Raw genomic sequence first — 57303 nt, 5'->3', positions numbered from 1 at the left:
AATCCTAATCCTAATCCAACAACTGCTCCTGCCTTTAATGCTATAGATGCTAATTTAGAAAATCCACCACCTACAGTAGCTAAAGATTTGTTCATACCACTAGTTTCCTTTTGAGCTATTTGCATTTGTTTTATGTAATTTCCACCTAGGTTGAATACAGCATTTAATTGATAAGCCATTTTTTATTCACCCCCTTGGGTTTTTGCATCATCTTTAATTTTTATTTCAGCAAAAGCACCTAATATAGTTTTGTCTCCTGCTTTTAAACTATAAAATTCAGATGGTAACATATCTTTTTCATGCCATAAATAATACATGAGACTGACATCACTATCAGTCTCAACTAGTTTTTTATATCTTCTACTGTGTCCTCACTAAATCCACTTAAATCATTTATTAGATTATATAAAGTGACTAACTCGCCAGGTAATAGTAATTTTAATAACAATTCCTTTGGTGTTACTGCTCCATAATGTTTTAGTAAAGTAGCATCTTTTAAGTTAGGTTCTGCAACTCCTGCAAGTACCATAAATGTCTGCATTTCTCCTACGTTCAAGCCTTTAATAGCACCTTTACTATCCATATCAACGGCATTCTTTTGTATTTCACTATAAGTGTCTGAATCTAATGCTTGACATTTAAACTCAACTTTGCCCTTAACTAATTTTGATAATCTTTTTAACTCCATTGTTTGAGTTGGTTTTTTAATTTTCCCAGTATCTAATCCTAATAATAAATCTATAGTGTTCATATATTACCATCCTTTTTAAAAGGGCTTTACGCCCTTGTATTTTTATATATTTTGTGGTGCAATAGTATCTAAAAATTCCCAATTTGCAAATGTAAAAGGTACATCCTCTTCTCCATTTTTCTTATTTTCCCAGTCAGCAATAGTTAATTCGTCAAAAGAAACTTCATATATAGCTACTCTTTCTGCTCCCATTGAATCTGGATCAGCTAATTTAGAAACTATAGTACAAACTGTTTGTTTTCCTGCTTTCATATTAGCTGATATTTTTATAATCATTCTTGAACTTGCTTTATGTAATTTAAGACTTCCTTTTCCTTCTAATCCTATTACTTTATTATGTGTAAATAGGTCTCCACAAAATGAAACTGGAGCTTTATTTATGGTTACTTTAGCTTGAAGTGCGATACATTCTGAAACTTTGTCTCCATCAATCCACAATTCTCCCCACGTACCGTTGATTATATCTTTAGCATTCATTAATAATTGCCTCCCTTACATTGAAATATTTAACTGTATATTTTCCATTGCATCTATAATTTTTATAGTCCCACCGATAAACACGTTATCACCAGTGTTAGCTTCTTTGATTTGTTGCTCTGTTAAGACTGATACATCAACTCCATTACTTTTTAGATAAGCTGTTTGAGCCACAACATCTATACATATAATTGGATTCTTTTCGACAAGTTGGTCAGTTACTAAACCATCAAAATATCCTAATATAGCAGAGATTAGTAAAATTTTATTGTCATATGTATTTGGTACTTTACCAATATAAGTGTCATTTGCAGTAGTTTTAATATCACTGTTTATTTGATCCATAATATCAACAACTTTTATCTTCTTAAAACTATCGCCCTTAGTTAGTGTAGTTGTTTGAAGACTATTAACTCCTCTTGCAATTTTAACTTTTGAACCATCATTTATTAATAACAATTGACCTAATGCTATTTGGGCATTAAACTCATCTGTAGTTAAGTGAGGGCAATCCGTAACTTCTGTTAATACTGCATATGTAGCACTCATCTGTAACGGTGTTCCTGCTAATACTCCTGCTATTCTTCCACAATAATCTGTAGCTGTATAAGTTTCTGTACCAACTATAGTACTGTTTGTGGCATAGTTAATAACACCCTCATGATCTCCACTAACAATTGGTAATACGGCTTTACTCTTTATGTCTTTGTTATCCCTTAAATTCTTAATCCATGTTGCAACTAATAAAGCATCTGCTGAAGTTATACTTGGAATTGCTACATAATCAAATTTAGTTCCCTCTAAGTATTTTTCACCTTCTGTATAATTTGTTGATGCTACTGGTTGTACATAAATTATCAACTTTTTAGGAACTTGAACTCCACCCTTATAAGCTAAATTAATTTGTTCTAAATTATAAGTTGAAAAGTTTGTTGGTATATCTGTTGGATCTGTTAAGACAGTAGCCCCAAGGTGTACGGAATCTTTTAATATTAATGCTACAGTTCCTCTTTGTCCTCTTACTATGGCTGTTGTTCCTGCTGTTTTAAACGATATAAATATGTTTGGTAATCCTATATTTGCCATTCTTTCACTCTCCTATATTCGTATTTAATTTGTTCATTATTTCTACTATTTCAGTATTAATATTTTCATCAAGATAATTAATTTTAAATTGAGTATGAAGTATATTTTCTACTATGTTAAAATTCAATTCTAATATGGTAAAATGTCTATCAGCCACATCTAAAGTCTTACTAAATATAAGTTGTAGAGCATCAATCATATTATAATTATCAATTTTCTTAGATTCATCGGTCAGATAAACTATATCTATTAAAGTAGATTTGTCGTATACTTCAGCATTTTGTTTTGTATGTGTTAATGGAATAATATCTATACTTAAACAAGGCTTAGTCATTTTTTCTTCATTTGTTTCACCATAGATTGTAATTCCTACTGGTATTAACATCTTAGAAATACTATGTTTTATATCAACTATTGCAATCATAAGCCAACCTTCTTTGCTAACTTCTTATAAAAATCTTCTACTTTTTCTTCAAATTTAATCTTTTCAGTAGCTTTCTTTAGCATAAATTGACCTTGTATAAATCCACCATTTTCATTAGAGTGACCATTTTCTACTGCTTCTGCATATGGAACACCTATATCAGCACCAACAACTCCTACAATTGAGTTTCCTTCTTTTATAGGCTCGTCAAAAGTAAATGATCTTTTCAAATCACCCGACAATACTGGTGTATTTAATTGTGTATCTGCAATAACTTCTTTTTCAATCTTTAGCATAAATTCCTTTGAATCTGATTCATAGTTATTCACTATATTACCTAAATCTTTAATAAAACCCTCAAATCCACTACTACTCAATTAATAACACCACCAATTCCATCCACGTTAACCAAGATATAATTTTTTGTACTTTATAAGTTAATAAACCATATTTAATAACTGTATTAATTTTAATATCAGTCTCTAAATCTGTGTATATTCTATCCGTACATATAACATCAAAGCCGTAATCCTTTTTAGCTTGTGCAGAGGAATAAGGTTGTTTATCTACGTCAATATCTTTAATCCATGTTGGAGCTGCGCTTTCTACTGTTTCACCATATTCATCCACAGTTGATGTTCTACCATATATTCCCATAGTATAATTATAAATCATAATTATCGCATCCTTATATGTGGAAGAGGTAATAAAGCTTTAATACTATTAGAAAGGCCATCTTCATAACTTCCCGAAACAGAACCTTGTCCAAAACTCTTTAATCCTTCATTCCCTTTTTTATTGATACATTGAACTACGTATTTAATTACTGCACCCTCATACAATGTAGTAAAATCTATGGCCTCACTTCCATTTAAGTAATTTGTAATAGCATCTTGAGCCTCTCGTATGTAGATTGTTAATAAAGCATCTTTAGTTGTTGTATTTAATATTACTTGTAAATCTTCTAATACCATTTAATCCCCTCTCTTTCATAAAAATAAAGAAGGGAAATTAAATCCCTTCTCAAATATTAAGCAAATGTAGCTGTTAAACAAGCCATTGTATCAGGTTGAACTACTTTACAACCATAGACATAAAGTCCTTTTATAGCATCTGAGAAACCCTTTTCTGGTCTATATGCTTCGACTTCTGTCACTTGACCTGCGAATGATATTGCTTCGGTAGTACCTGCCATTATAGAATATTTACCTGCTGAAACTGGAACATTATTTGATTCTCTGATTTCAAAATTAGCTACAACACCACTAACTCCACTAACTAAAACGTCAGGGTGTAATGTAAATCTTGGGTCTTTTTGTAATAGTCCAACAAATTCAGGTGGTACTATTACAAATCTACCTGTTTTAGAAACATTCTTTTTATTAAGAGCAACACCTAAATCAACAAGAGTATCATAAGCGTTTGATATTGTGATAGCTATTGGTATAGCAGAAGTTCCTACTTTAATAGTAGCTTGTGAAATAAATGTAGCCAAATACTGGTCTAATACATCAGCTACAGCTACAGATGCTCTAGTCATTCCCTTGTCAATTAAAGAAACGTTTGATTGTGCTTTATCTACATCTTCAACTTTAAAATTGAAAGATTTTCTTTGGTCAATAGTAAGTAAAATTTGACTAGAAGTTAATTCTTCGGGATCTGCTAATACTCCTGTGAAATCTGAAACTGTTACATTACCCATTTGATTTATTTTAACTGTGTCACCAAATTGTGAAATTTCACCTTCATAATCTCTGTTAACTGCATTAGGGTAAACGAAAGCTTTATCTAAATTAGCAAGTAATCGAGCACTCCAAACTGTTGGTATAAAATTTTTAACTGACATATATATTACCGTCCTTTTTCTTTTTATGTGTATTTTAAAGAGTACCAACTCTAGTTTTTAATATTGTTATTTCTTCATTGATTTTTGTACTGCATCCCAATTTGCATTAATTTCAGCAGTAGTCATTTTACTTATTTGCTCCATAGTGTATGTAACATCTGTGCCTGTACCTGTAGGTGGTTTGTATCCACCTTTAAGTCTTTCAGTAACAACTGATTCTATATGTGAAGCAAATACACTTTCTAGTGATGCTAAATTCTTAGTTGTATCTTCTTCTGTAGCTCCTACAAAAAAATCAACTAATTCTATTGGCAATTTTTTTTCTTGAGCCATTTTTAAAGCTTTATTAGTTAAATCCTTTTTAACACCATCACTTTGCATTTTATCAAGTTGTGCTTGAAGCTTAGTTAATGCTGTGTCTTTTGGATCTGCTGTAGGATTTTCTTTTGTAAATCTTTCTTGATATAATTTATCTAAGTTATTTGTTTTCCAAGTCTCTAAACTTTTTGTTGTATGTTTATCATTCTCAGAATCCATAAAACTCTTATAAGTAGCATCAGTTGTTGTTAACCCTTTAAATTGTTCTAACGTAGGTTGTACCCTAAAAGTATCTAAATAAGTTTTAACCTCTGCCTTATCTTTATTTGTAGCCATATATGTTTCTATTTCTTGTAAATTTTCTATCATAATTATTACTCCTCTTTGCACTCCTAACCCTAAGACTAGCAACACATTTTATTTGTTTTATAAATGTTTCTTTCTGTTCTACCTGCATTTAAAAGAACCCGTTGGAATACAAAATAAAAACACCCTATTTCTAAGGTGCTTCAATGTTTAATCCATATTTTTATCTGATTTCCATTGCTCATAAGTCTTATAATCAATTACTTCTTTTGTGGTATTATCCATACGCTCTGTTGGACTCCAGTCTTTATATGGAATGTTAATCCAACAACACCTACAATTTGGGTGTAAAGGTTGCTCGGGCGCAGAAGTATCATCTATATCAAAAATTTGACCATCTAAAGTTGCATCTTCCTCTGCTGTCTTATCATCTAAAGTTGCACTCCACATATGTTGATTAATTCCTGTATTTACTGCTATATCTACCGAAGCCTGTCCTTGAATACGTGCATTTTCTGTATGTACTAATCTCTGAGAATCATAAGCTGTAGTATTAAATGTATTCTTAATATCACGGGCCAATTTATCTATGGTCGTATTCCCATTCATACAATCAACTAAACCTTTATGTAATTTATCTATCATATCGGCTTTATTAGTCCATATTCTATCACTGAACATTTCACCCTTAAATTTAGTATTAACAGCATTATCTACATACTCTTTTTTGATTATCTTGAAGTTTTGCTTCAATATGAAGCCATTCTTATGATAAGTTTCTTCATATATAGATGATAATATAGAAGTAACTTTTTCAACTTCACTATTTCCTAAATTCTTTCCCATAGTTTTAAGAGTTTTATCAATTCCTACACTAGCTTTTTCTTTAGCGGTCATTTTTAGTAATCCATCTATTGAGTATTTTATAAACATTGCACCTATAATAACTTCAATATCATCCAAAGACTTCTTTTGTTCGCTATATACTGATTTCATCTCTTCATCACTATAGTCATAACCCTCTTGTACTATTTGCTCGACTTGTTTCTGATAATTAGTATCAACTTTCTTCTTTTTAACCATTATTTAGCCTCCACCACATCTGGAACAGTAGAATTAACTGGTATAGTTGGATTTAATAAGTCATTACCTATTGAATTAGCTTTATCCTCTAAATCTTTTTGTTTCTCCTCAGCTTCAGGCGAATCTATAAAACTATAGAGACCATAACCAGTTTTACGTGATATATTAGGATTTTGACTAAGAATTTGAGAAGCTAATAGATTATCAGACGGAATATTAGCTGTAATCTTTATTAAAATATCTTTCCAAGAGAAATCTGATCCAACTTTAATCTTTAAATATTCAAAAATAAATTTTATCCTGACTTTTAAGCAATCAGTCATCGCTGTGATATCATCGCCAACCTTTTGATTCATTGCCATCATAGTCCCTTGCAATGCTAAACTTGAAGTATTGCTTGATAGTGGATTATTAAAGTTTAAATGTGATGCTTGTTGATATATATTATCTTGTAATATATTAATTGTAGACTCAAATGACACTTCTGTAGATTGAACCCATCTTACATCTCCCTCTCCACTTGTTGTTATAGTTGCATTTTCTTTCATAGTGTCCATCTGTTCAGGACTTGGATCACAGTTTTTAAAGTGTAAATATTTAGTTCTTAAATCGCTATTTAAATTTGTTTGATCACTTAAATTTGTACAATATGCATCTTCAAGTCCACTCAATTTAGAATATAAACTTTCGCTTATAGAACCTATTTTACAAATTCCTACTGGAATACTAGAAAATATATTACCATCTATATCTCCAATTTGTACGAATGTTCCATTTACCTTGTAATGTATAATAGAATCATCCGTATATACATCTGCAAATACATCAACTGTATTAAATTTCTTCTTAAAAAACCTTATAAATAATTGTATATTCCCAAAGTCATCTTGTAAGATATATGAATTTTGTGGAGTACATATTAATGAAGCGAAATCTCCATTAGAATTTATGTAATGTAAAGAATAGGCTTCTTGAAATATAAGAGCTTGTTTTAATAATTCTTTATTATATCCTTCGCTATAATTTCTTAGGGCTAATCTAATTGAATCCACCGCTGCTTTATTACCAGTATGGCTACTATATGTAACCTTATTTAAACAGCAATAATTAGCTTCTTCTTGTATGAACTTCATAATATAATTATTATCAGCAAATAAATTTGACCTAGATTTAATTTTCTTATAATTTCTTTTACTATCTGTATCGCCGTCATAATATCTGAGCATTTTATCATATATTATTTTTTTTGTATCATACTCAATTTTAATAGCCTTGAGTAATTCTGTAGATACTTCCATATTGTCACTCCTCTCTAAAAATTAACATTAAATACTTTTATCGTACCCATTGTATTAACTGGATTTACTGCATATCTAAGTGCATCAATTCCATGATTAAATTTATCAATAGGTACATTTATATATATTCCGTTCTTATCCTTTTTCCAAGTATAGTTACTAAATTCTTCAATCATATGTAAATTTCTACTATGTATAATAATATTGAATTGTTGTAGATATTGGATTCCATTTAATATAGAATCTCTACCTTTAGTTGCAGGAATTACTCGCTCAAGTCCGTTCTTTTTTAATTCTTCTATTGATTTAGGTTCTGCTGAATCACATACAATCTTTTCTTTTTGATATGCTAATTCAGTAACCTTTTTAGCTATCTCATCGTTTGTTAAACCCTTTTGTTGAAACTCATCGAATATCCATAGCTTCTTATCTACTCTATCTATAAGAGCACATACAAAGGCTGTAGGATCATTCGTATAACCAAAATCTAAACCAAATACTGCCTCTATATTATTTTTAATATCATCTTTTAAAATAGCCTTATAATCAAAACAAGCATCAGTCCAATTATTAAATATTAATTTATCTAGTGTGGCAAATTCTCCCAATACATAAACTTTATAATAAACTGGATTAGAAATTTCATATTCTTTTATTGAATCTATGTACTCCTGAGGTAAGAATATATTATCCTTATAAGTTGTATGCAAAATTATTGTTGATTTTTTATCATACTCACTTGCAAACCATTTTAAATATACCCAATTTGCTTTAGATACTGGATTAAACATACAATGAACTTGATTATAAGGATTCTTAGAACGTAGTCTTAAATTTAATTGAGTAAAATCATCTAAAGATATTTCTGTACATTCCTCAATTATGATGTCATCAATATTAGCAATAGATTTAATTTTTTCACTGTCCTCAAGTCCTTTGAAAATAAATTGGGATCCATTAGGTAATACAATTGTTAAAAGTGTTTCTCTAATTTCACATTGATCATATAAATTCCAATCCGCTAAGATAGATTTAAATAAAGCAAAAGTTGAGAATCTTAAAGTGTTATCTACTTTTCTAACAACTAAACATAATCTATTCGCATATTTTAAATACTTGAATATCATTTTCTGAATAACAAATTGACTTTTTCCACTTCCTGCTCCACCATAATAAACATTAAACCTATGTGAATAATCTTCAAGGTGAGGCAAGTATGATGGATTAAACATTTTCTTTGTAATATGAAATTGTGTTAATGGTGACTTAGCCATATACTCACACTCCTCTTTAAATTATTATTGATTATTTTAGGGGTCAATAAAAAAACATATAAAAAAAATAATGATAGACAACTACCCCACTTTCAGAATTCCTATAAGAAAGGGTACGGTACAATCATTATTTTATATAATTTATAAATATGAACAAACTATTAATGTCGTTAAATAATCTTTTCACGACATTATTATAGTCTACAAACCCATTGCCTTGGTTAATCTAAATATTAATGACATTATTATCTTATTATATGTATATTGTGTTAACATACTATGTATATACTATGAATATATACACCATCTATCTCCTATTTCCCCCACTATATAACAATGTTACTTATAATACATTCGTTTCATTCACTATATACTTAGTCTTCTAATGTAACATTGATAGTACTACCATTAGATGTAACATCCTTATGCTCTACTAATAGTCCCATATACTGTGCTAATAGTTGTGATGCCTTGATCCTATCACTATGTCGTGCCTTCTCATTGAATGCTATTGATTTAATATTGTTAACCAGTTCACCCACAGTTAGCCCTACATTATCTGTATAACTATCTAATAGTGCATTGATGTATGCCTTTACGTGAACGTTCGTTAATAACTTAGATGCCATTACTTTAGCTGATTCAGGCTCTATATGCTCGCCATATGCCCTTATATAAGATGCTGAACCATTAAGATCAATAAGATATTCAACACAGAAGTTCTTCATGTTATCGTTCAAGTATTCAACATCTTTCTTAATTACTTTCTCTTTACTATTACCTTTACTCTTAGTAGTAACCTTCTTAGTTATTTTATCTTTTAATATTCTTGTTGCCATTATTTATCACCCCACTTTTATATATTGTATTACTATATTACTGTTCCGTTAACCTAGTACACTCCATAAAAAAAGAACATCATTATTAAATGACATCCTCAAACTATCTATTATGTATTCTATTATAATTACATTTATTTACTCTTATTAAGTCCAATATTAAATAGTAAACTTAATACAAATATACATATACCTATTATTTTAAATCCAACTGCACATGCTACTACACTTATTACGCTTATATGAATCATATTTACCTTTTTCATAGATACATTATTACTATATTTACTATTAACTTTAGTTGAATTAAGTTTATGTTGATCACTATAATAAACTCCAGTTCCAGGTATTCCTACACTTTTTCTAACAATACCCTTAGTATTCACACTAACTCTGGCACCTTTAACTCCTCCAGATAAACTAACACCACTTTTACTAAGATTAATTCTAGCAAACTTTCCTAAACTAATTGATTTCCTGAAACGGAATCCCATAATATAACACCTCTTTCCATTAATTATACTACTATCTCATCAACAAAAAAAGGGCTAAATTAAATATATTCTAGGAACTTATTTAAAACTTTAATATACACATTTAATATTTCCTTGTCTGTTATAAATTCTTCATCATTTGATTCCAGCGCTGTCTCTATCATATCCTCATATTCTTTTTCTATTGAATCCAATGTTATAGCCTTACACATGCTTATGTAGTTTGTTGTTAATAAATCTATTGTTCTTTCTGTATTTGTCATTAATTATCACTCTCCATTAACTTATTTTCTTTAATAACTTGATACATTATTTCACTTAATCCATCAACTATATCTTCATTATCATTTTGTTCATTCAATCCCAAAGAATTAAATAACCCATGTACAACTTCATGTAAAAATACTACATTCCCATAATCCTCTGATATATTATTACTTTCTAGTCTAATTACATTTGCATTGTAATTTATTTGTCCTAATAGATCATTACCCTCAGCATCTTGTAAATCCTTAACATACACTACTTTATATTTTCTCCATCCAATTTTAATACTTTTGGGTATTTTCATTAATAATCACTCTCCACTAATTTATTATTGAATATATAGCAATGATTGCTAAAAGACCTATAGCTATTAATGCAGGGATCCATAATGGACTTAATATCCACAGCCAACTCCATGTAATATAATTTGTTAATTTTAATCCAACAAATAGAACCGTTAACAAACCACAAAATCCTATTCCATTACTTGACGAATTTGAATTGTTTTCACTCATTAATAAACCTCCATTTATTTACACGACAAAAAAGGATACTCAAATTATTTTGAATACCCTTATATTATTAAATTGTTCTTACAAATCCCTTATAATCCAAGTTTGAATCTATGATTACGAATCCTTGCCCAAAAACTCCACCGAGTTTGTAATCCGTTGAATATATGCAGTTAAAGTCTTTAAACTCTTTTAAACCTTCAATCATTTTTAACATAGATTCAAGATTGTCCTTACAACTTTCGTCTGTCTCTATGTCTTTTAATGCACTCGCTATTACCTCTTTTACTGTAGCAATAGGATGATCTTTCATATCCAGTAATTCCATATTTATGTTCTTAATGCAGAAATCATTTAACTCGTCAATATTCATTTATAACAATCCTCCAGTTAATGTCTTTATAGCTGCTATACCATCATCAGTAATATTTTTCATTATCTTGTCATGCTCTAATTTATCTATTTTTATTTCTAAGCTTAATTTTTGATATTCTAACATTAAAACCTTCATTTCCAGTGCTGCACATTTCATTTCCCAATCTATATTTGTCATTATTTACTCCTCCTGATTTTAAGTGCTCCCCAAATCGGGGGAGCTTGATAATGTTCTATGTGCTTACTTTCATAGAGGCATATATATTATAATGATATAATTGTACTATGTGTTGGTATGACCCTGTGTGCCCTCTATAAGATATGTTAAAGATTATATAGAACGTAATTGTACCGCCCCTCTAATCTTTTATGTCGGTTTTTAGTAATTACATTTATTTTTTAATTATCGTATATTTATTTGATTATGTGCTATAATATTAATGTAGTATAAAATTGGTATAATTATATCTACGCAACAAACGAAGGTTTAATAGGTTCAAGATGTATCCATTTATTAATTCCTATGTGATAGATATATGTACTCTTAATCGCATATTCTGAATATAATTCTTGTATCTGTATTGGTGTATATCCATTGAGTTTTAACCATAATATTTCTCTTATCATTAATTCACTATATTTAGAATTCGGATTCTTTTTGCCCAAATTTGCTTTTCTTCTTTTTAATGTAGTTGCTGCATTTTTATTACTTGAGTGTTTCTTTACAAACATTTGAGAATTACATATACTTTTCTTATACAAATCTATATAAAACTTTTCCAATATTCCTAAAACAACTTGTAGATCTTCCTTTTGTTTTACACTCATATCTTTTACTGATTCATTGTGTTCTGATTCTTTAATTACTTCAAAAACTAACACACCTAAATCATATTTTTCTTGTAATATGGCTTTATTTGTAGTTGAATATAAACCTCTCTTTAGATTGTACAAATGTCTCGAAAGTGCATCATTAACTTCAATTCCTGAACCAATATATAAATATTCTTCAGTATCTTTTACTCTCATTCCGTATACTCCGGCAACATTGACAATTCCATTAACATTCATTAAATTTTTCATAATATTATTCTCCTATGGCGCTTTTAAAGGTAAGCCCGAAACTTAAAGCATTAATATATATAAGAGGACAGTTAAGTCCTTATAATTCAAACTAAAATGAGCAAGGATAAAACAAAGGTTAATTAACAAGAAAAACCTTATGTAGTTTTATCCCAGGCTATCTTCATCTATAGCCTTATACCTTTTTATGGGAGTGCTTATCATGTTATTCGTTGCTTTGGAGGATGAGGGTAACGTTCCATCATAATGAAAAAAGAACAATTAAGTCCTTATGTCAATTAATTAATAAATTAACTCATATAAAGATTTATTTTTTTATATTGTGTTGACATTTTATTTAGTTAGTGGTATTATTTATATGTATAAAGTTTTTGAACATAAAAAATATAAAAAAGAAGCCTAAATTAATAAGCTACTTTATTAGGAATCTAATTCTCATTCAATTCCTCATTTTTTATTTCTGTCTAATAGTCTTTGATATTGGGCTATTACTTAGGTTTTAAATCTTTTCGGATTAGTGATAATAACATAAATAATTACATTACTCTCCCACCTTATAGAATAATAGTGCATAATAAAACAACCTACCTTAGACTAGTCATAGACTTGTTTTCTAAGATAGATTATTAAAAGGTGTACGATTTATGCACATATTTTGTTATATTTTACATCATATACATTAATCTCTCCATTTTCATCTCTTACTATTGTGCCGCTTATATTAGGTTTTATCTTTAAACATGATAGAAATTTAGCTGAATCAATAGAATATAATGTCTTTAATAAATTTCTACCTATTTTCTTATACTCTTGATATTCCAATGTGTGAAACGAATCTGATAATCTTTTTACGATAGTATAAACCATTTCTGCGGTTATTTCTATTTTACTGATTTCATCTAAGGATACTTTTCTTATTTCCTCTATTTGTCTAAATTTTTCCTTTCCCGTATCTTTACTCTTACATATATTAGATATCCCTATCTGCATATGTTTTACTTTTATAATTATGTTTTGTATTTTCTTTCTGTCTGCTTTTTTACCTTTCATTTTAATTAATAAACTCTTTAGAGTAATATTTCCATTCTCATCATCACGATCTTTCCTTGGATTAATTTCTTTATCTGACATTATACTAACAAGATAATCCATTCCACATTCAAACCATATAAACTTATACTCTCTGCCACCATCAAGATGCTTGAAAAATTTAGGCCTTATTCCAACATTCTTAGTTTTACCTTCTCTTATGATTGTTCCTCTACCCAAGTAACCTTTTTCTCTAATTTTCTTCATTTCTCCATCAATATTTACCGGACTAGACTTCTTGCAGCTATCAATAATTACGCAACTTAGAATATTTAAAGTAGATATATCTGTAAATAACTTTAATAAGTCTTCCTCGGATGCTCCATTAAACTTCTTAGTCCAATAAACCGAATTCAACATTTGAACTAAATTAATACATTCTCCTATTTTTCCCTGAGCACATTTTATGTCTGTATCCGTTAAATCTTTTGCGTTGTACCCTCTGGAAATTTTAGTTTTAGGAGTAAAGTCTGTACTAACTAAGAATCTTTTTATCTCCTGACCATTAACTATAATAGTTTCATCCAAGGCCTTACAATGAATTGTTAGTATAGTTTCATTTGATATAAGCATCTGATCTGCATCAAAATCCATTGACGATTCAAGCTCGCATATATTCCATCCTATAGCCGAAATGAATATAACATTTTCACTCTTTACATTAAAATAATCTGCTAATATACCAGGTGTAATATTCTTTAATACTGTCATATTTGACATCGTTGGTTGAGGTGATCTCACCCCTAGTACATTCTCTAATGGCTTATATTTTGCAGTATAACATTCACCTATTCCTATGGTGCTACTTACTCCATCCCATTTACCTATAGAACATAACAGATACTCATACAATGAATTTACAACGGTGGCATATGTACCATTAATTAATATATGCCCTTTCTTAACATTCTTTATATAATTACTGATAACTTCATACCTAAATTGTCTGCAAATCCTAGTCTTAGCGAAATTTTCATTAATTTTCAGCATAGATAATATCATATCAGAATTCGTTTTAATACTATCTAATTGAGTTAATTCTTCTTCGGTTGCTTCTTTCTCTATATCATCTTCATTTTCTACAGGATCTAATCCGCCATCTTTAATTATCCCTAAATGAAGCTTGAAAACAGATATATCATTCTTTAATAACCTTATATACTCTAATGTATTTTTTAATAAATCTTTAGTAGAATTAAAGTCCATTCCAAGCGTATTTATAAGCTGATAATGTGATTGAGCCATTCCATTAAAGTTAGATTGTGGCTTTTCATATTTGCAAATTGCCCAGTTAGGCAGCATAACTTTTTTCCATTCTTCAAAAGTACCATATTTGAGATATTTGATTGATGATTTAGTACAAATTAATTTTATTTGGTTTATATCTGTAGCTGTAGTCTCACCTTTCAATTGAGATATTTCAGTTATGTTATTATCTTTGAAGAATTTTTGAATGTCTGTATTAACTCCTAATCCTTTATAAAATGTATTCCTAATCTGTAGTATAGCTTTATCTTCATAACCTTTTTCAATAAATATTGATTTACAAAGCAACGCTTCACCATCAAAAAGTACATTTGATATAGATTTCTTAGCAACATTAGTAGATAAATCTCCACTTATTATGTTTTTATTCTCGTCTTTAACTTCATTTATTAATTCTGTGGCCATTACTGTATCTTCAAATGTACTTGTAGCTTCAGGAATTAATAAAATATTCTCAGCTTTTAACGCAAAAGTATCAATTATAGAAGATGAAATTAAAGAAACATAACTTTCAAGACTTGGAAGATCCAATTCTTCATTGTTTAAATATTGTATTCCACACATGCACCAATTAATTAATTTGTTATAATAGTCTTTGCTTACAAAATTAATCTTCCCAACTCTAGCTGAACCAGAACTTCTTAGAAATCTAACAAAATTAGTATTTATTCCATTAACATTTACATTAAATCCATTCTCATAAAGTTTTTCTCTTAGCGTATTAGTAGATAAACTATATTTATTTTTTATTAATGTAATTTTATCTTGAACATTTGTAATATCCTTATTAATTGATGTTATTTTATCATTGATCTTTTTTAATTCACTCTTTAATATTTCAGTTTTATCTGAATTTAATATCACCTTAGATTCTAATCTCTTAATTTTACCGTTAATATTATTCTTAGCTTTCATATGTCTTGATCTTTCCGCTTTAAGAATATCTAATACAATAAGCATACTATTATATTGTTCGTCTTTTTCATCTTTCAACATTATGCTATTATCAATTGCATAATTGAAATTTACTGTAATAATATTATTGGAATAATATCTATGTGTTACCCTATTGAATTTTACAATCTTAGTATTCATTTCCTGAAGATGTATGGTTAATAGTGAATAATCCATACTACCTTTATATTTTCTTAAGATTCTATACCCTTGTCCCTTTAATATTTCCACTTTTTTATAATTTGTTTTATCTACTATAGCACACATTCCTGTAATTACGTCCTTAGCCTCTATTGATAATATTTGTATATTTTTATTCATATTAGTAAGCCTCCCATAAATTTTGATTTATTTACATTTTGATATTATTTATTAGGTGTTGATTATTCATTTCTGTCATTTATTTCTGTTACTTTTCTAAGTAATTCTTCAGTTTCTTCAAAGCAGAATACAGTAAGCCAGCTCTTAAGCCTATTTTGTTCTGTATATAGTAGATTTTCTCCATTGCATATTAACTCTATTGCAATGGATTTTTTGAATATTTTCTTCGTCATTTTGATATCACTCCTAATTATTATTTAATTGCTGTATATTTACTCTTGGCGGTTCTTCTCCGACAAGAAAAGGTTTTAACTACTATTAATCTTAAAAATCTAATCCATTGAATGTTAATGGAAATCCCAAAATAGTTCTTTATAATTAGTTCTTAATACCTAGTTCTTAATACTAGTTCTTTATTATCTGCGTATATGGACGATATTAGTTCATATTGTGCTCATAGTCGTTCATATCGTGTCCATGTTAGTTCACATCGTACCGACTGCATTGTCTAGGGGCTTGAGAACACTTTTAGTCTTATTTAACTTGGTTTTATCCTTTATATTTTGCTCTTGAATTTCTTTCCTTTTAGACTCTGCCTGAGCACATAAATGCTTTAATATCTTAGGAATACTATTAGACATTTTGAAATATCTAATCCGCGGCATACTTCTCGTTGTTGTATATTCTATAAAACCATATTCTCGCAACTTCTTGATCGCTGTTATTTGTTCTCTTTTAGTTAACCCAGTATTAATTTCCATACTTGGTACTGTATAAAAGAATTCACCATATTCATTTAATTCATCCTGAGCTTTATAGAAATCATATCTATCACATAATTCTTCTAGCAACCCTGTACAATTAAATCCTAATACTCTACTAAATTTTCTTGTTACTGGTATAAATCCACCTTTATCATCCATAAACAGATCTTTTAATGTTGTGTTTTTAATTTCTGTATTTTTCACCATGATATATAATTTCTCCTCTCGATATATTATTTATTTTTGTGTAATTGAGTATAAAATGTTATTGCAGTTTTTAATAAATCTGTGTTTGGGAATAGATATATAAATTCTTGTTTTAGTGTTCTATCAGGAACTTCCCTAAAATTAAATCCAAGGGTGTATAAATAATCTCTTAATCTTATATTTTTAATAACGTACTCCATGATACGATCAACCTCCTCATTTTTTGCACTGGTCTTTTTTGTATACCCCAAGGGAAACTCCCCCTTAGGATTTATTTTATTTAATGTCTTAAACTTTTTTCTACCATCTCATAAAGTTCCTTATGTTTCTGAATTAAAGCTTCAGGAAGATAAGTTTTTAATTCTGCAAAATCTTGAATTTTACTTGATAATGTAGATTGAGATGCATTACCTAATGCAGACATAGAATTCTGCAATTTCAACTTTGGTACGCAACAGCTTGTACTATCATTTTTTTCAGATTCAAGTATTAGTTTCCTCAATAGAGTGAGTCCAAAATCATTAATTTCACAACAATTATAATCATCTTTATCAGCATCGAATTCTATATATACTGCTTCATCTTTAAGTCTAAAAAGTTTCATATCATCCAAAGCTACAACTTCTTTGCTTGTCTCTTCATCCATATCAGTTAAAACTAAAGTTTCCTTTTCAAAATCAAGTCTGTACTTATAACATAACTGGTTAAAATTGTTACATACCTCTTTTGCAAATTCTAATGTTAGTATTTCTGTTCTTTTTAATTCGTTCATAAAATATCTCCTCTTCATTCTATATTTTTGTAAAAACCAGTAAATTATGTGGTTTTTCACTTTTAATAAGGGCTTTTATCGGTTGGTATCACTATGTTTCTAAAAACATGCAACTAAATAAAGATTTAGTTGCATGTTATTAAATTCTGTGGTATTATTTAAATATAGATTTTAATATGTATGAGAACCACCTCCTCAAATGAAATTTAATAGGAATATTTCTTTTGTTTTGTTTACTCTAATAAACTAACAGATTATTTGTGTTTACGTATATACTTCTATTTTATATAAAAACTATCTATTAGACAACCCTTTGTAAAATAAATATTATTCATATAAAATCTCACTTTTAATAGATTAACTTGCTTTATTAAATTCATGTATTATATTTTCTTTAGAAACTTTCGCATATATCATAGTAGTACTTATTTGTTCATGTCCTAAAATTTTAGAAATTATTGATAATTCTACTCCTGAGTTAGATAAATCAGATGCCCTTGTATGTCTTAGTTTGTGTACAAATATATTAACTTTTAATCCACTTCGTTTGGCAATATTCTTTATCTCCCTCTCAATACTCCTATCTCCAAGTCTATTGAATGGAAACTTAGATGTTAGGAATAATGCATCCCCCTCACCTTTCCTACTTACTAGATATTTTTGCATAAGTATCTTAGCTTTTATAGAAAAATATATAACTCTTTGTTTCGATCCTTTACCAACCACAACTGCTGTACGTTCTAACCAATTAATATTACTTACATTAATAGTAACCGCATCGCCCAAACGACATCCCGAGCTATATATAAACTCTACTAATGCTTTCTCTCTATCAGAAATTGCTGACTCTCTGAATATTTCCATTTCTTCAGGGGTTAATGGTTGTCTTAATTCGACTGGCTCTTTAGTTAATTTAAGTTTTTTAGAAGGATCGCTTGGAATATACCCTTCATCGGAAAGAAATCCAAAGAAAGATTTTAATGTATAAATTTGTTGGTTAGTGCTATTTGGTTTTAGTTTTGCACATCTCTGAGATAAGAACATTCTGAGATCCATACTGTCAATAGAAGCAAGTGGTTTTCTCAACATACTAGAAAATGTTATTAAATTGCGTTCATAACTCTTCAATGTTTTTGTAGCTAATCCATCTAACTTTTTACAAACTAAATAAATTTGTAATTTTTCTTCTGTATCATTATTTGTTGTAATTGCAGTACATTGAGCTGTTACGTCGTATTTATAAAGAACTTCCTCTAAAATTGACCTTACTTTTAATTGGCCTGCATGGTCTAATTGTTCAAATTCTAAGCTTAATTTTCCAACAATCTTCACAATCACCTCATTTTTACTATTTGATTCATACACTATTAACATTCCCCCATATATCATTTTTTATTTTTAAGCTGCTTTGTAATTTTTTAATTTAAGCTTTAATTCCATAAATTTTTTTTCAAGTTTTTCTTTCTTCTCAATATCTTCTTCCCTTTGATATGCCTCTTTAAAAAATAATAGACTATTTAATATATTCATTCCTTCCCAAATTTTAACCCCTGCTACTCTTGGTAATTGTTGTTTTCTCATCTTAATTTATCCCCCTATAGTTTATTTTTATTAACTTGTCTGTATTTTTAACAGATTATAAGAGATACAATTTTGTTTATAATTAAAAACTGTTACTCGGTCATGAAATTAAAGATTATATTGTGGAGTAAAATACCGATACTTTACTCCACAATATAGTTTCATTCATCCTTATATATACTAGGATTTTCCTCTCTTTCATATTTTTCTTTTGCTATTTCATAACTACTAATTAAATTAAGTAGCCTTTTTTCAAAATTTACTTGATAATCAGGAATATCTCTGTCAGTAAATGATTTAATATAAGGATCATCTTTTGTTTTAGATTTCATGTTATATAAAATCGGAGATAACATATCTGCTAAAGTGCTTGAATCAATTTTTTTTAAACTTATTATTAATTCAATATTTTCTAATATATCTAAAACAGTACTTCCATCAACAAAATCATAACAGTAGTCCTCAAATAACATATCTACTTTTTCCTTAACTTCAAGTATATCTACATGTGCATAAAGGTCTGCGGCTGCATATATCATTTCTTCGTTGTCATCCCTCACACCAATTCTATTATATATAGTTGACATAATTTTTAATTTATCTATATCAGATAAATTTGTCTGTAGTTTATCTCTTTTTACAAATAGTAGGTTTTCTAAAGTTGTTAAATACTTTTTCGGGATTTTCCTTTCACCAGAAATCCACATGCTGATATTTTGTTTTGTTATTCCTAATTTATTTGATAATTGAGTACTAGTAATTTTATGTGTTTCTAATGCAAACTCTAAACCTATCATATACACACCTCCATATGTGAACAGTTAACTTATTAACTTTATATATATTATATATCGCATTTTGTGAACTGTCAACATACTTTTTAATTATATAAATTGTTATTTCTCAATACCAATTATTTACAGAAGTAACATGTAACCACTCTTTTTTACCATAGAATTCATAATCAAATCTTAAATATTTTCCTGAGTTATCTTTTACAAATTTTATTGAGATTGGTACTATATTCTCTCTAGCATCCATTCCCCAACTTTGAAGAAAACGACCTAAGAATCCATTAAACATTTTTTGGTTTTTAGAAATTGTGTCGTACCCTTTAATGTTAGAAATATTTTTTATATCATACATACTTCTACCTCCAGTTATTCTTTTTATAAATAAATAATCCTTTTGCTGTTGGATCTATGTTATTTAATTTACAGCAATCACAGTAAGTGAATAACACATATATACTCATTCGCTCCCTCCTAGTTTTGGTTTACTTGAAACTCTATAGTTGTATATTACACCCTGTAGTTTCAAATGTCAACACTATAATGAATAAAAATATTTGTAATTGCATATAATGAAACTATAGAGTATAATATCATTAATAGGAGGTGTTAACTTGGGAGACATTAGAAATGAAATAAAAGCATATATAGCATTGAGTGGATGGACTATATCAGATATTGTAAGGGAAATAAATAACAGACATATTACTGAAGCTGATTATAAAGAAACTACTCCTCAGAATTTAAGTAATAAGTTAAGTAGAGGTACTATTAAATATAGTGAATCTAAAGAAATTGCTAACATTATTGGTTATAAAATTGATTGGGTAAAACTATGACAGATGAACAAACTAAAACATTAAAAGGATTATTAAATACCTTAAGATTATCTGTTATGAGTAATTCAGAATTAATTTCTGAGAATTGGAAAGATTTAGAGATGCGTCAATTGATAAGTGATATTGCTGCAAAACTTAATCCAATTAAAATGACCAGGTCAAGGATGCAGAATTATAGAAGATATATAGAAGAAAAAAAGATATTGTAATGATTACAGTATCTTTTTTTCTTGTTTGTAATTTTATAGATCAACTTTAACTTCAGGTGCAATAATTTTATTCTTATTCTTTATTTTTTCATATGTTCTTTTTATCAATACGCATGGTATGCATATTAGAAAATATAGTAATTTTGCTCCATACCATACTGCATAAAAAATGCCTACTATTACAAGTATCGGAAATACTAAAAAGCCAAGACCATCCACATTACCTCCATGCCTCATGAACCTCTCCTCATATATTAATCTTATATAAATTGTATTCTATAGATCATATAATATTAATATTATTTAAGTATATATCAGTACTTTATAGTATGTTTTTAACTGTCTGTGAGAGTCTACAAGGCATTGTTCTATTGAATGTATGTAATTGTGTGTCTTAGGATTATAATGGTTTAAACAATCTGTTTCGTTACCGTTCACCACTAATGGGAACCAGCTTAATAAGTAAGCCCGTTAAGTAAAAGATGTTCCATCCTTACTATTTAAGTACTTAAATTTAATATCTATAGTTCCATCAATAAATCTCACGATTTTCTCTATGACTACCTTCAATATACTATTTGTCCACTCCTCATTCGGGATCGCCAGTAAATTATTTACTGAATTAATTATTGCAATTTCATCATTATTTTTAATTATCTCTTTTGGGATTTTTTCATATTCTTCTTTCTTAGAAATTAATGATGATAGATTCTTTTCTATTGTCTCATTTTGTAATTTCAATTGAGTATCTCCTACTAGTCCCTTTCCATGATTCATCATTAAATCCATAGACAATTTAAGATACTGTTCTATTTTTTTATCCATATCTTTTAATTCTTCTTCTACAGATTTTGGTCTAGAAGATGTTCTTCTATCTTTAAATATTTGCTTAAGCTCTTTAAAATCATTTCTAGCAATGTCCTCAAGATTATTTCTTACAAAAGTTGATATTACATCTTCCCATAAGAAATTGCTTTTATGCCCGCAGCTCTTGATTCCTTTTAAGTCATAAGTCATACAGTTATAGAATGGTTTATAATCTTGTAATGCTTTCTTTCTCTTGATAGACATGGTACCTTGACATTCACCACAAACTAATAAGTTGGAGTATAATGAAGCATTACTATGTCTAGATTTTACCTTTGCATAAGAGCCTTTAGCCTTACTAGATCTCTCAGCTAAAATATCCTGGACTTTATAAAATATTTCATCATCAATAATTTGAGTATGATTATTAGCATGACGATATCGCTGATCTTCGGGAATCTTTTCTCGTTCGGTCATTGTTACATCTATAGAACGAGTATATCCTTGCACTAGAGTTCCAATATAAGCTTCATTAGATATCATACATCGAACAGTATTACTAGCCCATACTCCACCTCTTTTAGTAGCAACTTCTTTTTCTTTTAACATAGTAGCAATTTTATTAAATCCATATCCTTGTAGATACCAACTAAATATTTGTCTAACCCATTCAGACTCATTATAATTTATTATATAATTTTTAGTTTCTAAATCATAATCATATCCAAATGGAGGTAAACAAACATGTAACCTACCATCTTTATTAAATCCTTCCCATATAAGTTTTAATCTTTCGGAAGTTCTTTGTGCCTCCTGTTCAGCTAACCACGCGAACAATCCAAAGTTATTAGCATCTTTTAGACTGTCTAAATTATCTTCTATAAATATTACTCTAATTCCAACAGCTCTTAAGTCCTTAATAGCATCCAAAGTTTCTCTTTGATTTCTTCCGAAACGACTAAAACTCTTGGCCACAAGAATATTATATTTTTTATCTCTACCATCTTGTAATAGTCTCTGCCACTCTAACCTCTTGATTCCCTTTGTACCTGAAATAGCCTCGTCTGTATATATTTTAAATAGTTCGTAACCTTTTTCTTCTATCCATTTATAGAATATTATATGTTGATTTTCTATACTTGTATGTTGGTCATCGGTGGACACACGCGCGTATACACCTACTAATTGCTTAACTTTTGTTTTAACCATAATAATTCTCCTTTAGCTCGGATACACTATTCTTACCATTTCCTTAAATAGCTCTGGGAAAGGTATTGTTCCATATCGTTCAATAGATCTATGCATTTTTTTGGGACTTTCTTTAAATAGACTGATTCTATAATTCATGTCCTTATATATAGTTTTTATTTCACCAACAGACATATCAAGTTCTATTTTATCTAATTGTTCTTGAGTTATCTCCGCTAAATCTGCTATATTTTCGTGTTGCAATTTAATCTCTCCCTCCACTCTTTAAGTAATCAATATAATTAGTCTTAGATTTTGTTTATAGAAATATGTATTAATGCTTACAATATGGTTTTATTGTCAATGTTTATTATATGGAAATAATGAGAATTGTGACCATAGGCGAACTATGTTATTACGGTATATTTTTTGCTTTTATGAAAGGTAGGAGGAGGGACTTTAAGCCAATATCAGAGTAATTACATGTCCTATTCTTAAAGTTCGTTCTAGGGTATCATATGGGTTACATATCTAATCGACAAACTTATGCCGACATTTAGAAAGCGGACTTTTCCGCACTCAGTAACCTTTGCCAATATTGGCCTAAGCAAAATTCTTCGCTCAGTAACCATAATATTATGGTTAGCTAAAAAGTGGGGTGCAGGTCTGTCCCTAAATGGGGGTCATAATATTGGGCTAAACTTCTAGTGGCAAACTTGTGCCACATATGTGGAATGGAAATCGCCTTTCCGAAACCATAATCTTATGGTTTACCACCATCTGGCAGCTCAACTTTGAGCTACATACATAATTCAAATTCTGAAACCATAATTTATTGTTTTCTCTTAATGAAATTGCAAGAATATGAAGGCATGCGGTTATCGCCACGGTAAAACACCTAATTAAATACGAACATAAAACACGAACAAACGTTCTATGTGTAATGATAGTGACTATCAATTGATATATACGATCATATAAAGAATGCAATTTTGAATATGTAGAGATAGACTTCCTAAACCACTCGATTTTTAAATCGGTCGGTAATAACTTAATGAGAATTAAACGACTTTTTTCTCAGAGTGCTGGCATGTGCCAAGTACGTACTTTATAAAGAATACTAAATTAAATTAGAACGTTTAATACGCCCCACTACCCTAATATAGTCCTATTTAACAAGTCATATGGTATCATTCCAACCATGTTAACCTAATGTATGTGAATTACTGTATTATGAATTTAAAAGGCTTAAACATAAAGAAAAAAAATATATATCTTATATTGTTAATGAAGTGAATAAAAATTAAAAAATTGTCTATAATTTAAATATACCAATCCTTGATACGGAAATAGATTAGAAATACTGCACATGATATCCTCTTAGTGTAGTATTTCTATTTTTTGTAATTCTATTTTAAACAATATCCATTTACAAGTATTGTAATCACCTTTTCTATATTAAGATTTCATAATTAAATTTAATTAAGGTTAATTATGATTCAACTAAATTTAAATGAATTCTAATTAACTAATATATATTAATTAAATTAGTTATTACCTTGTAGTTATTTGGCTGTAATGCTTGTCCTAACTCTATTCTAATAGAAGTCTTAACAGATATAATCTAAATGTCCTATCATGTGATATAGTATTGTATTTTACATACATAGCAATACTATATCACTATAATTATCTTTAATTAGTATTCATTATATACAATTTATAGATTTTATCTCAACAAATATTAATTAAAAATAATTATTTGAACGACAAAAAGACCTACATATTTGTATGTCTAAAATTTTACACAACAAATAAACCTAATCATCTTTCATTTTTTCAAGATAAAGGTTATAATAACTGTAGTTGAATATTTAGTTTTGAGTCTAAATTAATCTATATTCCAGTACAGATTAATAACTCTTGAAGGTGTCCTGTTTTGGATGCCTTTTTTTATTTTAATCCCATCCTAATAATTTCTTCTCCAGTTCATCAAAATCATAAGCTCTTTGTTCATAATCGTTAAACGCACTTCGTTTTTCAGCATATTTCGGCTTAGTAAATTTACTTTTCAACTTATTAACTAACTTCTCAGTTTTTACTTGCATAGTTTTCTTAACAAGTGTATATATGTTGGAAATACTTCCTCTACGTCTTGAAATTATTAGCCCTTTTTCCTTAAGTATTTTTAAATTTCTACCTATAGTTTTAACACTCTTATTAAGTTTCTCAGCAAGATATTTAATGCTTGGATAACAAGTATCTTTCTCTCCATATGCCATTGACAGCATCAAATTATAAAGCCTATATGCACTGTCGGGAAGGTCTGTATCTATGATTAAATTATTATCTATAACAGTATAATTAGTCATATTACTTACCTGCCTTTCGCATATTGGCTAAAGGACTAAATGCTTGATAAGATTTTCTTATATCGTCATCGCTAAGGTCTAAGTAGGAATTTGTCGTTATGGAAATGTCAGAATGTCCCAATATTTTACTTAGAGTAAATAAATTTCCACCTGCCATTAAAAATCTTTTAGCAAAATTATTTCTTAATTGATGGGGATGAATATTAATTCCTATTCTTTGTCCATATTGTCTTAAATTAGTTTCAAAACTTCCTATTTGTAATTTATTACATTTTACACTTGGGAATAAATAATTAGATTCTACATATCTGTCTTTATATTGTAACCATCTTCTTAATTCCTTTTGTAATTCCTGACTAAAATACACATATCTATGTTTACTGCCTTTTGTATTCTCTGCTTGTAATAAGATTGACCTATTAGCTAAATCTAAATCCTGAACTAATATACTTAATGTCTCACTAATACGAGTCCCTGTATCAAGTAATGTTTGAATTATAATACTATCTCGATACTCATGGAATTTCGAATTATCCATACTTTTTAATAATTTTATAATTTCCATATCTTCAATAAATTCTTTCGGCTTCCTATCACATTTTATACTCTTGATATTTGTCAAAGGATTCTTTTTTATAAAACTTTGTTCAAGCAAAAACGCATAAAAAACTTTAATGTTCCTTGTATAATTATTAATTGTAGAAACTGATATTTTTTTCCCTAAGTCTTTTCTGTTTTGTGGATTATTCGTTTTTTTAGATTTCTCCTCTGCAACTACGGAATATTTACCTCTTTCTTTCAGAGACACAATATATTCTCTAAACATCTTTTCTGTTAATTTTGTTGCATCTATGACTTTTACAGTATCCAATAAATACCTTGCAAATAATCTCAAAGTTTGCTCATATGACATTAATGTTTTTCGTGATAAGTTTTTAGATTGACAATAATTCATAAATTCATCAATTTGCATATCAATTTTTTCCATAATAATAGACCTCCCTATTGTTGGTTAGCACACCCAATAAATAGAAAAGTCTGTTGTATTCTAAAATAAATATTTATAGATTCAGAAAATAATTTCAAGCTAATCCCAAAAGGAGTTTTAATAATTAGTCGGTATGGGAATTACCTCTTAACCGTTGATATAAGCTGTTTTAGCTAACTCTATTTTGTAATCTTAGCTTATCAGCAACCATCGCTATAAATTCGCTATTAGTTGGTTTACCTTTAGCATTATGAACGGTATAACCAAATATTTTGTTTATGGTTTCAACTTGACCACGTCCCCATGCTACTTCTATAGCATGTCTTATTGCTCTCTCTACCCTACTAGCAGTAGTATTAAACTTTTTAGCAATAGATGGGTATAATTCCTTTGTCACTGCAGATAAAAGTTCAATATCATTTACTACCATAGTAATTGCTTCTCTTAAATACATATACCCCTTAATATGGGCTGGCACTCCAATTTCATGTATTATATTTGTTATTTCAGCTTCTAGGTCCATAGGTTCATTGCGGTTGATTTTCCTTGTTTCAGTTGTATCAATAAAAGAAATTGATTTTTTACTGTTATCACTAGAAATCGTATTGTTAAACATCTGCCTTATTCGTTTTGTGAAAACTTCCATATCAAAAGGTTTTACTACATAGTAATCTGCTCCGAGCGCTATAGCCCTTTGTGTTATTTTATCTTGCCCCACTGCAGATAAAACTATTATTTTAGGTATTGGATTAAGATCCATACTGCCTAATCTTTCAAGTACCCCAAGACCATCTAAATGTGGCATTATTATATCCAATACTACTAGATCAGGTTTTCTCTCTTTTATTAGCTTAAGAGCCTCTATTCCATCTTTTGCAATACCTGTAACCATAATATCTCTTTGGCTTAGCAAATAATCATTTAAAATATTACAAAATTCTTTATTATCATCTGCAATAAGAACACTAATTCTTGGTTCTTCCATATTCTAACTCCCCTTTATAAATAAATTCCCATATCTTAACAAATATTAATTCGACAAAAGAATTATAATTCCTTCTTATATTAAAAAAAATATTACAAATAAATGATAAATTATCATTTATTTGTAATGTATAGGATAACATATGCTACTCTATATCTCATTATATCTATTTTACCTCTTTTTTTTAGATAATGCTAGTTATTTTGATAAAATGCCTGCATCTTTTAACATCCATTCAATATATATACCATATCCAACGTCAGGTTTATTAATTAAAACATGAGTAACCGCTCCAACAATTTTATTGTTTTGAATTATTGGACTACCACTCATACCTTGCACTATGCCTCCGGTTTTTTCTAAAAGCCTAGGATCTGTAATTTTAATTATCATACTTTTTGAGCCTGGTATATCTTGTTGCAATAGCTTTTGAATTTCTATTTTAAATAATTCCGGCTCATTACCATTAATAGTAGTTAAAATTTGTGCTTCGCCTTCTTTTATCTCATTTTTAAGACCTATTTTCATAGGTTTATTAAATTTATTGTTTATAAGACTTTTAGTTCCATTACCAAATATACCACATTCTGTATTGTTTATCAATTGACCTTTTATTTTATTTTCATCTATAAAAAGCCCCCTTAACTCTCCCGGTGTTCCTTTCGTACCTTTCTTTATAGAAATTATATTAGATGATATTATTACACCATTGTTAATACTTAATATTGTTCCAGTATCAGAATCTGTAATTGGGTGACCTAACGCTGCAAATTTGTTAGTTTTACTATCATATAATGTTAACGTACCAACGCCCGCAGTAGAATCTCTTACCCATAACCCAATTTTTTGTTTACCATCTGTTGAATCAATAGTAGGTTTAACCTTTACATCAAAAATTTTGGAACCATTTCTACGTTGTATTTTAAGTGTAAGTTCCGGATTTTTTTCGCTATTAACAAATCGCCTTATATCCTCGGCATGATTTATAACAATATTATTTATCTTTATTATACTATCTCCTATTTCTACACCGGCATTTGAAGCAGGACTTTGTTTTTTACCATTAGTACCATCGATATCAGATAAAGCCACCACTAGAACTCCTTTAGTATTTAGTTTAACACCAATTGGTTGACCTCCTGGATAAACCATTATATCTTGATTTTCTGTTACAAAAGTAGATTTTGCTTTTAACATTTTATCTGTATCTTCTTTTGATTTTTTGTCTTTTTCAATTATATAATGATCTGAAAGAACATTATTTGTATTTACTTTTGCATTTATAGTGTTATTAAAATATAAAGTTTGTTTTGATTTGGCAAATGCAGAAACAGCTATACTTTGACTTTGGTAGCAAACACCTAAAGCAATTATTAGTATTGGTGTTATAAGTAAGCAAAATATATTCAATCTTTTTTTCATAAGCTTATCTCCTTTTCTCTAATAGTTATAAATTTAAGTTACCCTCACAATCTCCATATTATGCTATACTATTAATTCAAAAATAGTCAAAGACATAGATTCAAAACTAAATTATGATAAATTAAAAAAATTCTTCTGTATTTCAATTATTTTATAAAAAAAACAACATTGAACTATTTCATTGAATTTTATTATAATATTACTCACATTTAAACTTTTATAAATTATTAAAATAAATCAGTTTATAATCCCAGTAACTTTAAAAGCGAAAAAAATAAAGTCATATTTAATGACTTTATTTTTCCCTTTTAAATAAATTTTTATTACTATATTCATATAAAAATCAAAACTATTTTTTCTTTCGATCATTAGCCAAATTTATCATTTCCTTAGAATTTTCTAATGTTAATTTAGTAACCTCTGTGCCACCTATCATTCTAGCTATTTCTTGTTGTTTTTCATTATCATTCATTCGTATAACATTAGTATATGTTTTATCATTTATAACATTTTTGGATATTAGATAATTTATATCTGCCATACTAGCTATTTGAGGCAAATGAGTTACGCAAAAAATTTGATGGTTTAATGATATTAGATACATTTTTTCTGCAACACATTGCGCAATCCTACCACTAATACCAGTATCTATTTCATCAAATATAACAGTGGGTATTTCATCCTTATCCACGAACACAGTTTTAAGTGCAAGCATGATACGTGATAATTCTCCCCCAGATACTATTTCCTCTAACGGATTTAATGGTTCACCTGGATTTGTAGCTATACAAAATTGAACTTTATCACAACCATTTTTATAAAATTCATCTGTAATCTTTACTTCAATAAAAAATTTACTTTTTTCAAGTCCAATATAATTAAGTTCTTCTTTTATTTTATCTTGAAGATTTTTTGCTGTCTCACATCTAATTTCGTGAATTTCATTTGCTATAATTCTCATTTCACCCTCAATAACTATTTTTTCTTTTTTTAGAGAAAGGATTATTTCACTACTATTAGTTAATTCTTCATACTCAACATCAATTTTTTCTCTATACTCATAAATTTCTTTTATAGTAGCTCCATACTTCTTCTTACAATTATTAATTTGGCTTATTCTACTATTCATGTATTCTAGTTCTTTTTCATCATAATAAATTGACTCTTTTAAGTCTCTGATTTCTGTGATATTTTCCTCAATATTAAAATAATTTTCTTCAATAGAATCCGTAATTTCCTTTATTTTATCCATATGTTTTTCAATAGTTCGAAGTTCTTTTATTGCAATAGCTAAATTATACAATACTGAGGGATTTTCCTCATCACTAGTGTATAATAATTGATAACTTCTTGATAAATGTTTCTCCAAATTTTCAGAATTACTAACTATTGCATATTTTTCTATAAGTTCCTCATCTTCACCAATTTTGAGATTAGCATTTTTAATCTCTTCTAACTGATAATTTAAAAAATCGATTCTCTTATCTCGTTCTCCTTCATTACCTTCAAGTTTAAGAATTCTATTTTTTATACTAATCATTTTTGTATATTTGTCATTATATTCAATTATATCCGTTCTGAGCCTCTCATTACCAAAGGAATCCACATAAAATATATGATTAGCTTTATCTAATAAGTTATGGTTATCATGTTGACCATGAATATCTAGTAGATTCTTACTAATATATTTAACTTTTGAGAGTAACAAAGATTTACCATTAACTTTAGCAATACTTTTCCCAGATTGAAAAGTTTCACGACTTATAAATACTGTATCCTCATAATCGATATCCATCTCTTCCAAAACATTCCTACTATTTTGGTTATCTATGGTGAAAATAGCCTCTACATAAGTTTTATTTTCCCCTGTTCTAATTAAGCTCTTATTAAATTTACCCCCTAATACATAATTTATAGCATCAATTAAAATTGATTTTCCTGCTCCAGTTTCACCTGATAGAACATTAAAACCTCTTTCAAAATTAATGCTTAATTTTTCAATTAGGGCAAAATTCATAATATTTAATTGTAGGAGCATACTTATTCCTCCTATTCACTAATCATTTTTTTAACCTTTTGAATTATCTCTTTACAATCTTCTTCTCTTCTAACTAAAATAAAAACAGTGTTATCTCCAGCCACCGTACCTACAATCCCACTAAATTTCAAAGAATCTAAGGCTTCAGCTGCGGCAGCGCCAGCTCCTGATATTGTCTTAAGTACTATAAATTTATCTACATTATCAACATACAAAACGGTCTGAGAAAAAATATTAACCAATTTATTTGATAAAAAACTATCACCCGGAGAACTGGTCGAATATATGTGAGTTCCATGTGCATTCATAACCTTAATTAATTTTAATTCTTTTATATCTCTAGAAACAGTTGCTTGAGTAATATCAAACCCATTGTTTTTTAATTCTTGTGCCAACTGTTCTTGAGTTTCAACATCTTTAGACTGAATGATCTCAATTATTTTTGCATGACGCGATATCTTCATCTTTTTCTCCTTCACAATCTGTTGTTCTAGAAATTATTTTTTTCCTCAAAATACCAAAATAATTATAATCATTAAATTTAACTAATCTACATTTTTGATCTGAAACACTTACCAGTATTTTCTCATAGCTGTTTAATTTTATTGCCCTTTGACCATCTAATGTCAAAAATATACTTTCATGTTCACATTTTATATTTACAGATATTTCACTTTTACTATCTAGCACTATGGTTCTCATAGACAACGATAATGGACAAATAGGTGTTACCTCTATAACATCTAGATTAGGATATATTATAGGCCCCCCTGCTGATAGAGAGTATGCTGTAGATCCTGTTGGTGTAGCTATTATAAGTCCATCACCTGTAAAATCGATGTAAAACTTATTATCTATATGAAGTTCATATTTAACAACTCTCGCAAGTGTTCCCTTTGATACAACAATATCATTAAGTGCCGTATATTTTTCAAGTTCATTCCTATTTGGCAAAGTACAATTAAGCATCATTCTCTCTTCTACATAATAATCATCATTAATAAATCTTTTCATAGCAGTTTCAAATTCTAGTAGTTCCACACTAGAGAGAAATCCTAAATTTCCTATATTTACTCCTAGTATTGGAATATTGGAATTATTTAAATTACGAGATGTTCTTAATATAGTCCCATCTCCACCTAAAGCAACAATAATATCCAAATAGTTATATTTAATATTTTCAAGTCCAATAGAATCTTTAAACACAAATATATTAGTATCATCAATATATTGGCTAATAATATTTTTTACATATTTACCAATTTTCCCATCCTTATCTTTAGTGGTATTTATATTAATGCCAATGTTTTTCATATTTCCTCCTTACCATTTTCTATAACGCACACTATTTATTATTCCCGTTTTAGACAATTTAAACTTCTATGGGCCTCACTAACTAATAAAGCCACGTTATCTTCAACATAATCAGCATAGTTATTTTTCGATTTAGTAAAATAAACTAGATACTCAATATTTCCATTAGGCCCTTTTATTGATGAATAATCAACATTAATAACCTTTACATTAAGATTTTTAAGAAGATTTAGTACTCCAACTATTACATCGATATGGTCACTAGGTTTTTTAACCACACCTTTTTTATTTACTACACCTATACCTACTTCAAATTGTGGCTTCAATAATGCCACAACACTACCATCATTTTTCAATAGATTTAATAAATTAGGAATCACTTTTTCAAGCGATATAAATGACACATCAATACTTGCAAAATCTGCAAGTTCGCAAATGCTCTCTTTATTTAAATATCTGATATTTGTTTTCTCCATAGAAACTACTCGAGGGTCAAGCTTCAACTTATCATCTAGCTGATTTATTCCAACATCTATCGAGTATACCCTGCATGCTCCATGTTGAATCATGCAGTCTGTAAACCCTCCCGTAGATGCGCCTATATCCAGGCAAACTTTATCCTTAAGATCAATTTTAAAGGCCTCTATAGCCTTTTGAAGTTTAAGACCTCCCCTACTAACGTATGGGATGTCTTTACCAATAAACTCAATGCTAGATGTAACATCAATTTTTTTTCCGCATTTAGTAGTCATAATACCATCGACAAATATATTTCCAGCAATAATATTTTCCTTTGCTCTTTCTCTTGAAAATAAAATGCCTCTTTCAACCACAATAACATCTAATCTCTCTTTATTTTCTATCATAAAAAACTCCTTAATCCCTACTAAAGTAAATTATTAAACTAATTTTAAAATACTATCAAAAATTCCATCTACATCTAGTTTATATAACTTATACAGTATATCAACTGACCCATGTGGAATAAATTCATCATTAAATCCTAAATTAATTACCTTCACATTCTTGTTCAATGAATTCACATATTCTAATACTAAAGAACCTAATCCACCATGAACTATATTATCCTCAATAGTCACTAAAGAATATTTTTTATCTACAAGTTCTGATATTAGTGTTTTATCAATAGGTTTGATAAAACATGCATTAATTACAGTAGCTTCTATTCCCATATTCAATAATTTTTCTCTAACTAATATTGCATTTTGTACCATTTTACCTGTAGCTATAAATGCTATTTTGCCACCATCAAGTAGAGTCTCCCACTTTCCCCTCTTAAAGTCATTAATAGGAGACATTTTAACATTTGGGTTATCTCCACCTCTAGGATATCTTATAGCAATTGGATAATCTTGTTTAACTGCAAACGTAAGCATTGTCTTAAGTTCTCCTATACATTTAGGAGCCATAATTGTCATATTAGGAATATGCGATAAATATGATAAATCAAATATTCCTTGATGTGTTTCCCCATCTTGTCCAACAATGCCTGCCCTATCAATTGCAAAAATAACAGGTAATTTTTGAATACATACATCATGTAAAATTTGATCATACGCTCGTTGTAAAAATGTAGAGTAAACTGCAAAAATCGGCTTAAGCCCTTGTGAAGCCATCCCTGCAGCCATAGTAACTGCATGCTGCTCTGCAATACCCACATCAAAAAATCTATTCCTAAATTCTTTTGAAAACGATTCTAGTCCTGTTCCTTCAGGCATTGCCGCTGTTATTGCTACTATATTTTTATTTTCCTTTGCTAAAGTTACAATCTGCTCCCCAAACGCCTCAGAATAACTTTCCTTGTGACTACTACATAATTCTCCATTTAATGGATTAAATGGACCCACACCATGAAATTTATTTGGCTGCTCTTCAGCAAATTTATAACCCTTGCCTTTTTTAGTTATTACATGGATAATCACAGGTCCATCTATTTTTTTTGCAAGTTTTAAAACCTTACTTACTTCCTTAATATCATGTCCATCTATAGGCCCTAAATAAGTTATACCCATATTTTCAAATAACATTCCTGGAACCACTACCTGTTTAATTCCGTTTTTTATCTTTTGAATTGAATTAATCATTCCATCACCTACACTAGGGATCTTTCTAAGCGTAGAATTTATTTCTTTTTTAATTCTATTATAAGTTGGGTCAATCCTAAATTGACTTAGATATTTTGACATACCTCCCACGTTTTTAGAAATAGACATTTGATTATCATTTAGCACAATAATCATCTTAGTTTTTCTAAATCCTATATCGTTTAATGCCTCAAAAGACATACCACCTGTAAGTGCCCCATCACCTATAATCGAAATAACATTATAGTCTCCCTTTTGTAAATCACGAGCCCTTGCAATGCCAGCCCCTGCTGAAATAGAAGTACTACTATGTCCTGCTTCAAAAATATCATATTTACTTTCTTCTCTTTTGGGAAAGCCACTTAATCCACCATAATTTCTAAGTAAGTCAAATTTATCTTTTCTTCCCGTAAGAATTTTATGTACATATGATTGGTGCCCTACATCCCATATTAATTTGTCTTTATTCAAATCAAAAACATTATATAAGCTCAACGTTAATTCCACCACGCCCAAATTAGAAGCTAGATGTCCTCCCGTTTTAGATACTTTTTCAATTAGAAAGTGTCTAATTTCCTTTGCAAAGTCATTCAGCTCTTGTATAGTCATTTTTTTTATTTCATTTATATCATTAAAATTATCTATTATTTTACTCATATATCTATCCTCTTTTATAAAATATATTATTTCACCCACATTTATGGAAATATTATATCATATAATATTATTTAATTCAAAAGCTATTTCGACTATAAAACCCATTTAATGACATCTAAAATATAATTAATAATTAAAAATAGTTGTTTTATTTTTAATATTCCCTTCTCAATAAAGATTCCGTAATTTCTTCTAAATATTTAGTATTCACCTTAATTTGTTTTAATATCTTAAAACACTCCTGGGTTAAATCATTACACTTTTGCTTACATTTTTCTAAACCATACATTGTTATAAAAGTAGTTTTATTATTAAATTCATCGCTTTTTGTATTCTTTCCTAAAATAGCAACATCACCAATTACATCTAATATATCATCTTTTATTTGGAATGCTAAGCCTAATTTATCACCATACTCTTTTAAATAACACAAATCAGTCTCATCAGCATTTCCAAGGGTTGCACCACATACTACCGCCGCTTTAATTAGTTCCCCCGTTTTGTTTTTATGCATATACAATAATTTTTCTTCTGATATTTTCATTCCTTCACTTAAAATATCACAAATTTGCCCAGCTATCATGCCCTCTGCCCCAGAAGCTTTTGCTATAAGATTACTTGCCTTAACTGTATTTAAATTCCCATCTAAACATTGATCTAGCATTATTACCATAGCCTCATTTAATAACCCATCCCCTGCGAGGACCGCAATCGCTTCTCCAAAAACTTTATGATTTGTAGGTTTTCCACGACGTAAATCATCATTATCCATGCAAGGTAAATCATCATGAATAAGAGAGTATGTATGAATCATTTCAAGGGCTGCAGCAAAAGGTAATATATTCCTATAATCTTCCTTATACATGCCATATGTAAGAAGCATTAAAATTGGTCTAACTCTTTTCCCTCCAACTTTTATACTGTAACTCATTGCCTCAAAGTTTTTACTATTCTTTTCAGACTTACCTTTAAAATAATCGTCTATCCATTTTTCAACAGACTCTCTAAGCAATTGTATATTCATTTTACTCCTTCTTTCCATTATAATTATTAAGTCGCCTTATGATCTTAATTCTTTATCTATTCCTCATGAGGCGTAAAATCTTTTTCGCCCTCATCAGTTAATATTTTTATTTTACCTTCTGTGTCATTGAGAATTTTATACAAATCGTTGCATAACTTGACACCTTCCTCATAATTTACCATTGTTCCTTCGAGTGTTACTTCATTTGAATCCATCACTTCTACAATTTTTTCAAGCCTTTCCATCATGGTTTCATAAGATTCTTTTTTCTTTGCCATTATAACTCCTCCAAATTGCTTATATTAAATCTAGCAGTGCCATCCTTTAATGTAATCTTTACATCTTTAATATTTCTTAAAATACTAATTTCACTAATAACCTCATTTTCATGGGTTTGAAGCACTGCATACCCCCTGCTTAATACATTTAAAGGGTTATGTGCGTTCATTAAAGCATTTAACTTTGAAAGTTTCTGCTTTTCCATTGAAATTTTCGCATTAAATTTATAATTTAAATTTTCTCTTAAGTTATCTATATGCGTATATTGGTTAACTATAAAATTCAAGGGATTATTTACTTTCAAAGTTTTACTTAGTAAATTAATTTTATTATATTCTTTAGTAAATTTAAATTCCACAACTCTTAACAAAAGTTCTCTAAGTGATTTAATTTCATTATTTAAATCTTTTAAATTTCTCACTGCTATCTCTGCAGCTGAGGATGGAGTTGGAGCTCTATGGTCACAAACAAAATCTGCTATAGTAAAATCTGTTTCATGACCAATACCTGTAATTATAGGAATCTTAGAATTATATATTGCATAAGCTAAATTTTCTTCATTAAATGCCCATAATTCCTCGATTGAGCCTCCCCCTCTTGCAATAATAATTAAATCAACATTTTTTGAGTTGTTGAAATATTTTATACCTTGTTCAATTTCAGCACTAGCACTTACTCCTTGAACAAGAGCTGGATATATTAACATATTAACATTAGCATTACGCCTTGTTGCAACATTAATAATATCTTTAACAGCAGCACCTGTTTGTGATGTAACTATACCTATTCTCCTAGGAAATGAGGGTATAATTTTTTTGTGTTCTTCATCAAATAATCCTAATTTCTGTAACTTCTCCTTTAAATTTTGAAAAGCTAAAAACAATTGCCCTTCTCCATCCGTCTCCATAGAATCACAATAAACTTGATATGCCCCACCCTTTTCATAAACCGAAACTCGCCCTCTAATTATAACATTCATACCATCCTTAGGTATAATAACAAGCTTTTGAGCCTGCGATTTAAACATTACACAATTTACTTTTCCAAATTCATCTTTTAATGAGAAGTATATATGTCCACTACTATGTAGTTTTACATTAGATAATTCTCCTTTAACATTAGCATTATTTAATATAAAATCACTATCTATTACTTTTTTAATATACCCATTAAGGGCAGTTACTGTTATTACTTTAATAAACATTATCCCTCCACGAAGCGCAAGCATTTTTTATAAGCATCGTTGTAGTCATTAGTCCCGTTCCACCTGGCACTGGGGTAACAAAACTTGCATGATTAATAACATCATAAAAATTTACATCTCCAGTAATTTTATTATCTATCATTGTAGTTCCAACATCTATAACAATTGCTCCTTCCTTAATAAATTCACTTGTCACAAAGCCTGGTTTACCAATAGCCGCAACTATTATATCTGCCGTTTTACAAACTTCTTTTAGATTCGTTGTTTTTGAATGACATATGGTTACGGTTGCATCTTCATTTAATAACAATTGAGCTACCGGTTTTCCAACAATATTACTTCTACCAATAACAACTGCATGTTTGCCTTTAATATGACATCCCGTATTTTTAATCATTTCAATAACCCCTAATGCAGTACAAGGAATAAAGCTTTTATCTCCCTTATAAAATCTACCCATATTTACATCTGTTAATCCATCAATATCCTTTTTATATGAAATTTTAGAAGTGATTTCTTTCTCATCTAGGTTTTTAGGTAAGGGTAATTGAATTATTATTCCATCTACGCTTGTATCTTCATTGAATTTTTCTATAATATCTATGATATCCTTTTGACTTATATCTTTCTCTAATTGAGTACAAGTATAAGAGATCCCTAATTTATTGCACAAGTTATTTTGACTTTTCACATATGATAAAGAACCTCCATCAGAGCCTACTAATATAGTTTTAATTGATGGCACTCTAAGCCCCTTATCAACCCCATCCTTTATGATGTTTTTAATTTCATCTCTGTAGGTTTCAACTATTATTTTACCATTAACTCTAATTCCCATATTCTTCTCTCCTTTTATACATTTTATAATATTAACTAGTACCAGAATATTTTAACATAATTTTAATTGTTTTTTCTAAAAATAAAAAACTAATCAGATATACCCCCTCAGATCTTGCATTACAAAACCAATTTAGCACCTAATAGTTAATTACTATCAGATGTTCCAATGGCTAAGTAAGTCGCAATGTAGGCTAGTATACTGACTAGTTATCTTATTAATTAATATATAATATTTTAAATCATCTTCGCGAGTATTCCATTTATAAATGCTGGAGAACTATCCTCACCATATTTCTTCGCTAGTTCTATTCCCTCATTTACAGAAACCCTATTAGGTATTTCTTCCTCATATAATATTTCATATGTACTTATTCTTAATATAGCCAAATTCATTTTTGATAACCTAGCAAGTTTCCATTTAATTAAATATTTTTCAATGTTTTTATCAATATCTTTACCATTTTCTTGAATACCAGCTAATACCTTCGTGATATATGACATATCAAGGTCATTTAAATCAACATCGGTGTTCTCTTTAAAATTCTCAATTATATCCTCATATTTTTCTTTGTTTATTGACATTTCAAAAAGTAATTTCATTGCTGTTTCTCTTGACTTTCTTCTATTCATTAGTAATCCTCCTAATTTTTCCATACTATATTATACCTTATCATAAGAATAACAAACATATAAATAAACACCCTCCGATTAGAGAGGGTGTTTATTACTATGCTTCTATTTCCTCAAGCTTTTCTGTTTTAGGTAATACAACATTTTGAACATACACATTTACTGCTGATACTACCAGTCCTGTCATAAGCTCTACGGATTTTTTAACATTTATTTGTGCTTTTTCAGTTACTTCTGGAATTTTAATACCATATTCAACTACAACGTGTAAATCAATTATTGCACTATTTTCTCCAACATTGACTTTAACGCCTTTAGATAAATTTTTCTTTCCACTTAATATTTGAGTTATTCCACCAACAAGACTTGCACTCATTCCAACAATTCCCTGTATTTCAGCAACAGCGAGTCCCGCTATGACACTAACTACATCCTCAGATATTTTAACAACACCCATTTCAGTTTCATTTAAAATTTTATCTTCCATAGTAATACCCCCTTATTTAACTTAGGTAAAACATGATAATGCTACATTTATTATAGCAGATAAATATTTCTTTTACAAATATTATTGTTTAATCTTAACTTCAATTTTTTCTAGTTTTGTTTTACTCATGACAATATCTTTAATGCTTCGAAGCTGCTCATCTGTAAGTTGTTTTTTATCAGTTTTAATTACTACTTGTACTTTGTCATTAACTATACTGCACATTGATTCTTCAAACCCTTGGGCTTTTAATGCTAGTTCGATGTCTGATTGGTTCTGAGCTGCCATCGATATGTTTAAGTATTGCTTAGCTGCAGTTGCCTTTTGATCTTTTGGAGTATTAGTATCATCAATTAAAGTTTTAATAGTTTGAAGAGTTTTGTCATTGTCTTGATTTCTTGATAATTTTGCTTCTACAAAATAAGTTGAAGCAGTTGAAGCAGTTTTAGTGTCTTTTAAAGATATTGCACTTTTCTCATTACTAAAATCACTGTCATTTACATACAATGGACCATTTACCTTCGTTGCAAGATACCCTGCAAACACAATAAGAACTACCAACGTAACAATTATACCTGACTGTTTTTTATTCATAATATTTCCCCCCATCTGCCTTTCTAAGAAATTATATGCTACTTATTCATAGGATATACATTAACTTTGTTCTCAGGCAAATTAAATAAATTAATCACTGCCTGTCTAATCCTAAGTTCTGTAATTTTCACACCTGATCCTTCTGCTACTACACATACGCCAGTAATAATTGGCTTAATTTTTTTTACAATTAACGGTTCATTCGCACTCCCATTATTCTCCATAACTACAGTGCTCCCATTATTATCTTGAGTTATATTTCTTGTTCCACCGGCTTTATCATCTTCTTTTGTAACGCTTTTAGAATCATTAACATTTACTGCAGGGACACTTTCCTCTCCACTCTCAAAGTAGATCATCACTTGTACCTTTCCAACCCCTTCCATCCCTTCAAGGGTTAATTTAAGTTTACTTTCTAGTTGTGCTTCATAATCATTTACTGCAGCCGTATTGGTTACCTTCGCAGTCGCATTTTTCTGTGTTTCGGTATCTATTGCAGTCTGTGCAGTTGAAGTTGGCTTTGATGACTTAAATGAACTGCTTGCTAATACTATTACAACTGCCACCAAAATCAGTAATACTATATTTCCTAATAGTTTATCAGACTTTTTGCTTTTGTCATTTTTGCTACTTTCATTACCAATATTAATCTTTGTTTTAATAAACTCAGTAAATTTACTAAGTAAATTATCATTGTTCATAGAAATCCCCCTCTTTTCTTATTTATATATCAATTAATAATCATGTGTTTTAAGAATTTACTTTATAAACAGTTATAACATCATCAGATATTTTAAGTTTATTACTTAAAAACTTCTTTATCTGTTTCCCTTGAGTGTTTGTTAAAACATTTTCATTAGAAGCATCCACACTTTGTGTATCAATTTTTATACTTTTAATACTTTGAACTCCGCTATCAACAACTTCAATTTTCACCCTATTAATATTGAAAACTCCATTTTTACTATCATAAACAACATCGACATCAGCATTGTATTTATTTTCTGGATAGGTCTGCTCTAAATTTGTAATACACTCTTTCTGTAAATTTTTTTTAAAATTTTCCGTTGTATTTACTATATTAATATCTTTATATTTCTTCATGTCTGAAGGCTGAGTACTTCCCTCAATGTAACTTGTTGCTTTATTAGAATAAGAATTCAAATCAAAGTTCTTATCAAAGATTTTTATTATAGGGTTTATTATTACAACAATCAACATTAAACCCAATACAAATTTCGCATATTTTTTCATGTTATTGTCTGGCAAAATCATCTCTACCGCAGTAATAAAAAATATAGCTATAGTAATATTTGTTACCCAGACTTTCAATAGTTCAATCAAATTACCACCACCTCCTTTATGATTAGAATCAAATTTACTATATAAATATACGTATATATGGCAATTATCATCCTGATATTATACCTTTTCCAGTAGCCGCTACTATCGCAACCATTATAAAAAACATTACACTTACCGATATTACACAAGACATTAAAAGAAGAATAGAATCCCCTACTGAATTTATACACTCTACTGTGCGATTATCGCTTATCGGTTCAATTAGTGCAGCTGCCGCTTTATATAAAAAAGCCATAATCAGAAGTTTTATAATAGGGAATATTACTATTACCATAAGAACAATTAACCCAAGCCCACTTATAGCACTCTTTAAAAGAAGTGAGTATCCAGCTACTGTAGAAATTGCATCTGATAAACATTTTCCAACTACAGGTACAAATGTATCTACCGCAAATTTTGCTGTTTTTATAGTAACTTGATCTAACGTTTTTGCTGCAATGCTTCGTATTGTAATTACCGCAATAAACACTGTCATAACTATTCCTTGTATCCAAATAGCAGTTTGTTTTAAAAGTTTTGTTAGATTTTTTATTTTGTAATCGCTAGATATACTGCTCACAAACTGCATTACAAAGCTCATAAATATTATAGGAATAATAATATCTACATATATCCTAGAACTTACCGTTGCAAAACCCATAATCACAGGATCGAGCAGCGTTGCTTCTGCAAATCCACCAACGCTTGCTAAGAGCATCATGAGTACTGGAATAAGTGCTGACATAAAATTAGACATACTAACAATCGTATTTTTAGCAAGCTCTGCTACTACATAAAAACTTTTAGTTATCATTAAAATCATTACACCATAACACGCAAGGTAAGCAATATTGGATAAACTATCTCTGTTAAAGGCACTTTGAAGATTATTTAGCATCGCACAAATAATAGCAATAATCATAAGGCTCCCAATTAATTCCATGCATGCAATAACCTCTTTAAACGTGTATCTAATAATGAAAGTTGATGTTTTATTAAAACTTAAACCATTATCACCAGTTTTTATAAATTGCTCTACAAAAGTTTGTGGCTGCATATCGTTAAATATTTCATATTGAGATTTAACATTAGAAATGTAGTCATATAAATTATTTATTTCAGTTTGCTGTTTTTCCCCTATCTTACCTATCTGAGTAGCTTGTACACTAATGTTCAGCGATAATAAAAATAATAAAATCAGTAAAATCTTTTTCATATTAATTCTCTTCATATTTCGTTTCTTCGTTTTACATTTTCTCATCCTACACCTCTACATTATTTTCAAAATAGATTGCATTACTGCCATCAAAATTGGTATTGCCAAAACTAATATAAATATTTTTCCAGCAAATTCAACTTTACCTGCTATGTTACTCTGACCAGCATCCCTGCAAATCTCACTACAAAAAGAAGCTAAATAGGCAATCCCCAGTATTTTAAAAACAGTATTTAAATAGACGACATCAATATTAGCTTTATTTGCTAATGTTTGTAAAAACCCCAGAATTATTGTAAGTTTGTTTACCATAAATAAAAATATCAATATTCCCGCTGCTATACTAACTTGAATAGCTAAATCATCTCTTCTACCTTTGAATATAAGCACAATAAATAATGCTATGAAAGCGAATGCAACAACTTTGATTATTTCCATAACACCCTCCTCGATTGCCTCTGCGAGTGAATAAAAGTTTTTTATTTTTATCTGTTCATCCTAAAACTGAAACAAAGTTTTTACAGAAGTAAACAGTTTGTTTACTAAATTTATCACCATCATAAGAATTATTATTACTCCAGCTAAATTCGCAACTACAGCGATATCATCCTTGCCTCCACTTTTTAAAATCTTATCAATAATAATAATGAGAATACCTATTGCCCCTATTTTAAACAGTAAACTAACATCTAACACATAAAAACCTCCTCCCTATATTAGTACTATTACAATCATTGCCCCAAAAGAAAACCCTAAACATCTATACATTTTTATATTCTTATTCATATATTCTTCAGATATTGTAATTTGTTTTTTTAAATTTGCTATAGTAAGCAGAAACATACTGTTTTGACCTTGAATATCAGATTCTCCAAGTGTTTTTGATAAATCCAAAATAACATTTATATCATCAGAATTTATATATAATTTATCTTTTGTTAGGTTTATTGCACTATTCATAGCTTCATATACGTTCTCGTATTCGTTGTTAGTTAACAATTCACTTGTTTTATTAAATAGTTCATTTATCGGTTCTTTAGTTTTCCCTGCTATACTTTTAAAAGCATCTGGCAAAAGAGCATGTACATAAGTTATCTCATTTTGAAGTTGATAAACAGCTCTTTGAATTTCATTTAATTGAAAAACCCTATATTTTAACCTTTCGCTGTATATAAATCCAGCCATAGTTGACGCAACTAAGATTACAAGACACCCAACTATTTTAATCATATTACGACCTCCATACATCTATGCCCTTAGTAAAATCATAAATACGTTCTACTGTTCCAATTCCTTTTTTATTACTAAGCACTATCCCTCTCGTAAATACGTAATTATCAACAATATCCTTGAAAACTAATCTTTTATACAAATCTTCAATTCCAAAACCATGAATAGTTGTAATTAAACTAATTCCAGAATTTAACGCCATTAAAATACTTTCCATATCATTTTTAGTACCAATTTCATCACAAACTATCACATCAGGTGACATACTTCTAATCGCCATCATAATTCCTTGACTCTTAGGACAATTATCTAGTACATCAGTACGCACTCCAACGTCCATTTGCGGTATTCCCTTAAAAGAACCAGCTATCTCGGACCGCTCATCAATTATAGAGACGTTCTTTCCTCTAAAACTCATATCTTTATATCCCTGTGATATCTGCCTCGAAATATCTCTAATTAGAGTTGTTTTTCCACATTTAGGAGGCGATATAATTATTGTATTGTATACTGAATTATTATTAATAATATATGGCATAACTTTGTCCGCACATCCAATAATTTCTTTACATGCTCTTATATTTATAGACGAAATGTCTTTAATGGTCTTAATGCTATTATTTTCAATAACACAAATCCCACATAATCCAACTCTGTGTCCGCCTTTTATAGTTATATACCCTTGCCGTATCTCGTCTTCAAAGGCATATATGGAGTAATTGCTTATCCTCTGCATTATGTATTTTAAATCATCTGGCGTTGCAATATATTCCCAGACTTTTTCTTTACTGCCAATGTGAATAAACAGAGGCTTGTTCACTTTTACTCTAATCTCTTCAAGTTGTTGCAAATTATCAACTTTCTCAAGAATATTTCTAATAGTTTTAGGTAGTATTTCGAATAAATCTTTTGTAATTAACATTTTCTCATCCTCCCATATATAATTTGTATTTCTTTGCCTTGCATAATATTCCATATAAATTAAAACATATTATTTAAATTCGGATCCATTCCCATAATATATGTATTCGTTAACAAAAAAAGAACAAAAAAAAAGAACCGATCGGCTCTTTTTAAATAGAAATTTAAACTCTTAGCATGTAATCTCCATTTCTAGTATCTATTCTTATAGTTTCACCTTCATTGACGAACATTGGAACTTGAATGATTGCTCCTGTTTCTACAGTAGCTGGTTTTGTTACACTAGAAGATGTATTACCTTTAACACCTGGTTCAGTACTAGTTATAAGTAATTCTACAAAGTTTGGAGCCTCCACTGAGAAAGCCTCATCCTTATAAAATTTTATTATAGCAAACATATTTTCTTTTAAGTATTTTATTGCATCTTCAACTTTTTCGTAGTTAAGTGGTATTTGTTCAAAAGTTTCTTGATCCATGAAGTAGTATAGTCCGTCAGCTGCATATAAATATTGCATTTCTTTTCTTTCTATAACTGCCTCTTGCAATTTTGTAGTAGGATTAAATGTTTTTTCTGTAACCCCTGAGTTTATAACGTTTCTTAACTTAGTTCTAACAAATGCAGCTCCCTTACCCGGTTTTACATGTAAAAAATCTATAACTGTGTAAACTTGTCCACCTTCATCAAATGTTGTTCCTTTTCTTATATCGCCTGCTGAAATCATTAAGTATCCCTCCAAAATTTATAAATAATTCAATTAACCCATTTATATTATAACCTTATTAGGTAAATTAATACCAATCATTACGTTTGCACTCCACTAAATATAAACATTACAGTGGAACAATGTTATTTTATCAAAACTTAAGGATATTTGCAAATATAAATATATATTATTTGAATAATTTTATGTCTTTTTTATAAGTATACCATTTAAAGTGTATATATTTTAATAAAAATCATTAATTAAAATATCCTCTCCCTAAAATCAGAGCAAATATTTCAATTAATCACTTATTCTTTTTAAAATCAATCTCTATATTTGTAATTTTAGTATCTTTGTTAATAATAATTTTACTTACATTTAATAAATTTTTGCTTTCAGTTAACTTAACTAATGAACTATATAATAAATTTAAATCCCCTTTGTAATTAACTTCAACATTACATTTTTCATTTTCCATCATATTAATGGATTCTACCTTAAAGTCTTTATTTTTGCTTAAACATTCTAAAATATCACTATATCCAAATTTCTCAACGCTTTTGACGTTTTTAGCAGTAATACTACTAATTGCTTTATTACCTTTATATGTTATAAGTTTATTTTTAACAATTATAAATTCAAAAGATAAAACAGCCATTATCATCATAAGTATAACTAACATACATTCAGACTGTCGATTTTTATACATCTTATACCTCACATTTAATATTAAAGGTAAATTTGTCTTTCTCTTTAATATTGGGGGTTAATTTTTTCACGTGGTATTTATTCTCTATGCAACTTATTACTTTAATATATTCTTCATAATTTTTGACTTCTATATTCATTTCAAAGCTATTATCAATTATTTTAATATCCTTGTAATTCAAACCATTTTCCTTTAAAAAATTATTTAGTTTGTTATATTTCTCAATAATAATTGTATCCTGTTTTGTTCTAAGCTTAATACCACTGTTCTTTTGATTACTAATGCTTTCAACCTCTATATTTCCTGTTTTATTCGCGATATTTAATATAAGCCCTAGCAAAATGATATCTAATATGAAAAATAGCATAATACCCATTTTTATTATCTTCATTTTTGTTTTATTCTTTTTATCAATATACCAATTAGGAATAAATGCATTTTTTTTCAGAATTATCTACCCCTTTAATATTATATATTTCAACAATTCTTCTCTCTTTAACTCGTCTAGTGTTTGATGCGGCAATTGTAAATATTCGAATTTTTTAATATCTGATTCAATATCTAATTGTGATATATTTGAATAATATATTTTTTCGCAGGATTTTGCATAATCATTATATTGTTCTAAAAATTCATTCATTGATTTCGAAAATTTTGATAAGGCGACTTCCTTAAGATTTACACTATTGTTAGCTACAATCTCATTATTGTTGCATATTAAATAATATAAATTACTGTTATAATAAAATACCATTATATAGTTTTTTACATGGATTTTGTTTGCATAAAAGTTTTTAAAACAAAATTGAATTAGGTTTACTTTTTTGAAAGTAACATTATTAATACTATCTTCTAACATATCTAGATTATTTCCCTTTAAGCAAAAAACTAATATCTCCATATTGGTTTTATCCTCTTTAATTAACTTATAGGTGAATGAGATCTGATTTATATCCTTATAATAATACCTTAATTCATTTTTAATCATATCATTTATTAAATATTTTCTAACTATTGGCAATGTTACAAGTCTTATGTATACTGTTTCACCTTCAATCAAAACGTATAAATTCTTATTTTTTATATCAATTTGAAACTTTTTTGCATTGGAATCATCCTTATAATATGTATTTTTATTAGAAATATTATATAACTTATTAAAAATCAAATGTTTAGAAAATTCTATACTTGAAATTTTCTGCTGTGTAATTTCTAAAAATATATTTTTTCTGAACTTCATTTTTCCCTCCCTTATTTATTATGATATTCAGTCCTTATAAATATCAACTTAAACTTTTCACCACTATCCTCTAAGTTAAAATAATCATATCTTTTTTCATTTTTTACATTAGACGTTATAAAAATGAATTCATTTGTTGATACAGTATGGCTAACATTAGCACCCCCATACTTTACAGTATTACTTAAAGAATCGAACAAAAACTTATTTATTCCCGCCTGCTTTATTTGTACTTTATTTGCATCTATGTACTTAAAAAATAAAGTCATTAAATACTCTTTGTCCCTTTGATAATTGTCATCTTTTAACACATGTTTTTTATTACTTGTTGAATACTTCACCTCTGACAATTGGACATCAAATATATACGTCATAATAGTTAAGCAAACAAGTCCTACTAAAATTGTATAAATTAATATAAATCCTTTTTTAGTTTGCATTTTCTATAACCAAACACCTCTCAATACTTTGGCCATTGTACCAAATTATTTTAATATAAATATTTTTCCCAGATTTTATAGCAACAAAGTCTTTCACATTATCTACAATTAAAGCCTTACTAGAATTATTATTAGGCAATTTATACATTGTGCCATATAAAACATATATATTAGCATTTATACATTTTATATACTTTATATCATTTCCATTTGTGTTACTAATTTTGATAACATTTTCTTCAGTTATTACATCTCTTGCCAGATAATTCACCTCTTTTTCTATTATGGCTATTGCTTCACTTAAATAATTAAAACCATTATTTTGTACTACACTACTTTTGTAAGTTTTTACATAAGAGATAAACATAGCATCTACTACTCCAAGCATTAAAAATACCAAAGCCATAACAATTATTATTTCTACAAGTGTAAATCCTTTTTTAATCATTCATGACAACCTTTATAGAAATTGCACTGTAGCTCTTCTCTCTTGTTTGTTTTCCCAGAATGTAACAAAAGGTTCAATTTATAAACATTTAATTCATCTTTTATTAAACTTAACTCTATATATGAATTCTGAGTGGACGTATAATCCGAAAATACCTCTATAACATTAGTTTTAATTTTATCAAAATTCATGTTTTCTTTATTCACAAATAAATTTTTACTTATTTCTAACTGTTCTAATTCCTTGAATGTCATTGAATATATAATATTGTTTTTTATAGCTTCCATTATTAGCACATCGTTATTTATATTTTTAATATCTTTTTTCATGTTAATGGAAGCTTTATCAAATGACATCATACAAATGAAAATGATGGAAAATACACCAAGGCTGCATAATACCTCAATTAATGTAAATCCATCTTTACTTAATGATTTTGACATATGCTGTACCTACTCTCATTGTTATTCTATGTTCTATTGAATTGTTATCTCTTAAAATTATTGTGCATGAATCATTACTATAACCCTTATCGTCACTTACAATATCATTATCACTTCTCCTCCCTATAACCTCATATAATTTTATTTTATTAGATAATGATAATTTGTTAATCTCTGTCGTACCATCGTGTAACTTTATTTCATTCCTTAGTACATCAAAAGTTATAATTCCACTGCAAGAATTCTCTCTGCAATACATTTTAGAATTATTAATAAAGCTTACTATAGCGTTGCAAGAATAATCTGCATCCACTTTGTTTTTTATTGTATTATAATATCTAACAGACACAACGCTAGTTCCACCAATTATACCCATAATAGACAATACTAAAATCATCTCAATTAATGTGAATCCTCTACGCATAAATTTTTCTCGCATGTTCACCTAAATTATCTCCACAAAACTGCAAACATAATATCATTACAACTTACCTGCAGAGTCCATAACATTTAGCATAGGTAGCATAGCTGCTAATATGATTATTCCAATCATAAGCCCCAAAATTATTATTAAAATTGGTTCTAATAATACGGTCGCCTTATCTACATTCTCCTGAGCATCCTCATAAAAGATATCTGCAGCAGTTAAAAACATTCCATCTAAAGTGCCAGTTTCCTCACCAATTTTTATCATAGCAACAAAAAATTGTGGAAATAGATTCATTGCATTTATTGAGCTTGATAAATCTTCCCCTTTTTCTATACCATTAAAAACTATTTTAAGTTTTAGCTTAAAATACCTATCACCTATAACATCATTGATTATTTCAAATGCTCTAATTAACCCAACTCCACTACTTAGTAGTATATTAAGTCCTCTAGAAAACCTTGTGTATATAATTCTCCTATACACTGGTCCTAATATTGGGCACATAAATAGAAATTTACCAAAAAAAATCTTTCCTCTTTCGTTCTTAAAATATTCTAATAAAATAAAACCTACACTTGAAATTGCAAGTAAAATCAATAATAAATTCTGCTGAAGAAAACTACTTGTTCCTAGAACTATTTGTGTTATTAGTGGGATTTCTGCATCAAGAGAATTAAGATTTGTAATAAATACTGGAATTACCTTTATCATCAAAAACATGGATACAATCATTAATGTTATGAATACCATAAATGGATAAATCATGGAGTTAGTAAATCTTTTTAACAATTTATACTCTTTTTCATAGTACTCAGCTAATTCTTCTAAAATTATATCGAGTCTACCGCTCTCCTCACCCAAATAAATCATATTTATCATAAATCTCGGATATACATTTATAGTTTTTTTCATACTTTCATGGAGTGAATTACCTTTTTGTACATTTTCGCAAATAGTAATTAAACTCTTTTTTATGGACTTATGCGTCATTTGCTCATTAAGCAAATTAAGAATATCACATATTGAAATACCAGCTTTAATACATAAAGAAAATTGTTTGCAAAACATTGATATTGTTTTCAAACTAGGTTTACTCGAAATTTCACCTGTAATTTTTACACTTCTAATTTTCATTAAATATACTTTTTTTTCGCGTAATCTTAAAGCTAATTCTTCAATACTATCACTTTGCGCACTTCCCTTTATTAAAACTCCATTTGATGTTTTAGCCACGTATTTATATCTCATGTTATATTCACCTATTACCCGTCACTTTTAATTTGTTTAGAAATACCTTATTTAAAATTATAGCTGTAAGTAGCACTTAAAAATTCTTCTATTGATGTTATCCCATTAAGCACTAAAGTTTTACAACTATCCTTAAGTGAACTGGACTTATTTTCATTGCAATATTTCCAAAGCTCATCGCTTATTCCACTTCTTACTATAATCGATCTATGATTACTATCCATCTCTAGCAATTCATATATTACAGTTCTCCCTTTATATCCAGTTTCATAACAATTATTGCATCCTACTGCACTATATGTTTTCTCGCCTCTCTTAAATCCTAAATGTTCAAATTCCTCATTCATAACTTTATATTCCGCCTTACAATAAGGACATAGCTTTCTTACTAACCTCTGAGCTAATACTACAACTAATGAATCCGCAACTAAATATGATGGAATACCCATGTCTATTAACCTTGATATGGTCGCCATCGCGCCATTTGTATGAAGTGTCGACAGTACTAGATGTCCAGTTATTGAAGCCCTAACAGCTATTTTCGCTGTCTCCTCGTCTCTTATCTCCCCAATCATTATCAAGTCAGGATCCTGCCTTAAAATGCTCCTAAGCCCTATTGAAAAAGTTAGGCCCGCCTTGTTGTTTACGTTTACTTGATTAATTCCAGGCATATTATATTCTATTGGATCCTCTATTGTAACTATATTCTTAGTTTTACTATTAATTTCATTTAGTAATGCATATAATGTTGTTGATTTTCCACTTCCTGTAGGTCCTGCTACTATTATCATTCCATGAGAAAGTTTTAATACACTTTTTAAAAGAAGAACCTTCTCCTTACTAAAACCTAATGAGTCCAAATTAATAAATCTTTCTACTTTGTATAAAACCCTTATAACTAGCTTCTCACCATACATTGTAGGCAATGAGGATACCCTAAAGTCATAATCTATACCATCTATATTTTCTGTCATCTTCCCATCTAGTGGAGTTAATTTTGTAGCTATATCCATATTCGCCATTATCTTTAATCTTGTACATAATGATTTATATACATTTTTCGGAATTTTATTTATTTCATTTAATATGCCGTCTACTCTCATGCGAATTAAAGCAAAATCCTTAAAAGGCTCTAGATGAATATCACTAGCCTCTACATTTATGGCCCTCTTTAACAAAGAATTCGTTATCCTTATAACCGGTGCATTCTGAGCCCCGAATGTAGAAGACTTCTCTTCATTATTTTGTTTGCTTTCTATAATATATTCTTTTTTCATTTCTTCAACTGCAACATCTACAATTTGTTTTGCATAACAGCTCTCAATGGCTTCTGCTATATGACTAGTCAGATCGAAAAAAACCTTAATCTTTTTATTTGTTATAAATCTTAGTTCATCAATAACTGTTATTTCGAATGGATTTGAAAAGGCAACATATACCTCATTGTTATTATCATAAAATGGTATTAAACTGTACCTAGTAGCGACCTCCTTTGATATTAAATTAAAGACTTCATCCTTTATACATGTAGAATTTAAATCGATATAAGATATTCCAAAATTAATCTCTATTATCGAAACAACTTTCTTTAGGTCTATTTTTGTGTCATTCATAATAATTTGCTCTTCGCTGCACCTGTTTAAAAGTGAAATTTCCTTTACTTCATTGTATTGCCTTTTGGTAATAAGTTTTTCATCTAATAATATTTGGAGCAAATTTTTTTTCATAGTATTTTACCTCTCCTGATACGTAAAATTTATAAATGCCATTCTATTTGTAATCATTGTCAATTTTGGAAATTTTATTCACTTATTCAGAAATATTTTTCATAAAAAAACAACTGTACTATTATTACATAGACAGTTGCATATAAATTAACTTATTAAAAATTGTCCTTTAAAAACAGTTTCTGCGGGGCCTTCCATTAAAACCTCACCTTTAACAATTTCTATATTAAGTATTCCACCTGGAACTTGCACTTCGACTTTCCCCTCTGTATATCCCAGTCTATTGGCTGCTACCACTGCCGCACAACTACCAGTACCACACGCAAGCGTAGGTCCTGCACCCCTTTCCCAAGTCTTAACTCTTATCCTATTTTTGTCCACTACTTCACAAAAGTTTACATTTGTTTTCTGCGGAAATAGACAGTTATTCTCAATAAATTTCCCCTCGCAAACTTCATAATCTTCAAGTTTTCCGAAAACAATAGTATGTGGAACCCCCATAAGTAATGACGTAATATAATAGTCCTTATTATTAGTATCTAACTTCTTATTTATTATTTCTATAGATGATAAAGCTGGAATGCTTATAGGATTAAAATTATATTTCCCCATATTTATAGTAACACCTTTGAACTCTCTCTCTTTAACACAAATACTTGCAAGCTTTACTCCATCACCAGTCTCAATTTTTATGTTCTCACCTAATACGTATTTTTTCTCAAATATATATTTAGCGAAGCACCTAATACCGTTTCCACACATAGACGCATAAGAACCATCAGCATTCATAATTATCATCTGAATATCCGCTATAGTACTTTTTCTAACCACTAAAATTCCATCAGCACCTATTCCGTAATGCCGATCACAAAGTTTTTTAGCAAGTACCCCTAGATCATTATATTTTTCCTCTAAATCTTCAATAACAATAAAATCATTTCCTGTTCCCTGCATTTTAGTAAAATTTATAATTTCCATATAACTCCTCCTTTTTACATTCGTATACCGGTACTTTTCATTAATTTTCTTTAATGGTATACTATTATTAGTAATATATCTCATATTCCGCTGAATACATAAAGATTATCTAAAAGATAATATATTATATATAACAGTATATAATATAATGTATTATTTACAAAGCATAAATAAAATTTGTAATGATAAAACAAACTGAAAGGATGATATATATGGCATTGGATGGAATTTTTTTATCTAGCCTCATTGAGGAAATAAAAGATGTAATCATAGATTGTAGAGTTGACAAAGTAACCCAACCAGAGAAAGATCAAATCATACTAAGTTTCAAGAAAAACAGAAAAATACATAAGTTGCTAATAAGTTCAGGCGCTAATTATCCTAGAATTCACTTTACAGACTTTAACCTAGAAAACCCAAAACAAGCCCCTATCTTTTGCATGGTTCTAAGAAAATATTTAAATACCGCCACTGTCTTAGATGTTAGACAACTAAATTCGGATAGGTTACTAGTTATTGACTTTAAGAGCAGTGATGAATTAGGTTTTGATAGTATGTACTCATTAATAATTGAAATAATGGGTAGACATAGTAATATAAGCCTCGTTCGTACGCGAGATAATATAATTATGGATAGCATTAAACATGTTGGCGCAGATGTCAACAGTTTTCGTGTTTTATATACCGGCGTTGAATACATCTATCCACCAGCTTCCACTAAATTAGATGCTTTTAATTTTGAATATGATGAATTCTATAAGTATATAACTACAAAGGATATACAATTTACTGAGAAATTTTTCACAGGTACTTTCACAGGCGTAAGCTCAAACCTTTCCTCCGAACTTGTGTATAGATACCTTACTAAGAATGCAGATTTCAACTTAGAAAACGCTAAAAACATATATGATTTCACAACAGACCTTTTTAAAAACATGCATGAAAATAAATTTTTAGCAGCCTATGCTAAAAAAGGTGTCCTTAAAGATTTTCACTCTGTTGAGCTTACATCACTAAAAGATTGTGAGATAGAACAATATGATTCACCCTCTAAACTTATAGAGACTTTTTATTTCCGTAAAGATAAACATGATAGGTTAAACGCTAAAAGTTCTAACCTGCAAAAAATAGTTAATACCAACATTAGTCGTTGTGATAAAAAAATGAGAATACTTAACGCAACTTTGAAAGATTGTTCTACTAAAGGTACTTATAAATTACACGGCGAACTCCTAACTGCAAATATATACTCACTTAAAAAGGGCGATAAATTTGCAAACCTTGTGAATTATTACAGCGAAAATGGTGAGTATATTAAAATCAAACTTGACGAACATAAAACTCCATCACAAAATGTCCAATACTATTACAAAAAATATAATAAATTTAAAATAGGCGAGGAAATGGCCTTAATTCAAATGGATCTTACAGAAAACGAATTAAAATATCTTCATTCCGTGCTTACTAATATATTAAATGTAGATAACTACAGTGGAATAGAAGATATTAAAAATGAACTAATAGAAACCGAGTATATTAAAATAAAAAAACACGGTAAAACTAAAAAAGTAAAACCAACTAAACCAAGGCACTTTATGTCAAGTGATGGAATTGATATTTATGTTGGTCGGAATAATATTCAAAATGATCTTTTAACTTTAAAGTTTGCCAATAAAAATGATATGTGGCTCCACACGAAGGATATACCTGGTTCTCATGTTATTATTAAAAACATTGGTGACATCCCAGCAAATACTCTACTTGAAGCAGGAAACTTATCAGCATTTTATAGCAAGTCCCAAAATTCTTCTAGTGTTCCGGTGGATTATACACAGGTTAGAAATGTAAAGAAACCTTCAGGAGCAAAACCTGGAATGGTTATTTACACAACAAATAAAACTATATATGTAACTCCTGTTGAAAGTACTCTAAAAAGAATAGAATAGAAAAAGTCATACTATTATGTAGTTCCATAATATATATCTAAAAACGATGACAGATAAAAAGATAATAAACTCCAATAATCACCACAAAAAAATCTTTTAGCCGGCAGGCTGCGTATGTAGTAACTAACATCGATTGACGTTGTGCTACATTCATAATATCAATATACGTTTAATATCGAAACCCATATCAAATGATATGGGTTTTTTTACTATGATATATAAGAAAGATTTGAAGAGACTATTTGTCTTATAAAGTCAATAATTTTAAAATAAACCTTTATTTTCAATTTCTACTATCCATGTAAAATTTACTATATGCTCACTATGAATCTTACAACCTAAAACTCTAATAAATTTTTCTAATTCTTTTATATTAGTATAGTATTTATTTTCAATTACACTGGATAAATCTTCTCTACCTTTACTATATAGGTTCTTTATGCATTTTTTTCTTTCATTATCATCGGCAAACATAAAATCCACAATAATAATTTTACCATCATTTTTTAAATACCCTAACATACACTTAATTGCTTCTTTCTTTTCATTATCATTTAGGCTATGGAAAGCATATGTTGTTACAACAACATCAACATCGTTTTTTCTAAAAGGCTCATCTAGAAAATTCCCTAATTTAAATTTCATCTTATCATATTTATTTTTAGCAAATAAGATCATTTCCATGCTTCGGTCGATTCCTGTTATATCCATTACTTCACTTAACTCACCGCATAAATTGCCTGTTCCACAGCCTATGTCAATCACACTTACAGCCTTATATTTAATTATCCTACTTCTTATGTCAAATAAAATCTCATCATACTTTTCAAATAACCCTAATTCATCATTTGATTGATCTCTAACCATTTCTTGAAATTTCGTTGCCCTATTATTAAATTCCAAACTGCTTATACCTCCATTTTTAAGTGTATATTACTTTATTACTCTTTCCATTGTATTCCCCATGCTTTCTACAATAGCAAATCTACCATTAAATATATTATAGTTATAATACTACTATAAATTTAATTTTAATCCCATTATAAAATACCAGCACTACATAACATATTTGAATAATTATTCTACAGATATTTCTATAATCCTTTAAAATATTATTTAAAATACAAAGCTTAATTCTTCTCCATTTTGAGGTATAAGAACATTAGTATTAATATTATTGATATTAATATTAATATAATTAATTAAATCTTTTCTTGATAGTCTGCAATGGTTCCATGCTTCCATGTGTACAGCAACAACCTTTAGACTTGAATATCTAAGACATAATGCATATATATCTTGAGTTGTCATAGTAATAGGCTCTCCATGATCAAATTGTGCACCACCACAATTACAAACAACAATTTCAGGCTTGAATCTATTTATTGAATCTTCAACTTCTTTACACCAAACTGTATCTCCTGCTATATAAACGGTAGGTTCTCCACAGCAGGTCATAACAAACCCTGATACTGGTGCCATTTTTATAGCAAGTTCATCATGTCCATGCTTTCCATTTGTACGATTAAAAATAATATCGTTCCAAATAAAAGTGGTATTAATAGGATGCACCTCAATAAATCCATAGGATTGTAATTTTATTTCATCCTCAGGTTGGCAAAATACAGGGATCTTTTTAGAAAGTAATTTTGCTGCTGCCTCGTCGAAGTGATCTCTATGAGTATGTGTAACAATTATCGCATCACAATTAGTAATGTTATCAATATCTATAGGCAATGAAACTAATGGATTATAGTTTTGGTTTGGCACATTTTCAATAGGATCCATAGAGCCTGCTTCACTTAATACAGGGTCTACAAGTATTCTTTTATTATTTACTGATACTATTAAGGTGGCATGACGAATTAATTGAATTTTCAATGTATATCCCTCCAATTCTTTATGATATACTTATTATATAATAGATATTACTTGATTATATAACTCATAAGAGTGAAAATGACCCCATCATGAAAGGATTTGTCTGATACTCCCACACCTCAAGGAATGGGGTTCTTAGATACGTTAACTTCTCAAATACTCTCATCTATTAAGGAGCTAATAAATTACACATATAAGAACTCATTAATTTCTCTAAAACTTTTACTACCAATCACTC

The 57303-nt window shown here is 28.9% G+C and carries 73 protein-coding genes (1 of these 73 only partly in view); 3 read left to right on the top strand and 70 right to left on the bottom strand.

All coding sequences use genetic code 11. From position 1 onward, the window contains the following. The 31 genes from KPL44_RS05605 to KPL44_RS05460 all read right to left on the bottom strand — a co-directional run. Positions 1 to 179: the 5' end (the start) of a phage tail length tape measure family protein gene (locus KPL44_RS05605; protein WP_216247927.1), read on the bottom strand. The gene continues 1678 nt to the left of window position 1, outside the view; the window shows 179 of its 1857 coding nt (coding positions 1-179); it begins with the start codon at positions 177 to 179; its stop codon lies off the left edge, out of view. Between the two features lie 3 nt (positions 180 to 182). Then, entirely contained in the window at positions 183 to 317 is a 135-nt protein-coding gene (locus KPL44_RS25720; protein WP_301182939.1) for a hypothetical protein, read from the bottom strand. 26 nt (positions 318 to 343) lie between these two features. Then, positions 344 to 751 carry a phage tail assembly chaperone gene (locus tag KPL44_RS05600; protein ID WP_216247926.1) on the bottom strand — a complete coding sequence of 136 codons (408 nt, stop codon included), beginning with the start codon at positions 749 to 751 and terminating at the stop codon, positions 344 to 346. 42 nt (positions 752 to 793) lie between these two features. Continuing rightward, positions 794 to 1228, bottom strand: coding sequence for a phage tail tube protein (locus KPL44_RS05595; protein WP_216247925.1), 435 nt, complete (start codon positions 1226 to 1228; stop codon positions 794 to 796). A gap of 15 nt (positions 1229 to 1243) precedes the next feature. Beyond that, positions 1244 to 2314: a phage tail sheath subtilisin-like domain-containing protein gene (locus KPL44_RS05590; protein ID WP_253201640.1), complete on the bottom strand. Its 1071-nt coding sequence runs from the start codon at positions 2312 to 2314 to the stop codon at positions 1244 to 1246. 4 nt (positions 2315 to 2318) lie between these two features. Next, positions 2319 to 2738 carry a phage tail terminator family protein gene (locus KPL44_RS05585; RefSeq protein ID WP_216247924.1) on the bottom strand — a complete coding sequence of 140 codons (420 nt, stop codon included), beginning with the start codon at positions 2736 to 2738 and terminating at the stop codon, positions 2319 to 2321. Further along, a complete protein-coding gene (locus tag KPL44_RS05580) occupies positions 2735 to 3115 on the bottom strand; it encodes a hypothetical protein (RefSeq protein ID WP_216247923.1) in 381 nt (126 codons plus the stop codon). Before KPL44_RS05580 ends, KPL44_RS05585 begins: the two co-directional genes overlap by 4 nt. Continuing rightward, complete coding sequence (locus KPL44_RS05575) at positions 3108 to 3413, bottom strand: hypothetical protein (protein ID WP_216247922.1); 306 nt, start codon at positions 3411 to 3413, stop codon at positions 3108 to 3110. The genes KPL44_RS05580 and KPL44_RS05575 overlap by 8 nt, the downstream gene beginning before the upstream one ends. A 2-nt stretch (positions 3414 to 3415) precedes the next feature. Beyond that, a complete protein-coding gene (locus KPL44_RS05570; RefSeq protein WP_216247921.1) occupies positions 3416 to 3712 on the bottom strand; it encodes a phage head-tail connector protein in 297 nt (98 codons plus the stop codon). 56 nt (positions 3713 to 3768) lie between these two features. Further along, complete coding sequence (locus KPL44_RS05565) at positions 3769 to 4584, bottom strand: P22 phage major capsid protein family protein (protein ID WP_216247920.1); 816 nt, start codon at positions 4582 to 4584, stop codon at positions 3769 to 3771. A 66-nt stretch (positions 4585 to 4650) separates the two neighbouring features. Then, positions 4651 to 5271, bottom strand: coding sequence for a DUF4355 domain-containing protein (locus KPL44_RS05560; protein ID WP_216247919.1), 621 nt, complete (start codon positions 5269 to 5271; stop codon positions 4651 to 4653). Positions 5272 to 5418: 147 nt separating this feature from the next. Continuing rightward, positions 5419 to 6291, bottom strand: a complete 873-nt coding sequence (locus tag KPL44_RS05555; RefSeq protein ID WP_216247918.1) for a minor capsid protein — start codon at positions 6289 to 6291, stop codon at positions 5419 to 5421. Next, positions 6291 to 7589: a phage portal protein gene (locus tag KPL44_RS05550; RefSeq protein WP_216247917.1), complete on the bottom strand. Its 1299-nt coding sequence runs from the start codon at positions 7587 to 7589 to the stop codon at positions 6291 to 6293. Before KPL44_RS05550 ends, KPL44_RS05555 begins: the two co-directional genes overlap by 1 nt. Positions 7590 to 7603: 14 nt before the next feature. Then, positions 7604 to 8863, bottom strand: coding sequence for a PBSX family phage terminase large subunit (locus tag KPL44_RS05545; RefSeq protein ID WP_216247916.1), 1260 nt, complete (start codon positions 8861 to 8863; stop codon positions 7604 to 7606). 374 nt (positions 8864 to 9237) lie between these two features. Continuing rightward, complete coding sequence (locus KPL44_RS05540) at positions 9238 to 9702, bottom strand: terminase small subunit (RefSeq protein WP_216247915.1); 465 nt, start codon at positions 9700 to 9702, stop codon at positions 9238 to 9240. A 134-nt stretch (positions 9703 to 9836) separates the two neighbouring features. Continuing rightward, entirely contained in the window at positions 9837 to 10196 is a 360-nt protein-coding gene (locus tag KPL44_RS05535) for a DUF4236 domain-containing protein (protein WP_216247914.1), read from the bottom strand. A 59-nt stretch (positions 10197 to 10255) separates the two neighbouring features. Next, the gene (locus tag KPL44_RS05530; RefSeq protein WP_216247913.1) at positions 10256 to 10459 is read right to left on the bottom strand and encodes a hypothetical protein; all 204 of its coding nucleotides are present in this window, start codon (positions 10457 to 10459) and stop codon (positions 10256 to 10258) included. Continuing rightward, positions 10459 to 10767: a hypothetical protein gene (locus tag KPL44_RS05525; RefSeq protein ID WP_216247912.1), complete on the bottom strand. Its 309-nt coding sequence runs from the start codon at positions 10765 to 10767 to the stop codon at positions 10459 to 10461. The genes KPL44_RS05530 and KPL44_RS05525 overlap by 1 nt, the downstream gene beginning before the upstream one ends. A 16-nt stretch (positions 10768 to 10783) precedes the next feature. Next, the gene (locus tag KPL44_RS05520; RefSeq protein ID WP_216247911.1) at positions 10784 to 10978 is read right to left on the bottom strand and encodes a hypothetical protein; all 195 of its coding nucleotides are present in this window, start codon (positions 10976 to 10978) and stop codon (positions 10784 to 10786) included. A 67-nt stretch (positions 10979 to 11045) separates the two neighbouring features. Continuing rightward, complete coding sequence (locus tag KPL44_RS05515) at positions 11046 to 11348, bottom strand: hypothetical protein (protein WP_216247910.1); 303 nt, start codon at positions 11346 to 11348, stop codon at positions 11046 to 11048. Beyond that, on the bottom strand, positions 11349 to 11528 hold the full coding sequence (locus KPL44_RS05510; protein WP_216247909.1) for a hypothetical protein: 180 nt from the start codon (positions 11526 to 11528) through the stop codon (positions 11349 to 11351). 290 nt (positions 11529 to 11818) lie between these two features. Next, positions 11819 to 12433 carry a hypothetical protein gene (locus tag KPL44_RS05505; RefSeq protein ID WP_216247908.1) on the bottom strand — a complete coding sequence of 205 codons (615 nt, stop codon included), beginning with the start codon at positions 12431 to 12433 and terminating at the stop codon, positions 11819 to 11821. Between the two features lie 642 nt (positions 12434 to 13075). Next, entirely contained in the window at positions 13076 to 16063 is a 2988-nt protein-coding gene (locus KPL44_RS05500) for a hypothetical protein (RefSeq protein ID WP_216247907.1), read from the bottom strand. Between the two features lie 62 nt (positions 16064 to 16125). Beyond that, entirely contained in the window at positions 16126 to 16296 is a 171-nt protein-coding gene (locus tag KPL44_RS05495) for a hypothetical protein (RefSeq protein ID WP_216247906.1), read from the bottom strand. Positions 16297 to 16548: 252 nt separating this feature from the next. Beyond that, positions 16549 to 17034, bottom strand: coding sequence for a hypothetical protein (locus tag KPL44_RS05490; protein WP_216247905.1), 486 nt, complete (start codon positions 17032 to 17034; stop codon positions 16549 to 16551). A 26-nt stretch (positions 17035 to 17060) separates the two neighbouring features. After that, positions 17061 to 17285, bottom strand: coding sequence for a hypothetical protein (locus KPL44_RS05485; RefSeq protein WP_216248152.1), 225 nt, complete (start codon positions 17283 to 17285; stop codon positions 17061 to 17063). A gap of 29 nt (positions 17286 to 17314) precedes the next feature. Continuing rightward, complete coding sequence (locus tag KPL44_RS05480; RefSeq protein WP_216247904.1) at positions 17315 to 17806, bottom strand: hypothetical protein; 492 nt, start codon at positions 17804 to 17806, stop codon at positions 17315 to 17317. 357 nt (positions 17807 to 18163) lie between these two features. After that, the gene (locus KPL44_RS05475) at positions 18164 to 19180 is read right to left on the bottom strand and encodes a tyrosine-type recombinase/integrase (RefSeq protein ID WP_253201639.1); all 1017 of its coding nucleotides are present in this window, start codon (positions 19178 to 19180) and stop codon (positions 18164 to 18166) included. Positions 19181 to 19204: 24 nt separating this feature from the next. Continuing rightward, positions 19205 to 19387, bottom strand: a complete 183-nt coding sequence (locus KPL44_RS05470; RefSeq protein ID WP_216247902.1) for a hypothetical protein — start codon at positions 19385 to 19387, stop codon at positions 19205 to 19207. Between the two features lie 161 nt (positions 19388 to 19548). Further along, a complete protein-coding gene (locus tag KPL44_RS05465; protein WP_216247901.1) occupies positions 19549 to 20184 on the bottom strand; it encodes a helix-turn-helix domain-containing protein in 636 nt (211 codons plus the stop codon). Positions 20185 to 20290: 106 nt separating this feature from the next. After that, positions 20291 to 20533: a hypothetical protein gene (locus KPL44_RS05460; RefSeq protein ID WP_216247900.1), complete on the bottom strand. Its 243-nt coding sequence runs from the start codon at positions 20531 to 20533 to the stop codon at positions 20291 to 20293. A 259-nt stretch (positions 20534 to 20792) separates the two neighbouring features. Here KPL44_RS05460 and KPL44_RS05455 point away from each other — a divergent pair, with 259 nt between their 5' ends. Next, positions 20793 to 21017 (top strand): LLM class flavin-dependent oxidoreductase, encoded by a 225-nt coding sequence (locus KPL44_RS05455; RefSeq protein WP_216247899.1) that lies wholly within the window; start codon positions 20793 to 20795, stop codon positions 21015 to 21017. Next, complete coding sequence (locus KPL44_RS05450) at positions 21014 to 21226, top strand: hypothetical protein (RefSeq protein WP_216247898.1); 213 nt, start codon at positions 21014 to 21016, stop codon at positions 21224 to 21226. The genes KPL44_RS05455 and KPL44_RS05450 overlap by 4 nt, the downstream gene beginning before the upstream one ends. Before the next feature lie 33 nt (positions 21227 to 21259). On the opposite strand, the gene KPL44_RS05445 is transcribed toward KPL44_RS05450, so the two are convergent. From KPL44_RS05445 to dapF, 37 genes are all read right to left on the bottom strand, one after another. Next, positions 21260 to 21463 carry a hypothetical protein gene (locus KPL44_RS05445; protein ID WP_216247897.1) on the bottom strand — a complete coding sequence of 68 codons (204 nt, stop codon included), beginning with the start codon at positions 21461 to 21463 and terminating at the stop codon, positions 21260 to 21262. Between the two features lie 234 nt (positions 21464 to 21697). Further along, entirely contained in the window at positions 21698 to 23242 is a 1545-nt protein-coding gene (locus KPL44_RS05440; protein ID WP_216247896.1) for a recombinase family protein, read from the bottom strand. A 12-nt stretch (positions 23243 to 23254) separates the two neighbouring features. Beyond that, on the bottom strand, positions 23255 to 23485 hold the full coding sequence (locus KPL44_RS05435; RefSeq protein ID WP_216247895.1) for a hypothetical protein: 231 nt from the start codon (positions 23483 to 23485) through the stop codon (positions 23255 to 23257). A gap of 1694 nt (positions 23486 to 25179) precedes the next feature. Continuing rightward, complete coding sequence (locus tag KPL44_RS05430) at positions 25180 to 25593, bottom strand: helix-turn-helix domain-containing protein (RefSeq protein WP_216247894.1); 414 nt, start codon at positions 25591 to 25593, stop codon at positions 25180 to 25182. 1 nt (position 25594) lies between these two features. Beyond that, complete coding sequence (locus KPL44_RS05425) at positions 25595 to 26581, bottom strand: tyrosine-type recombinase/integrase (RefSeq protein WP_216247893.1); 987 nt, start codon at positions 26579 to 26581, stop codon at positions 25595 to 25597. 169 nt (positions 26582 to 26750) lie between these two features. After that, complete coding sequence (gene spo0A, locus KPL44_RS05420; RefSeq protein WP_216247892.1) at positions 26751 to 27566, bottom strand: sporulation transcription factor Spo0A; 816 nt, start codon at positions 27564 to 27566, stop codon at positions 26751 to 26753. 198 nt (positions 27567 to 27764) lie between these two features. Next, a complete protein-coding gene (gene spoIVB, locus KPL44_RS05415) occupies positions 27765 to 28988 on the bottom strand; it encodes a SpoIVB peptidase (RefSeq protein ID WP_216247891.1) in 1224 nt (407 codons plus the stop codon). A 349-nt stretch (positions 28989 to 29337) separates the two neighbouring features. Beyond that, entirely contained in the window at positions 29338 to 31026 is a 1689-nt protein-coding gene (recN, locus tag KPL44_RS05410; protein ID WP_216247890.1) for a DNA repair protein RecN, read from the bottom strand. An 11-nt stretch (positions 31027 to 31037) separates the two neighbouring features. Then, positions 31038 to 31490, bottom strand: coding sequence for an arginine repressor (locus tag KPL44_RS05405; protein ID WP_216122508.1), 453 nt, complete (start codon positions 31488 to 31490; stop codon positions 31038 to 31040). Further along, positions 31459 to 32340 carry an NAD(+)/NADH kinase gene (locus KPL44_RS05400; RefSeq protein WP_216247889.1) on the bottom strand — a complete coding sequence of 294 codons (882 nt, stop codon included), beginning with the start codon at positions 32338 to 32340 and terminating at the stop codon, positions 31459 to 31461. Before KPL44_RS05400 ends, KPL44_RS05405 begins: the two co-directional genes overlap by 32 nt. Before the next feature lie 38 nt (positions 32341 to 32378). Next, positions 32379 to 33206: a TlyA family RNA methyltransferase gene (locus KPL44_RS05395; RefSeq protein ID WP_216247888.1), complete on the bottom strand. Its 828-nt coding sequence runs from the start codon at positions 33204 to 33206 to the stop codon at positions 32379 to 32381. A 33-nt stretch (positions 33207 to 33239) separates the two neighbouring features. Further along, entirely contained in the window at positions 33240 to 35102 is a 1863-nt protein-coding gene (gene dxs / locus KPL44_RS05390) for a 1-deoxy-D-xylulose-5-phosphate synthase (RefSeq protein WP_216247887.1), read from the bottom strand. A 154-nt stretch (positions 35103 to 35256) separates the two neighbouring features. Continuing rightward, on the bottom strand, positions 35257 to 36126 hold the full coding sequence (locus tag KPL44_RS05385) for a polyprenyl synthetase family protein (RefSeq protein WP_216247886.1): 870 nt from the start codon (positions 36124 to 36126) through the stop codon (positions 35257 to 35259). A 56-nt stretch (positions 36127 to 36182) separates the two neighbouring features. Continuing rightward, a complete protein-coding gene (locus tag KPL44_RS05380; RefSeq protein ID WP_216104761.1) occupies positions 36183 to 36404 on the bottom strand; it encodes an exodeoxyribonuclease VII small subunit in 222 nt (73 codons plus the stop codon). Further along, positions 36404 to 37609, bottom strand: coding sequence for an exodeoxyribonuclease VII large subunit (gene xseA / locus KPL44_RS05375; RefSeq protein ID WP_216247885.1), 1206 nt, complete (start codon positions 37607 to 37609; stop codon positions 36404 to 36406). Before xseA ends, KPL44_RS05380 begins: the two co-directional genes overlap by 1 nt. Further along, the gene (locus KPL44_RS05370) at positions 37599 to 38447 is read right to left on the bottom strand and encodes a bifunctional 5,10-methylenetetrahydrofolate dehydrogenase/5,10-methenyltetrahydrofolate cyclohydrolase (RefSeq protein ID WP_216247884.1); all 849 of its coding nucleotides are present in this window, start codon (positions 38445 to 38447) and stop codon (positions 37599 to 37601) included. Before KPL44_RS05370 ends, xseA begins: the two co-directional genes overlap by 11 nt. A gap of 236 nt (positions 38448 to 38683) precedes the next feature. Continuing rightward, on the bottom strand, positions 38684 to 39079 hold the full coding sequence (gene nusB / locus KPL44_RS05365; protein WP_216247883.1) for a transcription antitermination factor NusB: 396 nt from the start codon (positions 39077 to 39079) through the stop codon (positions 38684 to 38686). 97 nt (positions 39080 to 39176) lie between these two features. Beyond that, on the bottom strand, positions 39177 to 39566 hold the full coding sequence (locus KPL44_RS05360) for an Asp23/Gls24 family envelope stress response protein (RefSeq protein WP_071613307.1): 390 nt from the start codon (positions 39564 to 39566) through the stop codon (positions 39177 to 39179). Between the two features lie 81 nt (positions 39567 to 39647). Then, positions 39648 to 40160 (bottom strand): SpoIIIAH-like family protein, encoded by a 513-nt coding sequence (locus tag KPL44_RS05355; protein WP_216122488.1) that lies wholly within the window; start codon positions 40158 to 40160, stop codon positions 39648 to 39650. A 38-nt stretch (positions 40161 to 40198) separates the two neighbouring features. Beyond that, complete coding sequence (spoIIIAG, locus tag KPL44_RS05350) at positions 40199 to 40810, bottom strand: stage III sporulation protein AG (protein ID WP_216248140.1); 612 nt, start codon at positions 40808 to 40810, stop codon at positions 40199 to 40201. 100 nt (positions 40811 to 40910) lie between these two features. Further along, positions 40911 to 41504: a stage III sporulation protein AF gene (spoIIIAF, locus tag KPL44_RS05345; RefSeq protein ID WP_216247882.1), complete on the bottom strand. Its 594-nt coding sequence runs from the start codon at positions 41502 to 41504 to the stop codon at positions 40911 to 40913. 67 nt (positions 41505 to 41571) lie between these two features. Next, a complete protein-coding gene (spoIIIAE, locus tag KPL44_RS05340) occupies positions 41572 to 42735 on the bottom strand; it encodes a stage III sporulation protein AE (RefSeq protein WP_216248139.1) in 1164 nt (387 codons plus the stop codon). A 39-nt stretch (positions 42736 to 42774) separates the two neighbouring features. Beyond that, the gene (gene spoIIIAD / locus KPL44_RS05335; protein ID WP_216104780.1) at positions 42775 to 43158 is read right to left on the bottom strand and encodes a stage III sporulation protein AD; all 384 of its coding nucleotides are present in this window, start codon (positions 43156 to 43158) and stop codon (positions 42775 to 42777) included. Positions 43159 to 43218: 60 nt separating this feature from the next. Further along, positions 43219 to 43416, bottom strand: coding sequence for a stage III sporulation protein AC (gene spoIIIAC / locus KPL44_RS05330; protein ID WP_071613313.1), 198 nt, complete (start codon positions 43414 to 43416; stop codon positions 43219 to 43221). 15 nt (positions 43417 to 43431) lie between these two features. After that, the gene (gene spoIIIAB / locus KPL44_RS05325) at positions 43432 to 43950 is read right to left on the bottom strand and encodes a stage III sporulation protein SpoIIIAB (RefSeq protein ID WP_216247881.1); all 519 of its coding nucleotides are present in this window, start codon (positions 43948 to 43950) and stop codon (positions 43432 to 43434) included. 1 nt (position 43951) lies between these two features. Next, complete coding sequence (spoIIIAA, locus tag KPL44_RS05320; protein WP_216247880.1) at positions 43952 to 44872, bottom strand: stage III sporulation protein AA; 921 nt, start codon at positions 44870 to 44872, stop codon at positions 43952 to 43954. A gap of 163 nt (positions 44873 to 45035) precedes the next feature. Then, entirely contained in the window at positions 45036 to 45593 is a 558-nt protein-coding gene (gene efp / locus KPL44_RS05315) for an elongation factor P (RefSeq protein WP_216122479.1), read from the bottom strand. Between the two features lie 286 nt (positions 45594 to 45879). Further along, the gene (locus KPL44_RS05310; RefSeq protein ID WP_216247879.1) at positions 45880 to 46284 is read right to left on the bottom strand and encodes a hypothetical protein; all 405 of its coding nucleotides are present in this window, start codon (positions 46282 to 46284) and stop codon (positions 45880 to 45882) included. 1 nt (position 46285) lies between these two features. Further along, on the bottom strand, positions 46286 to 46675 hold the full coding sequence (locus KPL44_RS05305; protein ID WP_216247878.1) for a hypothetical protein: 390 nt from the start codon (positions 46673 to 46675) through the stop codon (positions 46286 to 46288). A gap of 63 nt (positions 46676 to 46738) precedes the next feature. Continuing rightward, positions 46739 to 47524, bottom strand: a complete 786-nt coding sequence (locus KPL44_RS05300; RefSeq protein WP_216247877.1) for a hypothetical protein — start codon at positions 47522 to 47524, stop codon at positions 46739 to 46741. Positions 47525 to 47535: 11 nt separating this feature from the next. Beyond that, positions 47536 to 47964, bottom strand: a complete 429-nt coding sequence (locus tag KPL44_RS05295) for a hypothetical protein (protein ID WP_216247876.1) — start codon at positions 47962 to 47964, stop codon at positions 47536 to 47538. Continuing rightward, on the bottom strand, positions 47954 to 48412 hold the full coding sequence (locus tag KPL44_RS05290) for a PilW family protein (protein WP_216247875.1): 459 nt from the start codon (positions 48410 to 48412) through the stop codon (positions 47954 to 47956). The genes KPL44_RS05295 and KPL44_RS05290 overlap by 11 nt, the downstream gene beginning before the upstream one ends. Continuing rightward, positions 48409 to 48855, bottom strand: a complete 447-nt coding sequence (locus tag KPL44_RS05285) for a type II secretion system protein (protein ID WP_216247874.1) — start codon at positions 48853 to 48855, stop codon at positions 48409 to 48411. The genes KPL44_RS05290 and KPL44_RS05285 overlap by 4 nt, the downstream gene beginning before the upstream one ends. Then, entirely contained in the window at positions 48836 to 49294 is a 459-nt protein-coding gene (locus KPL44_RS05280; RefSeq protein ID WP_253201645.1) for a type II secretion system protein, read from the bottom strand. The genes KPL44_RS05285 and KPL44_RS05280 overlap by 20 nt, the downstream gene beginning before the upstream one ends. A 42-nt stretch (positions 49295 to 49336) precedes the next feature. After that, the gene (locus tag KPL44_RS05275) at positions 49337 to 50533 is read right to left on the bottom strand and encodes a type II secretion system F family protein (RefSeq protein WP_216247872.1); all 1197 of its coding nucleotides are present in this window, start codon (positions 50531 to 50533) and stop codon (positions 49337 to 49339) included. A gap of 47 nt (positions 50534 to 50580) precedes the next feature. Then, positions 50581 to 52260 carry a GspE/PulE family protein gene (locus KPL44_RS05270; protein ID WP_216247871.1) on the bottom strand — a complete coding sequence of 560 codons (1680 nt, stop codon included), beginning with the start codon at positions 52258 to 52260 and terminating at the stop codon, positions 50581 to 50583. A 147-nt stretch (positions 52261 to 52407) separates the two neighbouring features. Then, complete coding sequence (gene dapF, locus KPL44_RS05265) at positions 52408 to 53229, bottom strand: diaminopimelate epimerase (protein ID WP_216248138.1); 822 nt, start codon at positions 53227 to 53229, stop codon at positions 52408 to 52410. Positions 53230 to 53450: 221 nt separating this feature from the next. On the opposite strand from dapF, the gene KPL44_RS05260 reads away from it, so the two are divergent. Further along, positions 53451 to 55184, top strand: a complete 1734-nt coding sequence (locus KPL44_RS05260) for an Rqc2 family fibronectin-binding protein (RefSeq protein WP_216247870.1) — start codon at positions 53451 to 53453, stop codon at positions 55182 to 55184. 264 nt (positions 55185 to 55448) lie between these two features. On the opposite strand, the gene KPL44_RS05255 is transcribed toward KPL44_RS05260, so the two are convergent. Together KPL44_RS05255 and KPL44_RS05250 are read right to left on the bottom strand one after the other, a co-directional pair. Beyond that, complete coding sequence (locus KPL44_RS05255; protein ID WP_253201636.1) at positions 55449 to 56087, bottom strand: class I SAM-dependent methyltransferase; 639 nt, start codon at positions 56085 to 56087, stop codon at positions 55449 to 55451. 213 nt (positions 56088 to 56300) lie between these two features. After that, on the bottom strand, positions 56301 to 57065 hold the full coding sequence (locus KPL44_RS05250; protein ID WP_216247869.1) for an MBL fold metallo-hydrolase: 765 nt from the start codon (positions 57063 to 57065) through the stop codon (positions 56301 to 56303). Positions 57066 to 57303: the final 238 nt, after the last annotated feature.

This window comes from Clostridium sp. DSM 17811 (assembly GCF_018861905.1).
GTDB classification, from domain to species: Bacteria; Bacillota; Clostridia; order Clostridiales; family Clostridiaceae; genus Clostridium_AD; species Clostridium_AD frigoriphilum.
This window is presented reverse-complemented; position numbering and strand designations above follow the sequence as displayed.

What these genes read in the sequence shown, in the direction of transcription:
- spoIVB (WP_216247891.1), bottom strand. Translation starts at nt 28,988, where the DNA reads ATGAAAAAAAGATTGAATATATTTTGCTTACTTATAACACCAATACTA.
- KPL44_RS05270 (WP_216247871.1), bottom strand. Translation starts at nt 52,260, where the DNA reads ATGAAAAAAAATTTGCTCCAAATATTATTAGATGAAAAACTTATTACC.
- KPL44_RS05440 (WP_216247896.1), bottom strand. Translation starts at nt 23,242, where the DNA reads ATGGTTAAAACAAAAGTTAAGCAATTAGTAGGTGTATACGCGCGTGTG.
- KPL44_RS05450 (WP_216247898.1), top strand. Translation starts at nt 21,014, where the DNA reads ATGACAGATGAACAAACTAAAACATTAAAAGGATTATTAAATACCTTA.
- KPL44_RS05555 (WP_216247918.1), bottom strand. Translation starts at nt 6,291, where the DNA reads ATGGTTAAAAAGAAGAAAGTTGATACTAATTATCAGAAACAAGTCGAG.
- KPL44_RS05575 (WP_216247922.1), bottom strand. Translation starts at nt 3,413, where the DNA reads ATGATTTATAATTATACTATGGGAATATATGGTAGAACATCAACTGTG.
- KPL44_RS05535 (WP_216247914.1), bottom strand. Translation starts at nt 10,196, where the DNA reads ATGGGATTCCGTTTCAGGAAATCAATTAGTTTAGGAAAGTTTGCTAGA.
- KPL44_RS05430 (WP_216247894.1), bottom strand. Translation starts at nt 25,593, where the DNA reads ATGACTAATTATACTGTTATAGATAATAATTTAATCATAGATACAGAC.
- KPL44_RS05475 (WP_253201639.1), bottom strand. Translation starts at nt 19,180, where the DNA reads ATGTTAATAGTGTATGAATCAAATAGTAAAAATGAGGTGATTGTGAAG.
- KPL44_RS05465 (WP_216247901.1), bottom strand. Translation starts at nt 20,184, where the DNA reads ATGATAGGTTTAGAGTTTGCATTAGAAACACATAAAATTACTAGTACT.
- KPL44_RS05505 (WP_216247908.1), bottom strand. Translation starts at nt 12,433, where the DNA reads ATGAAAAATTTAATGAATGTTAATGGAATTGTCAATGTTGCCGGAGTA.
- spoIIIAB (WP_216247881.1), bottom strand. Translation starts at nt 43,950, where the DNA reads ATGATTAAAATAGTTGGGTGTCTTGTAATCTTAGTTGCGTCAACTATG.
- KPL44_RS05595 (WP_216247925.1), bottom strand. Translation starts at nt 1,228, where the DNA reads ATGAATGCTAAAGATATAATCAACGGTACGTGGGGAGAATTGTGGATT.
- KPL44_RS05570 (WP_216247921.1), bottom strand. Translation starts at nt 3,712, where the DNA reads ATGGTATTAGAAGATTTACAAGTAATATTAAATACAACAACTAAAGAT.
- KPL44_RS05280 (WP_253201645.1), bottom strand. Translation starts at nt 49,294, where the DNA reads ATGCGAGAAAAATTTATGCGTAGAGGATTCACATTAATTGAGATGATT.
- KPL44_RS05395 (WP_216247888.1), bottom strand. Translation starts at nt 33,206, where the DNA reads ATGATAGAAAATAAAGAGAGATTAGATGTTATTGTGGTTGAAAGAGGC.
- KPL44_RS05565 (WP_216247920.1), bottom strand. Translation starts at nt 4,584, where the DNA reads ATGTCAGTTAAAAATTTTATACCAACAGTTTGGAGTGCTCGATTACTT.
- KPL44_RS05380 (WP_216104761.1), bottom strand. Translation starts at nt 36,404, where the DNA reads ATGGCAAAGAAAAAAGAATCTTATGAAACCATGATGGAAAGGCTTGAA.
- KPL44_RS05510 (WP_216247909.1), bottom strand. Translation starts at nt 11,528, where the DNA reads ATGACAAATATAGATTGGGAAATGAAATGTGCAGCACTGGAAATGAAG.
- KPL44_RS05545 (WP_216247916.1), bottom strand. Translation starts at nt 8,863, where the DNA reads ATGGCTAAGTCACCATTAACACAATTTCATATTACAAAGAAAATGTTT.
- KPL44_RS05470 (WP_216247902.1), bottom strand. Translation starts at nt 19,387, where the DNA reads ATGAGAAAACAACAATTACCAAGAGTAGCAGGGGTTAAAATTTGGGAA.
- KPL44_RS05275 (WP_216247872.1), bottom strand. Translation starts at nt 50,533, where the DNA reads ATGAGATATAAATACGTGGCTAAAACATCAAATGGAGTTTTAATAAAG.
- KPL44_RS05460 (WP_216247900.1), bottom strand. Translation starts at nt 20,533, where the DNA reads ATGTATGATATAAAAAATATTTCTAACATTAAAGGGTACGACACAATT.
- KPL44_RS05290 (WP_216247875.1), bottom strand. Translation starts at nt 48,412, where the DNA reads ATGATTAAAAAAGGATTTACACTTGTAGAAATAATAATTGTTATGGCT.
- KPL44_RS05260 (WP_216247870.1), top strand. Translation starts at nt 53,451, where the DNA reads ATGGCATTGGATGGAATTTTTTTATCTAGCCTCATTGAGGAAATAAAA.
- spoIIIAE (WP_216248139.1), bottom strand. Translation starts at nt 42,735, where the DNA reads ATGAAGAGAATTAATATGAAAAAGATTTTACTGATTTTATTATTTTTA.
- nusB (WP_216247883.1), bottom strand. Translation starts at nt 39,079, where the DNA reads ATGAATAGAAGAAAGTCAAGAGAAACAGCAATGAAATTACTTTTTGAA.
- KPL44_RS05310 (WP_216247879.1), bottom strand. Translation starts at nt 46,284, where the DNA reads ATGTATAAAAATCGACAGTCTGAATGTATGTTAGTTATACTTATGATG.
- KPL44_RS05405 (WP_216122508.1), bottom strand. Translation starts at nt 31,490, where the DNA reads ATGAAGATATCGCGTCATGCAAAAATAATTGAGATCATTCAGTCTAAA.
- KPL44_RS05355 (WP_216122488.1), bottom strand. Translation starts at nt 40,160, where the DNA reads ATGAATAAAAAACAGTCAGGTATAATTGTTACGTTGGTAGTTCTTATT.
- spoIIIAA (WP_216247880.1), bottom strand. Translation starts at nt 44,872, where the DNA reads ATGTTAATTACAAAAGATTTATTCGAAATACTACCTAAAACTATTAGA.
- recN (WP_216247890.1), bottom strand. Translation starts at nt 31,026, where the DNA reads ATGCTCCTACAATTAAATATTATGAATTTTGCCCTAATTGAAAAATTA.
- dxs (WP_216247887.1), bottom strand. Translation starts at nt 35,102, where the DNA reads ATGAGTAAAATAATAGATAATTTTAATGATATAAATGAAATAAAAAAA.
- KPL44_RS05520 (WP_216247911.1), bottom strand. Translation starts at nt 10,978, where the DNA reads ATGAGTGAAAACAATTCAAATTCGTCAAGTAATGGAATAGGATTTTGT.
- KPL44_RS05585 (WP_216247924.1), bottom strand. Translation starts at nt 2,738, where the DNA reads ATGATTGCAATAGTTGATATAAAACATAGTATTTCTAAGATGTTAATA.
- KPL44_RS05305 (WP_216247878.1), bottom strand. Translation starts at nt 46,675, where the DNA reads ATGAAGATAATAAAAATGGGTATTATGCTATTTTTCATATTAGATATC.
- spoIIIAD (WP_216104780.1), bottom strand. Translation starts at nt 43,158, where the DNA reads ATGGAAATAATCAAAGTTGTTGCATTCGCTTTCATAGCATTATTTATT.
- KPL44_RS05295 (WP_216247876.1), bottom strand. Translation starts at nt 47,964, where the DNA reads ATGCAAACTAAAAAAGGATTTATATTAATTTATACAATTTTAGTAGGA.
- KPL44_RS05515 (WP_216247910.1), bottom strand. Translation starts at nt 11,348, where the DNA reads ATGAATATTGACGAGTTAAATGATTTCTGCATTAAGAACATAAATATG.
- KPL44_RS05425 (WP_216247893.1), bottom strand. Translation starts at nt 26,581, where the DNA reads ATGGAAAAAATTGATATGCAAATTGATGAATTTATGAATTATTGTCAA.
- KPL44_RS05540 (WP_216247915.1), bottom strand. Translation starts at nt 9,702, where the DNA reads ATGGCAACAAGAATATTAAAAGATAAAATAACTAAGAAGGTTACTACT.
- KPL44_RS05560 (WP_216247919.1), bottom strand. Translation starts at nt 5,271, where the DNA reads ATGATAGAAAATTTACAAGAAATAGAAACATATATGGCTACAAATAAA.
- KPL44_RS05500 (WP_216247907.1), bottom strand. Translation starts at nt 16,063, where the DNA reads ATGAATAAAAATATACAAATATTATCAATAGAGGCTAAGGACGTAATT.
- KPL44_RS05490 (WP_216247905.1), bottom strand. Translation starts at nt 17,034, where the DNA reads ATGGTGAAAAATACAGAAATTAAAAACACAACATTAAAAGATCTGTTT.
- KPL44_RS05445 (WP_216247897.1), bottom strand. Translation starts at nt 21,463, where the DNA reads ATGAGGCATGGAGGTAATGTGGATGGTCTTGGCTTTTTAGTATTTCCG.
- KPL44_RS05285 (WP_216247874.1), bottom strand. Translation starts at nt 48,855, where the DNA reads ATGTCAAAATCATTAAGTAAAGATGGATTTACATTAATTGAGGTATTA.
- KPL44_RS05360 (WP_071613307.1), bottom strand. Translation starts at nt 39,566, where the DNA reads ATGGAAGATAAAATTTTAAATGAAACTGAAATGGGTGTTGTTAAAATA.
- KPL44_RS05495 (WP_216247906.1), bottom strand. Translation starts at nt 16,296, where the DNA reads ATGACGAAGAAAATATTCAAAAAATCCATTGCAATAGAGTTAATATGC.
- KPL44_RS05480 (WP_216247904.1), bottom strand. Translation starts at nt 17,806, where the DNA reads ATGAACGAATTAAAAAGAACAGAAATACTAACATTAGAATTTGCAAAA.
- xseA (WP_216247885.1), bottom strand. Translation starts at nt 37,609, where the DNA reads ATGTTTATTAAAGTAATAACAGTAACTGCCCTTAATGGGTATATTAAA.
- KPL44_RS05590 (WP_253201640.1), bottom strand. Translation starts at nt 2,314, where the DNA reads ATGGCAAATATAGGATTACCAAACATATTTATATCGTTTAAAACAGCA.
- KPL44_RS05300 (WP_216247877.1), bottom strand. Translation starts at nt 47,524, where the DNA reads ATGAAGTTCAGAAAAAATATATTTTTAGAAATTACACAGCAGAAAATT.
- spo0A (WP_216247892.1), bottom strand. Translation starts at nt 27,566, where the DNA reads ATGGAAGAACCAAGAATTAGTGTTCTTATTGCAGATGATAATAAAGAA.
- efp (WP_216122479.1), bottom strand. Translation starts at nt 45,593, where the DNA reads ATGATTTCAGCAGGCGATATAAGAAAAGGAACAACATTTGATGAAGGT.
- KPL44_RS05385 (WP_216247886.1), bottom strand. Translation starts at nt 36,126, where the DNA reads ATGAATATACAATTGCTTAGAGAGTCTGTTGAAAAATGGATAGACGAT.
- KPL44_RS05530 (WP_216247913.1), bottom strand. Translation starts at nt 10,459, where the DNA reads ATGACAAATACAGAAAGAACAATAGATTTATTAACAACAAACTACATA.
- KPL44_RS25720 (WP_301182939.1), bottom strand. Translation starts at nt 317, where the DNA reads ATGTATTATTTATGGCATGAAAAAGATATGTTACCATCTGAATTTTAT.
- KPL44_RS05550 (WP_216247917.1), bottom strand. Translation starts at nt 7,589, where the DNA reads ATGGAAGTATCTACAGAATTACTCAAGGCTATTAAAATTGAGTATGAT.
- KPL44_RS05400 (WP_216247889.1), bottom strand. Translation starts at nt 32,340, where the DNA reads ATGAAAAACATTGGCATTAATATAAATACCACTAAAGATAAGGATGGG.
- KPL44_RS05600 (WP_216247926.1), bottom strand. Translation starts at nt 751, where the DNA reads ATGAACACTATAGATTTATTATTAGGATTAGATACTGGGAAAATTAAA.
- KPL44_RS05370 (WP_216247884.1), bottom strand. Translation starts at nt 38,447, where the DNA reads ATGGGAATTAGAGTTAATGGTAAAATAATAGTTGAAACCTACAGAGAT.
- KPL44_RS05525 (WP_216247912.1), bottom strand. Translation starts at nt 10,767, where the DNA reads ATGAAAATACCCAAAAGTATTAAAATTGGATGGAGAAAATATAAAGTA.